At 64.2% G+C, this 57,671-nt stretch carries 50 protein-coding genes, 1 tRNA gene and 2 other RNA genes (2 of these 53 cut by a window edge); 28 read left to right on the top strand and 25 right to left on the bottom strand.

What is annotated here, in order from left to right:
• Positions 1-107, top strand: partial view of an exodeoxyribonuclease VII large subunit gene (gene xseA, locus VC212_RS15725; protein WP_323526300.1) — the end only. 1,231 nt of this gene lie to the left of the window's left edge; only the last 107 of its 1,338 coding nucleotides appear in the window; its start codon lies off the left edge, out of view; it ends in the stop codon at positions 105-107.
• Positions 108-423: 316 nt separating this feature from the next.
• Here xseA and VC212_RS15720 read toward each other — a convergent pair whose 3' ends face one another.
• Both VC212_RS15720 and VC212_RS15715 read right to left on the bottom strand, forming a co-directional pair.
• Entirely contained in the window at positions 424-1,674 is a 1,251-nt protein-coding gene (locus VC212_RS15720) for a virulence factor (protein WP_323526299.1), read from the bottom strand.
• A 438-nt stretch (positions 1,675-2,112) separates the two neighbouring features.
• Positions 2,113-3,930: a formylglycine-generating enzyme family protein gene (locus VC212_RS15715; protein ID WP_055852314.1), complete on the bottom strand. Its 1,818-nt coding sequence runs from the start codon at positions 3,928-3,930 to the stop codon at positions 2,113-2,115.
• A gap of 148 nt (positions 3,931-4,078) precedes the next feature.
• Here VC212_RS15715 and rnd point away from each other — a divergent pair, with 148 nt between their 5' ends.
• The 11 genes from rnd (at position 4,079) to VC212_RS15660 (ending at position 13,136) form a co-directional block, all read left to right on the top strand.
• Entirely contained in the window at positions 4,079-5,173 is a 1,095-nt protein-coding gene (gene rnd, locus VC212_RS15710; protein WP_115527947.1) for a ribonuclease D, read from the top strand.
• Between the two features lie 534 nt (positions 5,174-5,707).
• On the top strand, positions 5,708-6,109 hold the full coding sequence (locus VC212_RS15705; RefSeq protein WP_055851906.1) for an H-NS family nucleoid-associated regulatory protein: 402 nt from the start codon (positions 5,708-5,710) through the stop codon (positions 6,107-6,109).
• A gap of 85 nt (positions 6,110-6,194) precedes the next feature.
• Positions 6,195-6,270: transfer RNA gene (locus VC212_RS15700), tRNA-Ala, on the top strand.
• A 175-nt stretch (positions 6,271-6,445) separates the two neighbouring features.
• A complete protein-coding gene (locus tag VC212_RS15695; protein ID WP_104644431.1) occupies positions 6,446-7,669 on the top strand; it encodes an integrase arm-type DNA-binding domain-containing protein in 1,224 nt (407 codons plus the stop codon).
• A gap of 138 nt (positions 7,670-7,807) precedes the next feature.
• The gene (locus VC212_RS15690; RefSeq protein ID WP_146098887.1) at positions 7,808-8,314 is read left to right on the top strand and encodes a hypothetical protein; all 507 of its coding nucleotides are present in this window, start codon (positions 7,808-7,810) and stop codon (positions 8,312-8,314) included.
• Between the two features lie 19 nt (positions 8,315-8,333).
• Positions 8,334-9,077: a hypothetical protein gene (locus VC212_RS15685; protein WP_323526298.1), complete on the top strand. Its 744-nt coding sequence runs from the start codon at positions 8,334-8,336 to the stop codon at positions 9,075-9,077.
• Positions 9,078-9,667: 590 nt separating this feature from the next.
• Positions 9,668-9,901 (top strand): helix-turn-helix transcriptional regulator, encoded by a 234-nt coding sequence (locus VC212_RS15680; protein WP_323526297.1) that lies wholly within the window; start codon positions 9,668-9,670, stop codon positions 9,899-9,901.
• 181 nt (positions 9,902-10,082) lie between these two features.
• On the top strand, positions 10,083-10,994 hold the full coding sequence (locus VC212_RS15675; RefSeq protein WP_323526296.1) for a ParB N-terminal domain-containing protein: 912 nt from the start codon (positions 10,083-10,085) through the stop codon (positions 10,992-10,994).
• Between the two features lie 207 nt (positions 10,995-11,201).
• Positions 11,202-11,435: an AlpA family phage regulatory protein gene (locus VC212_RS15670; protein ID WP_258078508.1), complete on the top strand. Its 234-nt coding sequence runs from the start codon at positions 11,202-11,204 to the stop codon at positions 11,433-11,435.
• Between the two features lie 250 nt (positions 11,436-11,685).
• Positions 11,686-11,862, top strand: a complete 177-nt coding sequence (locus VC212_RS15665; RefSeq protein ID WP_162847468.1) for a hypothetical protein — start codon at positions 11,686-11,688, stop codon at positions 11,860-11,862.
• Positions 11,863-12,050: 188 nt separating this feature from the next.
• On the top strand, positions 12,051-13,136 hold the full coding sequence (locus tag VC212_RS15660) for a diguanylate cyclase (RefSeq protein WP_323526295.1): 1,086 nt from the start codon (positions 12,051-12,053) through the stop codon (positions 13,134-13,136).
• 338 nt (positions 13,137-13,474) lie between these two features.
• Here the strand turns inward: VC212_RS15660 and VC212_RS15655 are convergent, their stop codons facing one another.
• Entirely contained in the window at positions 13,475-13,984 is a 510-nt protein-coding gene (locus VC212_RS15655) for a chemotaxis protein CheW (RefSeq protein WP_055851899.1), read from the bottom strand.
• Between the two features lie 11 nt (positions 13,985-13,995).
• Complete coding sequence (locus VC212_RS15650) at positions 13,996-15,654, bottom strand: methyl-accepting chemotaxis protein (RefSeq protein ID WP_323517657.1); 1,659 nt, start codon at positions 15,652-15,654, stop codon at positions 13,996-13,998.
• A 299-nt stretch (positions 15,655-15,953) separates the two neighbouring features.
• On the opposite strand from VC212_RS15650, the gene VC212_RS15645 reads away from it, so the two are divergent.
• Complete coding sequence (locus VC212_RS15645; RefSeq protein WP_115553954.1) at positions 15,954-16,574, top strand: DNA-3-methyladenine glycosylase; 621 nt, start codon at positions 15,954-15,956, stop codon at positions 16,572-16,574.
• Here the strand turns inward: VC212_RS15645 and VC212_RS15640 are convergent.
• Positions 16,514-20,908, bottom strand: a complete 4,395-nt coding sequence (locus VC212_RS15640) for a DEAD/DEAH box helicase (protein WP_323526294.1) — start codon at positions 20,906-20,908, stop codon at positions 16,514-16,516. The two genes, VC212_RS15645 and VC212_RS15640, sit on opposite strands and share 61 nt — an antisense overlap.
• A 537-nt stretch (positions 20,909-21,445) precedes the next feature.
• Here VC212_RS15640 and VC212_RS15635 point away from each other — a divergent pair.
• On the top strand, positions 21,446-21,826 hold the full coding sequence (locus VC212_RS15635; protein ID WP_323526397.1) for a DUF3301 domain-containing protein: 381 nt from the start codon (positions 21,446-21,448) through the stop codon (positions 21,824-21,826).
• A 71-nt stretch (positions 21,827-21,897) separates the two neighbouring features.
• Here the strand turns inward: VC212_RS15635 and VC212_RS15630 are convergent.
• The 9 genes from VC212_RS15630 to VC212_RS15590 form a co-directional block, all read right to left on the bottom strand.
• Positions 21,898-21,974: non-coding RNA, sX9 sRNA (locus tag VC212_RS15630), on the bottom strand.
• Between the two features lie 94 nt (positions 21,975-22,068).
• Complete coding sequence (locus VC212_RS15625) at positions 22,069-22,443, bottom strand: hypothetical protein (RefSeq protein ID WP_323526396.1); 375 nt, start codon at positions 22,441-22,443, stop codon at positions 22,069-22,071.
• A gap of 32 nt (positions 22,444-22,475) precedes the next feature.
• Complete coding sequence (locus VC212_RS15620) at positions 22,476-22,916, bottom strand: ClpXP protease specificity-enhancing factor (protein WP_055851886.1); 441 nt, start codon at positions 22,914-22,916, stop codon at positions 22,476-22,478.
• Between the two features lie 78 nt (positions 22,917-22,994).
• Complete coding sequence (locus tag VC212_RS15615) at positions 22,995-23,630, bottom strand: glutathione S-transferase N-terminal domain-containing protein (RefSeq protein WP_024939278.1); 636 nt, start codon at positions 23,628-23,630, stop codon at positions 22,995-22,997.
• Positions 23,631-24,384: 754 nt separating this feature from the next.
• Positions 24,385-25,143: a cytochrome c1 gene (locus VC212_RS15610; protein WP_055851883.1), complete on the bottom strand. Its 759-nt coding sequence runs from the start codon at positions 25,141-25,143 to the stop codon at positions 24,385-24,387.
• A complete protein-coding gene (locus VC212_RS15605; RefSeq protein ID WP_055851880.1) occupies positions 25,136-26,395 on the bottom strand; it encodes a cytochrome bc complex cytochrome b subunit in 1,260 nt (419 codons plus the stop codon). Before VC212_RS15605 ends, VC212_RS15610 begins: the two co-directional genes overlap by 8 nt.
• A complete protein-coding gene (gene petA / locus VC212_RS15600; protein WP_055851876.1) occupies positions 26,395-27,039 on the bottom strand; it encodes a ubiquinol-cytochrome c reductase iron-sulfur subunit in 645 nt (214 codons plus the stop codon). Before petA ends, VC212_RS15605 begins: the two co-directional genes overlap by 1 nt.
• Positions 27,040-27,405: 366 nt before the next feature.
• Positions 27,406-28,395 (bottom strand): lytic transglycosylase domain-containing protein, encoded by a 990-nt coding sequence (locus tag VC212_RS15595; protein ID WP_323526293.1) that lies wholly within the window; start codon positions 28,393-28,395, stop codon positions 27,406-27,408.
• A 49-nt stretch (positions 28,396-28,444) separates the two neighbouring features.
• Entirely contained in the window at positions 28,445-29,410 is a 966-nt protein-coding gene (locus VC212_RS15590) for a WYL domain-containing protein (protein WP_323526292.1), read from the bottom strand.
• A 109-nt stretch (positions 29,411-29,519) separates the two neighbouring features.
• Between VC212_RS15590 and VC212_RS15585 the strand changes: the two genes are divergently transcribed.
• From VC212_RS15585 to VC212_RS15540, 10 genes are all read left to right on the top strand, one after another.
• Positions 29,520-30,140, top strand: a complete 621-nt coding sequence (locus VC212_RS15585) for a glutathione S-transferase family protein (RefSeq protein WP_115562261.1) — start codon at positions 29,520-29,522, stop codon at positions 30,138-30,140.
• Between the two features lie 64 nt (positions 30,141-30,204).
• Positions 30,205-31,674: a tRNA (N6-isopentenyl adenosine(37)-C2)-methylthiotransferase MiaB gene (miaB, locus tag VC212_RS15580; protein ID WP_115527957.1), complete on the top strand. Its 1,470-nt coding sequence runs from the start codon at positions 30,205-30,207 to the stop codon at positions 31,672-31,674.
• Positions 31,675-32,363: 689 nt separating this feature from the next.
• A complete protein-coding gene (locus VC212_RS15575) occupies positions 32,364-33,350 on the top strand; it encodes a PhoH family protein (RefSeq protein ID WP_055852306.1) in 987 nt (328 codons plus the stop codon).
• A 178-nt stretch (positions 33,351-33,528) separates the two neighbouring features.
• Positions 33,529-34,116, top strand: a complete 588-nt coding sequence (locus VC212_RS15570; protein ID WP_323526291.1) for a hypothetical protein — start codon at positions 33,529-33,531, stop codon at positions 34,114-34,116.
• A gap of 99 nt (positions 34,117-34,215) precedes the next feature.
• Entirely contained in the window at positions 34,216-34,401 is a 186-nt protein-coding gene (locus VC212_RS15565; RefSeq protein ID WP_323526290.1) for a hypothetical protein, read from the top strand.
• 55 nt (positions 34,402-34,456) lie between these two features.
• Positions 34,457-34,942 (top strand): rRNA maturation RNase YbeY, encoded by a 486-nt coding sequence (ybeY, locus tag VC212_RS15560; protein WP_055851860.1) that lies wholly within the window; start codon positions 34,457-34,459, stop codon positions 34,940-34,942.
• Entirely contained in the window at positions 34,942-35,460 is a 519-nt protein-coding gene (locus tag VC212_RS15555; RefSeq protein ID WP_323526289.1) for a hypothetical protein, read from the top strand. The genes ybeY and VC212_RS15555 overlap by 1 nt, the downstream gene beginning before the upstream one ends.
• Before the next feature lie 95 nt (positions 35,461-35,555).
• The gene (locus tag VC212_RS15550) at positions 35,556-36,434 is read left to right on the top strand and encodes a transporter associated domain-containing protein (protein WP_055852298.1); all 879 of its coding nucleotides are present in this window, start codon (positions 35,556-35,558) and stop codon (positions 36,432-36,434) included.
• On the top strand, positions 36,431-37,696 hold the full coding sequence (locus VC212_RS15545; protein WP_323526288.1) for a DUF4105 domain-containing protein: 1,266 nt from the start codon (positions 36,431-36,433) through the stop codon (positions 37,694-37,696). Before VC212_RS15550 ends, VC212_RS15545 begins: the two co-directional genes overlap by 4 nt.
• Positions 37,697-37,710: 14 nt before the next feature.
• Positions 37,711-38,712, top strand: coding sequence for a magnesium and cobalt transport protein CorA (locus VC212_RS15540; protein WP_323526287.1), 1,002 nt, complete (start codon positions 37,711-37,713; stop codon positions 38,710-38,712).
• A gap of 276 nt (positions 38,713-38,988) precedes the next feature.
• On the opposite strand, the gene VC212_RS15535 is transcribed toward VC212_RS15540, so the two are convergent.
• Complete coding sequence (locus VC212_RS15535) at positions 38,989-40,353, bottom strand: NAD-dependent succinate-semialdehyde dehydrogenase (protein WP_323526286.1); 1,365 nt, start codon at positions 40,351-40,353, stop codon at positions 38,989-38,991.
• Between the two features lie 402 nt (positions 40,354-40,755).
• Between VC212_RS15535 and VC212_RS15530 the strand changes: the two genes are divergently transcribed.
• The gene (locus VC212_RS15530; protein WP_323526285.1) at positions 40,756-41,031 is read left to right on the top strand and encodes a hypothetical protein; all 276 of its coding nucleotides are present in this window, start codon (positions 40,756-40,758) and stop codon (positions 41,029-41,031) included.
• A gap of 132 nt (positions 41,032-41,163) precedes the next feature.
• On the opposite strand, the gene VC212_RS15525 is transcribed toward VC212_RS15530, so the two are convergent.
• Genes VC212_RS15525 through potA form a run of 3 tightly spaced genes read right to left on the bottom strand, consistent with a single transcriptional unit; the run spans position 41,164 to position 44,050 of the window.
• On the bottom strand, positions 41,164-42,012 hold the full coding sequence (locus VC212_RS15525; protein WP_055851842.1) for an ABC transporter permease subunit: 849 nt from the start codon (positions 42,010-42,012) through the stop codon (positions 41,164-41,166).
• A complete protein-coding gene (locus VC212_RS15520; protein WP_115559015.1) occupies positions 42,009-42,923 on the bottom strand; it encodes an ABC transporter permease subunit in 915 nt (304 codons plus the stop codon). The genes VC212_RS15525 and VC212_RS15520 overlap by 4 nt, the downstream gene beginning before the upstream one ends.
• Positions 42,920-44,050 carry a polyamine ABC transporter ATP-binding protein gene (gene potA / locus VC212_RS15515; protein ID WP_311238636.1) on the bottom strand — a complete coding sequence of 377 codons (1,131 nt, stop codon included), beginning with the start codon at positions 44,048-44,050 and terminating at the stop codon, positions 42,920-42,922. Before potA ends, VC212_RS15520 begins: the two co-directional genes overlap by 4 nt.
• Before the next feature lie 384 nt (positions 44,051-44,434).
• Here potA and VC212_RS15510 point away from each other — a divergent pair.
• Positions 44,435-44,509: non-coding RNA, sX9 sRNA (locus VC212_RS15510), on the top strand.
• A 301-nt stretch (positions 44,510-44,810) separates the two neighbouring features.
• On the opposite strand, the gene VC212_RS15505 is transcribed toward VC212_RS15510, so the two are convergent.
• From VC212_RS15505 to VC212_RS15475, 7 genes are all read right to left on the bottom strand, one after another.
• Positions 44,811-46,301 carry an efflux transporter outer membrane subunit gene (locus VC212_RS15505; protein ID WP_323526395.1) on the bottom strand — a complete coding sequence of 497 codons (1,491 nt, stop codon included), beginning with the start codon at positions 46,299-46,301 and terminating at the stop codon, positions 44,811-44,813.
• A 4-nt stretch (positions 46,302-46,305) separates the two neighbouring features.
• Entirely contained in the window at positions 46,306-47,892 is a 1,587-nt protein-coding gene (locus tag VC212_RS15500; protein ID WP_055851832.1) for an MDR family MFS transporter, read from the bottom strand.
• Positions 47,889-49,091 (bottom strand): HlyD family secretion protein, encoded by a 1,203-nt coding sequence (locus VC212_RS15495; RefSeq protein WP_055851830.1) that lies wholly within the window; start codon positions 49,089-49,091, stop codon positions 47,889-47,891. The genes VC212_RS15500 and VC212_RS15495 overlap by 4 nt, the downstream gene beginning before the upstream one ends.
• A gap of 331 nt (positions 49,092-49,422) precedes the next feature.
• Complete coding sequence (locus tag VC212_RS15490; protein ID WP_323526284.1) at positions 49,423-50,538, bottom strand: polyamine ABC transporter substrate-binding protein; 1,116 nt, start codon at positions 50,536-50,538, stop codon at positions 49,423-49,425.
• Between the two features lie 217 nt (positions 50,539-50,755).
• Positions 50,756-52,123, bottom strand: coding sequence for an aspartate aminotransferase family protein (locus VC212_RS15485; RefSeq protein ID WP_323526283.1), 1,368 nt, complete (start codon positions 52,121-52,123; stop codon positions 50,756-50,758).
• Positions 52,124-52,932: 809 nt separating this feature from the next.
• Entirely contained in the window at positions 52,933-54,318 is a 1,386-nt protein-coding gene (locus VC212_RS15480; RefSeq protein WP_055851821.1) for a glutamine synthetase family protein, read from the bottom strand.
• 6 nt (positions 54,319-54,324) lie between these two features.
• Positions 54,325-55,080 carry a gamma-glutamyl-gamma-aminobutyrate hydrolase family protein gene (locus VC212_RS15475; protein ID WP_323526282.1) on the bottom strand — a complete coding sequence of 252 codons (756 nt, stop codon included), beginning with the start codon at positions 55,078-55,080 and terminating at the stop codon, positions 54,325-54,327.
• Positions 55,081-55,227: 147 nt separating this feature from the next.
• Here VC212_RS15475 and VC212_RS15470 point away from each other — a divergent pair, with 147 nt between their 5' ends.
• Together VC212_RS15470 and VC212_RS15465 are read left to right on the top strand one after the other, a co-directional pair.
• Positions 55,228-56,607, top strand: coding sequence for a glutamine synthetase family protein (locus VC212_RS15470; RefSeq protein ID WP_323526281.1), 1,380 nt, complete (start codon positions 55,228-55,230; stop codon positions 56,605-56,607).
• Positions 56,607-57,671, top strand: the 5' portion of a protein-coding gene (locus tag VC212_RS15465; protein ID WP_323526280.1) for an FAD-binding oxidoreductase. It continues 252 nt past the right edge of the window; 1,065 of the gene's 1,317 nt are visible here — the first part of the coding sequence; the start codon lies at positions 56,607-56,609; its stop codon lies off the right edge, out of view. The genes VC212_RS15470 and VC212_RS15465 overlap by 1 nt, the downstream gene beginning before the upstream one ends.

Here is a 57,671-nt window from a genome sequence, read left to right as displayed (position 1 = left end):
ATGGCAGCGTGGTGCGCAGCGCCGCCGACGTGGCGCCAGGCGAGCGCCTGCGTGCGCAACTGGCCGATGGCAGTATCGCGGTGCGGGTCGAGCCGAGCGACGACTGACGGCGACAACGCAGGTGCGGGTGCTTGCGCCGGATAACCGACGGCGGATTGGCAGACCGCAAGCGGTGTCGTCGCGACGATGGTGTGCAATGACTGCTCGTAGTAGCGCGGCTGCGGGTATTTGTGCCGCATGACCGACAACGCGTTGGCGACCGCATACTGCGTGATCGCGACAATGATGAGCAACGAGGCTCGCAGCAATGCCCTCGTGTGCGCCGCCACTGCGTCGCGTACTTTGCCCGCGCAGCCGCAACCGCCTGGCGATATCTCAAACCGCCACGAGGCTTTGCACGCATGGCAAGGGTATGAACACGCGCTAGCTGTGGGCGGGCATCTGCGTTGCCGCATGCTGCCAGCCCTGCATCAGCACGCCAGCCAGCACCACCGGGTCGTGATCGAAGTGATGCCCGCCGGGCCGCATCACGACCTCCACACCGCGCGTGCGCAGCTCCGGGCATAGCGTGTCTTTTTCTTCGCTGCCGTAAATGCATTGCAGACGATGCGCATCCAGCGACTGGAGCGCAGGTTCGACATCGCGCTCGGCATCGTTATGCCAGCCCAGCCAGCCGCCGACGCGCACCTTGAAGTCGGCCTGATGACCAAGCCCGAGCAGGCTGACGAACTGCACCGAGGCGCGCTGCTGCGGCGACAGGTCCGGGTAGGCGAACGGCAGCACGTCGGCGCCGAACGAGTAACCGACCAGCGCCACGTGATGGATATGCCACCGTTGCCGATAGGCGGCGATCACTCGGTCAAGATCGGCACCCACCTGCTGCGGCGTGCGGCTGGCCCAGAAGTAGCGCAGGCTGTTCCAGCCCACCACCGACACGCCCTGCTGCTGCAACTGTGCGGCAATGCCCTTGTCCAGCTCGCGCCAGCCGCCATCGCCGGACAGCATCACCACCAGCTTGTCGCTGCCGGGCGCGTGCAGTTCGACCAACGGCAGATCGCCCAGACCCTGCGCCTGCGCTGCCTGGAAGTGGCCGCGTGTCGCTGCGGCAATCTGCATCGGGCTGGCATCGTCGACCAGATCATCGAGGAAGCCCTGATTGGCATCGGGCACATCGCGCGAGCAGGCCAGGCCCGCCTCCTTGGTGCCGGCATCGGCGACCACCGCGCCGCCGAGCACGTCGGGTGCGGCAGACGCCAAGGCCTGACGCGCCAGCACCGCGCCATCGCCCTGCCCCACCAGCACCGGCGGCAGGAACGCGTCCACGTGTTCGGCGCGCAGCAATTTCTTGCCGAGTCGCTCGGCATCGTCGGCCAGCGAGCTGCACGCGGCGTGGTGCGAGCGCACACGTTCGCGGTAGCTGGCGGTATCGATCACTGCAACCAACGCACCGTCGTTGCTCAGCATGTCGGCCAGTTGTTGCGCCTGCTGCGGATGGCCGCTATCGGGCAATAGCACCACCATCGCCTTGGGCGCGCCTTCCGGGCGGACCACTTCCACCGAGCGGTAATGCCCGGCGGTGTTGCCGTCCTGCATATGCCGCGCAACGGCATAGCCACTGCCGCCGATCAGCAGGATTGCCACGACCCAGCGAAACACTTTGATTCCCATGCCCATCGCAGCAGTCCTTCAGAAGCGCTGGCGCTTCGACCTCGGTCTGCGCCAGCGGTTCCGGCCTGGTGCGGGCGGGTGTTCGCTGCGGTTAAGCCATGGAACCCAGGAACGCTGCAAATGGCGGCTGGTTAGCTCCTGGTTCTGAAGACGGTAAAGGGCACAGGCATTACCGGCCATTTTCCTTGCAGCGGCTGCATTGTCGGATCGACCTAGCTTCATCCCGACGCCCTCCGTGCCAGCGTGCGTGTGCGGTTGCCGCTGTGTCTGTTTTGGACGGTGTTGCTCGGCCGGCGAAGCGTGTCGTCCACGCTGCAAGGTGTTACCGCGGCACCGCTGGCTAGCAGCCAATGCACCTCCACTGGGCGAGAAGCGACTCTGCAGCGCGCCAAACCTGGGCAACCCGACCGCACGCTCGGCGCCTACTTGGCCGCAGCCGCGCGACTAGATCCCGCGTGCCAGCCGGAAACCGATGCGCGCACTGGTGCTATCGGAGTCCTGCGACTGCCGCCAGGCCGCACGCGTCTGCTGCGGCGAATTGGCCCAGCTGCCGCCGCGGATCATGCGCTGCCGGCAGCCCGGGTTGAACCACGCCGCGCCGTCGGCCGGTGCTCGCCGATAACTGGCGTGCCAGCAATCGGCCACCCATTCGCTCAGGTTCCCGCCCATGTCGTGCAGGCCCCACGCATTGGCGCGGAAGCTGCCCGCCGGTGCAGGCCCCCAGAACCCATCGCCGTAGCCGACGAAGCCGTTATTCCAGTGCCGGCCGCTGCGCGAGACGTCGTTGCCGCCGGTGAAATTACCTGCATCGCGCGGTGGCGAGCCGGCCTTGCCCCACGGATAGCGTCCGGTGGTGCCGGCGCGCACCGCGTACTCGAACTCGGCCTCGCTGGGCACGTGGTAATGGCGACCGGTCTGTTCCGACAGCCACGACGCATATGCTTCGGCATCGCGGACGCTGACGTGCATCACCGGGCTGTTGGGCGCAGCCTGCGCGCCGTTGTAGTCGGATTGCCAGTCCACGCCGCTGCGGCGGATGAAGTTGCCGCTGCGCTCGTCGTACACCACCGAGTGTCCGCGCCGGGTGGCGCGCGGACGCGCGCCGGTGGCTTCGACGAACTGGCGGAACTCGGCGACCGTCACTTCGGTGATCGACAGCGCGAAGCCGCGCGCGAAGCGCACGTAATGCGCCGGGCGCTCGTTGTCGGATGCCCCCGGTTCGGCGTCGCCTGCGCCCATCTGGAAGGCGCCATGCGGCACCACGATCATCTGCGGCCCACGGCCACCGACCTTGAGCCCATCGGTGAACACCTGCCCGGGGCGGAAGCTGCCGTAGTGGGTGGCCAATTCCAGGCGACGCCGCAGGTCGCCGGCCATCGGGTCGCCCGGGTCGGCAATGCGCAACACTTCCGCCAGTTTCTCGCCGGCCGCCTTGAGCCCGCGCGGCGAGGTCAGATCGTGCAGACCGGCGTCGTGTAAAGCCGCGATCTGCGCGCGCCGGGTGCGCTCGATGCGCGCGCGCGCATCGGCAATGGTCGGCGCGCGGTCGCGCACCTGCCCGGCCATCTGCAACCAGTAACGCGCGCCGATGAAATCGGCAGCGTCGGCGGCCTGTTCGGCGCGCTCCAGCAAACCGCTTTCCACTGCCGCCAGGCCCTGGCGCGTGCGTGGGTTGTCGGGGTCCAGCTGCGCAGCATCGCGGAAATTCGCCAGCGCGCCATTGCCGTCTTCGCCCAGACGGCCACCGCGCAGATCTTCTTCGCCGGCGCGGTTGAAACCGAGCACGCGTTGCGCGGTTTCAACATCGCTTTGCAAGGCGCGCACCTTCGGGTCCTTGGGTGCGAGCGCCAAGGCCACGATGGCAAGCTCGCGCGCCTGGTCTAGCGCATCGTCCTGCCGATCGGTCTGTGCAACCAGCGCCTGCCCGCGTTCGATCAAGCGTGCGCGTGCCTGTTCCAGGCCACGCCGACTGGCCGCATCCTTGCCACCGGCACGTTGTTCGATCGCCAGATACAGCGGGATCGCATCGTCCGCATCACGATACAGGCGGTCGTCCTGCAGGGCTTGGTCGGCGCGCTTGCGTGCCTGCGCCAAGGGCTCGTCGCCCAGCTCCACCGCCGGTGGCTGCCACTGCGCGACCGTCTCGGCGGATTCTTCGCCACCGATGGACACATTCGGTTTGTTCGGCTGCGCAGACGCTGCCGGCTGTCGCGCAGCCGCGGGCGCCGGTGTCGGCGCGGGGGCACGCGAACAGGCGCACATGCTGAGCGCGACCAGTGCCCACGCTGCCATCCGGTTACCGCACTTACCCACCACCTGCTCCTTCCAGTGCTCTGCCGCACGACAGGCGATCGCGACGTTAGGCTATTCTGCGCGTTCTGCGCAAACCCTTGCTGTCGACGGAAATCACGTGCCCCATTGGATCACCCACCCCTCCGAGCTGACCGAACGCCTGCAGGCGGCGCGTCCTTCGCGCATCGGCCTGGATACCGAATTCATTCGCGAACGCACCTACTGGCCGCAACTGGCATTGGTGCAGATGGCCATCGGCGAGGAGATCCTGTTGATCGACCCGCTGATCCCGGGCATGAACGAGGCGCTCAAGGAGTGGTTGACCGCCACCGACATCGTCAAGGTGATGCATAGCGCCAGCGAAGACCTGGTCACCTTCAAGTGCGCATGCGGCGTGTTGCCGCGTCCGCTGTTCGACACCCAGATCGCTGCCGCGCTGGCCGGTGTGGGTGGCGGCATGGGCTACCAGAAGCTGGTGCAGGAAGTCACCGGCACCTTGCTGACCAAGGGCGAGACGCGCTCGGACTGGATGCGTCGCCCGCTGTCGGCATCGCAACTGGAATACGCCGCCGACGACGTGCGTTACCTGTTCGCGATTCACGACGAGCTGACCCGTCGCCTCACCGAACAGGATCGCCTGGGCTGGCTGGCCGAAGACGCCGAGCGCCTGCTTGCCACGGTCGAGCACGATGACGGCGAGCGCTGGCCGCATGTGAGCCTGCGCACTGCACAATTTCTGGAGCCGGCCGCGCAACGTCGGCTGCTGCGGCTGCTGCGCTGGCGCGATCTGCAGGCGCGTCAGAGCGACCGCCCGCGCAGCTGGATTCTGGACAACGAACTGGCCAGCCAGCTGGCGCGCTTTCCGCCCGCGGATCTGGACGCCTTGCTGCGCCAGTTCGACAAATTCCCCAAGGCCCCGCGCAAGCTCGCCAACGCGGTGTGGGACGCGCTCAACACGCCGCTACCCGACGAAGACACCGCACCGCTGGCGCAGGCCGCCACCGATGGCAACAAGGCCGTGCTCAAGCGTTTGCAGGATGCGGTGGCGCAGCGCAGCCGCGAACTTGGCTTAGCGGACGGCCTGCTCGCCTCGCGTCGGCATCTGGAAACCCTGATCGAGCAGCACAGCTGGCCTGCCGCGCTGGGCCAGTGGCGACGCGAAATACTGGAAGCGCAGCTGATGCCATTACTGGCCGACAACACGGCGCAGTGAACCCGGCGTTACGCAGACGACAGCCCGCAGCGATGCGGGCTTTCTTTTTTGCCAGATGCGGTCTGCTCGAAGCGATGCGCCTGGTCAATCCGGCGCTGCCCAACGCGCCAGAGTGTGTAGGAAACAGTCCATCACTGACCACGGATCCGTGCGCTGGTAGCAGCCCCAGACATCACTCTTGCACGCAGTGCGACGCCGCTCACTCCAAGCGTCGTGGTCCGGTACTGAGGCTCATAGGCTTCATCGGCAGAATGATGCGGTCATGCTCGCGTAAGCCGGTGCTGCGCTGTTCATCGCTCATTGCCTGCTCCTGCTCCTGCTCCTGCTCCCGTCATGGTCGGATTTGCTTGCCTGCGTGTAAGCTGGGCAGCGCCCGCAACAACAATGCGAAAGCGGCCAAGCAGACCTTGTGAAAAGGCTGTTCACGTCGTGTGCAAGCCCCCGCACACGCAGCGGCCGCCCCCGGGCCGCATGCCATAATGGCGCTCGCCCCTAGGGCGGCGTCTCCACTCTTTATTCCGAGGCCATACCTCTGTGAGCAATACCTCTTCGAAACTGGATTCCATCGCGCAAGCCAAAGCCAAGCTGCTGGACGAGCTGCAGAAGCTGGAAGAACAGGAGAAAACCGAGCGCGCGAGCGAGGCATCCTCTGCGCATGCCACCATCGTCTCGCTGCTCGAGCAGTTTGCCGGTCACTTCAATACCAAGCAGCGTAACGATATCGCGGCCTATCTGGGCACCACTTCTGCGCGCAAGGAAGTGGTCAAGAGCGGCCGTAGCGAAGTGAAGCCGAAGTACGAGCTGCCGCACACCGGCGAAACCTGGTCTGGCCGTGGCCGTACCCCGAAGGCCTTCGCTGCCTGGGAAGGCTCGGTGTCGTACAAGGAATGGAAGGCGAAGAACCCGGACCTCAAGTTCCCGTTGATTCGCGAGTAATCCGTGCGGGATTGACCGGTTTGCCGCGGTCCGCTGCCGGTTGCCTTGGCGAACGGTGCGGCATGTGGTTAGAATCGAGTCACGTGGGGCGGTAGCTCAGCTGGGAGAGCGTCGCGTTCGCATCGCGAAGGTCGAGGGTTCGATCCCCTTCCGCTCCACCATCTTTCCGTCCTAGACGGTGCAAACGAGGCCAGAAAGCCCTGCAACATAAGGCTTTCCGGCCTTTTTTGTTTCCGAGGCAGTCTAGCCGAGACCGCGCAAATCCGGCGGTAGCTGGCGGTAATTTTGGCGGTAGCTGGGGGCATCCCCTACCCTGTTACCGCCAAGGAGCTGTCCATGCCTCTCACCGATACCGCCATCCGCAGGACGAAGTGTCTCGCAACGCCTCAGAAGCTGCGCGACGGCAACGGTCTGTATCTGCTGCTACGACCCGACGGCGCACGCTGGTGGCGCTACGACTACCGCCGCCCGGTCACCGGCAAGCGCAACACTCTGTCATTCGGCACCTACCCCGAAGTGAGCCTCGCAGATGCGCGGGAGAAGCTGGCGGAAGCGCGTCGGCTGCTCGCGGCCAAGGTAGACCCCGGTGAACAGCGGAAGGCCGTCAAGGCCGCTGGGGAGGCCGCCGCAGCGAACAGCTTCGAGGTCATCGCCCGAGAGTGGTTCGCCAAACAGCAGAAGGATTGGAGTACCCAGTACGCGGACAAGATCATCCGCCGCTTGCAGAGCGACATCTTTCCCTGGATCGGCAGCAGCCCCATCGCAGCCATTACCGCCCCGGAACTGCTGAAGCACTTGGAGCGGATCGAACAGCGAGGCGCCATCGAGACTGCTCATCGAGCCTTGCAGACCTGCGGCGCAGTCTTTCGGTACGCAGTGCGTACTGGCCGGGCCGAAGCCGATCCGACAGGTGCATTGAAAGGAGCGCTGACTCCCTGGCGATCCATGCCGTTCGCTGCTGCCACCACATCGGAGGAAGCGACGACCGTGCTGCGGAAGATTGACATCAGCACCAGCCGGCCAGTGGTCAGGAGTGCCCTGCGACTGGCACCGTTGCTGTTCGCCAGACCCGGTGAGCTTGTCCGCATGAGGTGGGCGGAGCTGGACCTTGACGCCGGACAGTGGCGTTACTTCGTGACCAAGACCAAGCGCCCCCATATCGCCGCTCTTTCGACTCAGGCAGTGGAAATTCTGCGCGACCTGCATCCCCTGACCGGACGCGGCGAGTTCGTTTTCCCTGGCGGACGCGACCCGCGCAAGCATATGTCCGGCAATGCCATCCTAGTGGCGGCGCGACGCTGCGGCATTGAAAAGGACGAAAGCACCATCCATGGCTTCCGCCACATGGCGAGCACGTTGCTCAACGAAATGGGCGGCTGGAACCCTGATGCAATCGAATCTGCGCTGACCCACAAGATGCCCGGAGTGCGCGGGATCTACAACCAAGCTCAGTACTTGGAGGAGCGCCGACAGATGATGCAGGAATGGGCGGACTACCTTGATGGCTTGAAAATCAGCACAGACCAAGCGCGTCGAAGGGGAGCACTACGGGCGGCCTAGGCTAAGCCTCGCCAAAGAGAGAGGCTTCCCACCACCAGTCTTAAGCCCACAAGGAAAGCCAGTCTTTGAGATTTCGCCAGATTTATGGCTACACTCAGCATGCAGTCAATCAGTCAATACCCACAGGGGGGGAAAGCAATGGAAAGCAAAGACTTTGAGAGTACCAAGGCGCTTCTCTTGAGCATTAACGAAATCGTTGCTCAGATGGATCCATCGGTGCGCGCCTCCACATTTGATCTCTTGACCTCAAGATTCCTTGAGCAGAAAAAGACAGCTCCTCCGGAACATAAAAATACGGATTCAAATAAGTCGCCAGATGCGCCCGACACCAGCGACCTTGGAGCATTCATCAGCTCGTTGGACACAAGCAAGCCATCAGAGGCAGTGATGGTGCTCGTTGCATGGCTGTATTCAAACTACGGCGTTTACCCGATTTCAGCCAAAGAAATCAAAGAGCTTGCAGACTCTTGCGGCCTAACAGTGCCCAACAGGTCCGATAACACAATGCGCGGCGCCAAGAATAACAATAAGGCGCTATTCACCCAGCAATCGAAAGGCTGGCAATTAACGGTTAGTGGCGAGATGTATATGAAGGAAACCTACAAGGTTAAGAAGGGAAATACCCCACTACCCTCCACCCCGTGATTGATGGCTGAATCCTTAGATGACGCTAATCGAATTTCTTTATCCACTCAAGGCATCCAGCACAAGAGATCTCTGTCTTGCGGCCATGTACTTTCATCAACGCTATGAAAATACTGATGAAGTAACAGTCGAGGCTCTTCGAGCCCTTCTCAAGCGAGGACGCATACCTCGCACTGACAAGCTCAACCTGGCTGACGTGCTGGCAAAGTCAGCGCCGTTCGTACATTCACCAGGAAAGGCCGGCAACAAATTCCTCTGGACCTTAACTGCAAGTGGCAGCGATCACGTAAGGCAGCTATTGAATCTACCGGCTAATGATCTCGAAGTGGAAAATGACGTTTCTTCTTTAGGTGCGATTATTGGTAAATTAGATGATACTGACGTGGCTGACTACTTGGCGGAAGCAGTCAAATGTCTCCAGGTAAATGCTCTTCGAGCCACCGTTGTCTTTACTTGGTCTGGGGCGGTAAAAAAAATCCGCGATGACGTATTCTCATGCGGCACGCAAAATGTCAATCCCGCAATCGCGAAATTCGATCCCAAGGCCAAGACCATCTCAAAAGCTGATGACTTGGTTCTAATTAAAGAGTCGGTACTGTTAAATACCTCACAAGAGCTTGGCATCTTTGATAAGAACGAAAAATCAGTTCTTGAGGAGTGCTTAAATCTCAGAAACAAGTGCGGGCACCCAGGAAAATATAAAATCGGCCCCAAGAAGGTAAGCAGCTTTATTGAAGACATAGCCGGAATAGTATTTTCTTAGCCGTGCAACAATATGTTGAAATGCCCCACCTACTGATGGGTGGGGCTTCTAATGAACAACAGGGCTGACCGCACAGGTGGCATCTGTATCGTTTGGCAACTATTGCTGACCGGGCGAGCCGGTGCACTGGAACTAGACTGTGACGCGCCTTGATCCGCAGTTTCCAAAGCCTCGGCGCGACAGGCACTCGGTGCTTTGCGATCCAAATGGCTCCGCCGCTCTGTAGCCCCAGTTCTTGCACTTCTGCTCGGCAAGCTGGATTGCCTGTTGCTCGCTCATGTCGGGGCGCTGGAACTCGTTGCGCTCGTACGAAAGCGCGACAACGCCATCGGCCCGACTGGCCTTTGTAACGAGCCAATCCGCATGAGTGGCGCACGCACTGAGAAGAAGCACGGCTCCGGCCACGCTGCAAAGCTTCAACTTCATTGTTGGTCCCCTTGTCCAGGATTTATTGCGCAGGCGAGCGCTGACTGCGCTCGGATCGGATGATAAAGCGACCACGACCCAAATGTCACTTATAGAGGGTGAACTCATAGGGCGTGGCCTGATAGAGGGTGCATCGGCATCGTTCCCCAATGCTGGAGGAAGCGATGCACACCGATCCGCGCGTCCTGTTCGGACTGCGATTAGCCGAGGTCAGGCGAACCCGAGGACTTTCCCAAGAGCGCCTCGCGCTGGAGAGTGGGATTGCGCGCAGCTATCTGGGCGGGGTTGAAAGAGGGCAGCGCAACATCGCGCTACTGAACATTTGCCGCCTCGCCGAGGCGCTGGGGATACCTCCTGCCTCTCTGCTGGAGCCCCCCTACGAAGACAAGCCGGCCTGAGAGCTTCCGCCTGACTTCGCTAACTGTCTGATTTATATAGGCGGTGCGTTTCAGTACACATACGAGGGGAGAAACGCTCCTCTTGGCGCGCTTGCCCCAGGCACACGAAACAGACTCAGCGGCGCGATGCCGCCGAGCCCAAGCCATGCGCGTCTCCCACGACTTAGATTGGAGACCAGCAATGAACTACGACGCCGCGCTTGAGCAATTCAGGCGCAACCCTCAACAACTTTTAATCACCGGTGACATTCGGCTTGCCGAAGCTTTACAGCCCAGAGTGGCCCGAATCGTTCCGATTCGAGACAAGGGCCGGATAGAGCAAGGCCGCGAGCAGCACATCGCCACACTTCGGCTAGCGCTAGAAGCGTCGGAACAGACGCACCTTGATCCGGTGTGGGTAGCACACATCGAGCAGCCAGCGCCGGTTGCTGAAGGCTTGTATCTAGTTGACGGACACCATCGTCTGACTGCCTATAAGCAGGCTGGTCGAGACTCGATCCCCGCGAGCATCTTGCCGATGGAGTGGCATGCCGCCGTCACTGTCTCGAAGCTGGTGAACTGCACTGGCAGATCGCTCGCCCTCCATAAGGAGCAGTGCCGCGATGCCGCTTGGCAGTACCTTGCGGTCCTGACGCACCGTGGCGCCAACGAGCTTCCGAAAGGCGAGTCGTTACGTTCGGTCGCAGGTCGATTCGGCATTAGCAAGAACACGGTTAGCAGCATGCTGACCTATCTGCCCCGCGTGATTCCTACGGACTTCCACTCACTTGCGATTGATCCCGGTACGGGCTTACCGAGGTGGCGATACGTGCGGGAGGCCAATAGCCCGTGGCAGACAAGCTTGCCGAGCTCCGAGCAAGAGCAGCTAGACCGGAAAGCGGAGAAGGTCGCGCGCAATATCGTCAAACTGGTGGATGGCTCATCCCCAGCCATACGCGCCAGGGCAGTTGAGATGCTGGCAAACGACGAGGTGGATGCCACTGACCAACTTGCATCGGTGGAGCTTCTTGCTTACTTCAGCCCACCACCATGCCGCCCTGTCCCAATTGGGACACCCGCTGTCCCAGCGCAACCGGCACATCTGGACAACTGACAGCCCCAGCCTGATTTGACCGCTCTGCCGGCGGGAGAGGAAACAAGATTTTCGCCGCGAAATTACGCGGCAGTCACTTCAATCATGCAAGGCCCAGCCGTCCCCATGCCGCCCCCTCCGGGGAAAGCTGCCCAACGGCAGGCACCACACCAACCAAAAGGCTCGCTGCAACCTCATGCAGCGGGCCTTTCTCATTTCAAGGAACCCATGACTAGCCAATCACAGACGATGCTGCCCTACCACTTCATGCGCTTGCCCGAGGTCATTGCGACGGTCGGCGTCAGCAAGTCCACGCTCTATGCCTGGGCTGCTGCGGGCAAGTTCCCTAAGCCAGTACAATTCCCCGGTGGCAACATTGCCGCTTGGGTCTCCACCGAAGTGGCGGGATGGATGAGTGCAGCGGTAGAAGCACGTAATGGTACCCACGGCCTAGCCGCATGAGCTTGGCGGTAACTATGGCGGTAACAGCACTCCCTGCGCCGAAAATACTTATTGCATTACAGTCACTTGCAGCTATTATTCGGGAGCCTTCCGCCCACCGCATCAAACGAAGAGCTCTGAACGTTCGCGTCCAGGGCTCTTTCGTTTCAGCTGTCCCACCGGCGCCAAGCACGCGGAGGGACAGGCCATGCCGCCGATATCACATCGCGCGCGCTAACGTCCGCCTCTCCATCACAGCGGACCCTTCGCCATGAGCAACCAACAGCGCCAACCCGACAGTGCCGACGACGACGCCAGCGGCGTCTCCGACAGCCAGGACTCGCGCAAGCAGGACGAAACCGCCAAGCAGCGCCCGGGCCAGGAAGATCTGAAAGTGCATGACGAGCACAGCCGCCGCCCCAAGGGGACTGCCGGCCAGGGCGAATAGCTGCAGCGTTCGACAGACCGAGTACTGCAGCATCGGCGTGGGTTCGACACCGCGTCTGCGGCCCGCCGATGTGGCAAGATCCTGGAATGTCAGCCGCTGGGGCGGCCGACATTTCGGCGCACCTAACGGCAGCGACCATCGCTGCAGACACTTGATCGCCTTGATGGCGCTTGTTGCAAAGGCCTTGCATGCAGCTTCCCGATGCGCCCGCATTGCACCTGATCCACGCCACCTTGTTGCCGGGCGACATTGGCGCCTTGTTGGGTGCGCGCCCGCCGGCCAATGAAGACGACCGTCTAGCCGCACTGCAGGCCTACCAGCTTCTGGATACCGGCCCCGAGCCGCAGTACGACGCGCTCGCCGCCGACGCCGCCGCCCTGTGCCACACGCCCATGGCGCTGGTCTCGCTGGTCGACACGCAGCGGCAGTGGTTCAAGTCCAAGATCGGCATGCAGCCGAGCGAGACGCCACGCACGCTGTCGTTCTGCGCGCACGCCATCCTTGCGCCCGACCAGCTCATGGAAGTGGCCGACACACATCTGGATGCGCGCTTCGTCAACAACGCGCTGGTCACCGGCGAGCCGCAGATCCGCTTTTACGCCGGCGCGCCCCTGCTGACCTCCGATGGCATCGCGTTAGGCACCTTGTGCGTGCTCGATCGCACGCCACGGCGGCTGTCGGGCGCCGAACGCGATGCGTTGCGGGTGCTGGCGCGGCAGGTCGTGGACACCATCGAGTTACGGCGTGCGGCCGAGCTGGTCGAGCTCGATGGATTACGCGACGCGCTCACCGGGCTCTGGAACCGCACCGGGCTGGAGCATGGCCTGCAGCGTCTGCAGGACACGTGCGCCGCGGTGCCGGAACAATCGCTGGGCTTTTTGCTGATCGATCTGGATGGCTTCAAGCGGCACAAACTGCAATCGGGCGTTGCCGCAGCGGAAGCGACGCTGGTGCAGGCGGCAAGACTGGTCGAGGCGCAGCTGCCGCAGACCGCGATCGTGGCGCGGCTGGACTGCGATCGGCTGTGCGTAGTGCTGCCGGCTGCGGTAGCGTCTGCTGCAATGCAGGCTGCCGAAGATATCTGTCAAGCAGTCGAAACCGCGCACTGGCCCATCGGTACGTTGACCGCCAGCATCGGGCTGGTCGATGTGCCTGCCAGCGAGACGCTCGACAGCAACACCTTGCTGGCGCGCGCGCGACATGCGTTGCAGGGCGCGATCTGCGACGGACGCAACCGCGTGCAGCGGTTCAGCGGCTGGCATCTGCAAGGCTGACACTCGCTCGAGCTGACTTGCTTGCGCTGTCTTTACTGTGTGCCCTGAGTGACAGACGCTGCAGTGCCATGCACGCAGCACTGCGGGTACACGACGCTGCGTAACACGTGTTCAACATTGGTTGATGCGCGCCTGCGACGTTCTGACGCCGAACGTCTTTGCGCTACGTGATTTGCCTTGGGTAACGAGCGGCAGTCAACCTACTGCCGCGCCCGCTACCCAACCAACGCGCCCGGCTTACGACTCACCGCGACTCACGACGCGCAGTCTTTCCACGCGCTGGCAATCGTCTGCACTCTCAATCCACCGGCATCGGCTCGCCAGAATTCCAAGCGACCTCAGGCAGCCAGCGCGTCGGCGTTGCCGGCAATCTCGTCCACCTGCAGCACCTGTTCCATCTCCAGCAGCACCACGAAGCGCTCGCCCACCTTGCCCATGCCACGTAGCAGGTCGCGACGGATATGCGTACCGAACGCCGGCGCCGCTTCGATATCGTCATCGGCCAGTTCGATCACCGCGTTGACGGCGTCGACCAGCACGCCGATCACCTGCGTGCCCTGCGCCTGCTCGGTGGACAGAATCACGATACAGCTACGCTTGTTGATGGCGCTGTCGGCACGCCCGAGCCGTGCCTGCAGATCCACCACCGGCACTACCGCGCCGCGCAGATTGATCACGCCGCGCACGCACGCCGGCATCGACGGCACTGGCGTCGGCGTGCGGTACTGGATGATTTCGCGAATCCCAAGAATACTGGTGGCGAAGGTTTCGCCGTCCAGCTGAAAGGTGAGGTATTGGGCGGCTGCATCGGCATCGCCCGGCATGACATCGGAAGTCTGTGCGGTCATCGATCGATCTCTCAGAAGCGAGCGAACTGGCCTTCGTCCGGGCCCTCGGACATCGCATATGCCGGCGCTGCAGTGCCACGCCAAGCGCGCGCACCTGCAACACGTGCCGGGCGTGCAGCGACCTGCTTGCCACGCTTGGGCGGCGTGCTCGCAGCGCCCTGCCCGCCCAGCCGGAAAAACGCCATGCTCTGTTGTAGCTGCTCGGCCTGCGCGCTCATTTCTTCGGCGGTGGCGGCCAGTTCTTCGGAGGCGCTGGCGTTCTGCTGGGTGGTCTGGCTCAGCTGCACCACCGCCGAGTTGATCTGGCTCACACCCGAGGATTGTTCTTCGGAAGCGGCGGAAATTTCCTGCACCAGATCCGAGGTGCGCTTGATGCTCGGCACGATGGTGTCGAGCAGGCGCCCGGCGCGGTCGGCCAGTTCGACGCTGGAACTGGCCACCTCGCCGATTTCCTGCGCGGCCACCTGGCTGCGTTCGGCAAGTTTGCGCACTTCGGCCGCCACCACCGCAAATCCCTTGCCATGCTCGCCGGCACGCGCCGCTTCGATGGCGGCATTGAGCGCGAGCAGATTGGTCTGATAGGCGATGTCGTCGATGATGCCGATCTTCTGCGCAATCTGCTTCATCGCCTGGGTGGTGGCCACCACCGCTTCGCCGCCTTCGATGGTTTCCTTCGCGGCCTGGGTGGCCATGCCGTCGGTGATGCGGGCGTTCTCGGTGTTCTGACTGATCGATGCCGTCATCTGCTCCAGCGAGGCGCTGGTCTCTTCCACGCCGGCCGCCTGTTCGCTGGCGGCCTGCGACAACGACTGCGCAGTGGCGCTGACTTCTTCGGACGCACTGGCCAGCGTCTCGGCACTGGTATTCACCTCGCCCACCACCTGCGACAACTTCTGCACCATGGTGCGCATGGCTTCGAGCAACTGCGCGGTTTCGTCGCGACCGTGTACATCGATGCGCATGGTCAGATCGCCCTCGGACAAGCCGTTGGCGACCGTGACAGCGCGACGGATCGGGCCGGTGACGCTGCGGCTGATCACCACCCCAAGCGCGGCGCCGAGCAACACACCGCCGCAAATGATGGCGATCAGCAATTTGGAACTGCGCGCATGGATGGCGCCGGTTTCTGCGTTGGCGGAGGCGGCGCTGCGCTCGCGCAGTCCGCTCAGATCGGTCATCAAGGTATCCACTTCATCCGAGCTGGCGCGCACCGCACGCGACAATGCAGCAAGTTCGGGATTGGCCTCGCGCAATGCTTCGCGATTGGCGGCTTCGATAAAGCGGCCGCGCTCATCCAGATAGGTCTGCCACGCACGATCGAACTGCGCCAGTTTGGTCTTGCCCTCTTCGGTCTGAAAGCTGCCGCGCGCACGGGTCATGTGATCGACCACCTTGGCGGTGTACTTGTCGATGTTCTGCACATGCGACTGGCGTTCTTCCGCGCTGCTGGCCAGCAACAGGTTGGCGCGTGCGCGGCCTGCGTAGATCAGATTGATGTTGGCTTCCTTGACGTTGGACAGGCCGAGCAACTCGCGCTCGTACAGCGAGGTCGACAGGTCGCTGATGCGTCCGGAGTTGGAATAGCCGACCCACCCGATGCACGCGCCGATCGCCGAGACGATCAGAAACGCCACGATCAGCCTGGTTCCGATTTTGAAGTTGCCTAACATTGGGGAGTTCTCTTTGAGTGCTGCGTGGGCTGCATGCGTTGCATGGGCAATCGACGGTGCTGCGCGTGCCGATCGCACGATGCGGACTCGTCTAACCAATCGTTGATAGCTATCGGCGCTGGCAAAACACGCTTGATATGCTTCGATCGGTACAGCGCCTATTCATGAGATTGGATATGCAGTTTTGTGACAGGTCCGGCGCTCCTGACCTGGCGCGTTCGGAAAAACCCTACCCCCGCTCCGCGGGATGTCCGGGACAGTCCGCAGAGACATCACGACTGGGCGGCTAGGCTGATGCCATGTCGCCCACGCCACTGCCCCGCGCGTTCTACGCACACGATTCGCGCAAGGTTGCGCCGCGCCTGCTCAACAAGGTGCTGGTCAGTGCCGATGGCCGGCGCGGCCGCATCACCGAGGTCGAGGCCTATTGCGGCAGCGACGATCCAGCCGCGCATTCGTTCCGTGGCATCACCCCGCGCACGCAGGTGATGTTCGGCCCACCCGGGCATCTGTATGTGTATTTCATCTATGGCATGCACTGGGCGATCAATGCAGTCTGCGGCGGTGCCCCCGGGCACGCCGTGCTGCTCCGCGCGCTGCAGCCTCTCGCTGGCGTGCAGGCCATGCAGACGGCACGCGGCGCGGCACCGGCCAAGGCACTGACCACCGGCCCCGGCCGTCTGGCGCAGGCATTCGGCGTCACTGCAGCCGACAACGGACTGGACCTGACCGATGCTGGCGCACGTCTATGGATCGAAGACGATGGCACTCCGCCGCCGGCGGTTGCGCTCGCGACGCCGCGCATCGGCATCCGCAAGGCCGTCGACCAGCCATGGCGCTGGGTGGTGCCCGACAGCGCCTATTTGTCGCGCCCGCTCCCGCGCGTGACCGGCACGCGTGCGGCGCTGCCAGGCGACTGAGCCAGCCATTGCTGCATCGGCGTCTGCTCGGCCGCACCTGGCCCGCGTTGCAGAAGGCGCAAGGCCTGCTCGGTGTGTTCGGCGGTGAGGTCCTGCAGCGGTTGGAAGCGATCGGCCGCCCACACCGCCATCGGCACGCCGTCCAGCGATGCGACGCGATTGCCCGGCACGCGCGCCACGCGCTCGCCAGGCAGAATGCTACCCAACAGATTGCTGGGGTCGCTTGCGCTCACGCACACCCAGCGCTGCTGCGGAGCCTGGGCGCGCACGCGGCGCAGGGCCGCGATCGCATCCGGCAAGGCGAACTGCTCGCCAGACAGACCGGCGATGAAACGGCCGCCGCGGATTTCGCCGCGCGCTTCCAGGCGTTGATACATGCGCAGTAGTTCGCGCCAGGGCGGCAACCACGCCGCCTCGCGCTCAAGCAAGCGCCAGCACACCACGCCGTAGCGGCGCAGCAGCGTGCGCGCGACGTGCTCAAGCATCTCTTGATGCCGCTCGCCGGCTTCGGCCAGCGGTAGCTCGGCAAGCGCACGCACCGGCGCCCATCGCCCGGCATCGCGTATGCCCAGAGCAGTGGCACGACGCCGCTGCCGCGAGAGCGCCGACGGCCGCTTGGAGGCCGGCACCAGCAGCGCGCGCAGCCCGGCATAACTGTCGCAATGCGCACGGCCACGCATCACCAGTTCGCTCAGGGCGTCTTCCAGCTCGGTGCTCATCAGGTGCGCGGCATCGGAAATCTCGTCGAAGAACAACGCACCCTGCTGCTGCAGGACCTCCACCACACGCTGCGCGCGCGACCCCAGCGGTGCATCGTCGACCGCACGTGCCAAGCCACTCCAGCGCTGCGCGTCACGGCGCGGCAGCAGCACGATTGGGGTCGCCCGCAATGCGGCGCCGCTACGTCCACCGCCCGGCCGCAAGCGCGCCCACACGGTGCGTCCGGCGGTGCATAAATCATCCAGCCAGGCGGGTTGATAGTCGCGCACACGCGCCGGCAGCACTTCGCTTTCCCACAGCACGGCTGGCGCTTCGAAGCCTTCCAGTTGCCCGACAACCCCCGCCAATGCGTCCGGTCCGGCAACCCGGCTCTCGCTGTCCACATGCTGCCACTCGAACAGAAAGCGCGCGTAATCGCGCTGCGACACTGGCTCGATCTCGCGCCGCAAGCGCCCCAGCGTGTAGCGATGGATGCGCGCCAGCAAATGGCGTTCGCACCATTCTTCCGACGGCGCGTGCGCACTGAATTGACCGGCCATGACATAGCCTTCGCGCTGCAATGCCAGCAATGCCAGCGCGATCTCGTCTTCGGGCAAGCGCAATGCACTGGCCAAGGCCGACACTTGCGCCGGGCCCACTGCCGACAAGCGCCCGCGCAACAATTCGCGCACCGCCCAGTCGCGCTCCCAGTCGGTCACACCGCAGTCGGCCGGCGCTTTCAATGGCGGCTGCGCCGAGGCGTGCGGATACAACGGCATGAACCAATCGATCCGCTCGGCGCTGATCCACAGTGCCGGCGCGCCGTCCATCACCAGGCAACTGGCGCGGCCATCGGCGGCGAGTGCCGTCAACCACGGCTGCCACTGCGCACCGGCCATTTCATCGACCGGCAGCACGCCCAGCCCGACCAGGGCCTCGTGCATCTCTTCGGCATCGCGGGGCTGCGGCCAGGCTTCCTCACGCACCGACGCGATGGCCTGTGGGTCCAAGCGCCCCAGGTCGTCGCTGTTCTGCGGGGTGTAACGACGGCTTTGCACCGCCTGGGTGCGGCGCTCTTCCAGCGGCGCATCGTCCAGAAATGCGTACGGACGCGCATTCAAGGCTTCGGACGCCAGCGGTGACGGCGCAGCCAGATCGCGCGCCACCAGGGTGATGGCACCCGATTCCAGCCCGCGCAGCACCTGCAACCAGCCTTCGCTGTCCATCGCCTGATGCAGGCAATCGTCCAGCGTTTGCGTCACCAACGGATGATCCGGCACCTCGCGCTCGCCAACCAGATTCTCCGCACAGGCCACCTGATCCGGGAACACGGTCGCCAACAGGTCTTCGGATTTCATCCGCTGCAGCTGCGGCGCCACCTTGTTGCCACCGGTGAAACGCGGCAGCGCCATTGCGTTGGTCGCATTCCAGCGCCAACGCACGCCGAACAGCGGCGCATCCAGCAGCGCCTGGATCAGCACATGCTCGGCCGACGACGAATGCAGATAACGGCCAACCTCTTCCAGCGCAAAACTGTGACTGGTAGACAGCGACAACACGATCGCGTCTTCTGTCGCTGCGGCCTGCAATTCAAAATTGAAGGTGCGGCAGAAGCGCTTGCGCAATGCCAGCCCCCATGCGCGATTGATGCGGCTGCCGTAAGGCGAGTGGATCACCAATTGCGTGCCGCCGCTGGCATCGAAAAACCGTTCCATCACCAAACACTGCTGCGTGGGCATGGCGCCCAGCGCCGCGCAGGCATGCGCCAGATAGTCCAGCAGTTGCTGCGCCGCTTCTGCAGAGCAGCCCAGCGTGCTGCATAGCCAATCACGTGCTGCCTGATGCAGTGCTTTGTCGAGTCGGGCCGCAATCTCGCCGCGCAGGCGCGACACCGCTGCTGACAGCTCGTCGCTGCGGCCAGGCGCTTCGCCCAGCCAGAACGGGATATTCGGCGGCGCGCCCTTGGCATCTTCTACCCGCACGCGCCCGGCATCCACGCGCAGGATGCGGTAGCTGGCATTGCCGAGTTGGAACACGTCGCCGGTGAGGCTTTCGACCGCAAAATCTTCGTTCACCGTGCCGATCTTTTCGGCCTGCGGCTCCAGCACCACGCTGTAATCGCCGGTTTCGGGAATGGTGCCGCCGGAAGTCAGCGCGGTCATGCGCGCACCGCGGCGCGCATGCAGCCGCCGATGCACCGCATCGCGATGCAGATACCCGGCACGCGGGCCAAGCCGGGTACTGAAGCCCTCGCACAGCATGCGCACCACGCTATCGAAGGTGGCACGGCTCAACTGGGCGAACGGCCACGCGCGCCGCATCAGCGCAAACAGCGCATCTTCGTCCCAGTCCTCGCAGGCTGCTTCGGCCACGATCTGCTGCGCAAGCACATCCACCGGCGCCAATGGGATACGCAGCACATCCAGTTCGCCGCGCCGGATGCTGTCCAGCAACGCCGCGCATTCGACCAACTCGTCGCGGGTCTGTGGAAACAGCCGCGCCTTCGGCGTGCCGCCGACCTTGTGACCGGAGCGGCCGGCACGCTGCAGGAAGGTGGCGATCGAGCGCGGCGAGCCGAGCTGGCACACCAGATCCACATCACCGATATCCAGGCCCAGCTCCAGCGAGGCGGTGGCCACCAGCACGGTGAGTTCGCCCGCCTTGAGCCGCTGTTCGGCCAGCAGACGCGTCTCGCGCGACAGACTGCCGTGATGCGCGGCAACGCGTTGCTTGCCCAACAGATCGCCCAGATGCCGCGCCGCACGCTCGGCCATGCGCCGCGTGTTGACGAACACCAGCGTGGTGCGATGTTGCTGCGCAAGCATGGCCACGTCGGCATAGACCTGCAGCCATTGGTCGTTGGACATCACCACGCTCAACGGTGTGGGCGGCAGCGCCAACGCCAGATCGCGCTCCCGCGTGTAGCCGATATCGACGATCTCGCAGGGCTGTGGCACGCCGTCTTCGCCAACGCCGACCAGAAACTGCGCCACGGTGTCGATGGGTTTCTGCGTTGCCGACAAGCCGACCCGCGTGATCGGTTGATCGGCCAGTCGCTGCAGCCGCTCCAGGGTCAGGCTCAGATGGCTGCCACGTTTGTCCGCCGCCACCGCATGGATTTCATCGACGATCACCGTGCGCACATGCCGCAACGCACTGCGCCCGGATGCCGAGCCCAGCAGCACGTACAACGACTCCGGCGTGGTCACCAGGATATGCGGCGGCACGCGCCGCGCCTGAGCCCGCTCGCGTTGTGGCGTGTCGCCAGTACGGACCGCCGTGCGCACCGCCACGTCCGGCAGGCCTTCGGCGGCCAGGGCCGCACGGATGCCTTGCAACGGCGCTTCCAGATTGAGATGGATGTCGTTGGAGAGCGCCTTCAGGGGCGACACATACACCACCCGCGTTTGGTCAGGCAGCGCACCGCCGTTGTCCAGGCCGTCGCGGATCAGCGCATCGATCGCCGCAAAGAACGCGGTCAGCGTCTTGCCCGACCCGGTCGGCGCCGCCACCAGCGTATGCCGCCCTGCCTGGATCGCCGGCCACGCAGCGATCTGCGCAGGCGTGGGCGCAGCAAAGGTCCGCGCGAACCACGCGGCGACCGCAGGATGGAAGTGCAGCAGAACAGGATGCATGGGCGATGCCCGACACCACGACGCCAACCGGCCGCCCGGCAATCGGATTCAACTCGACGAGAGTGCAATGGATGGGGGTCGGCAGCAGCCCACACAAGCCGGATGCGGCGTTGGCAGTGAACGATTTAGAGCGACTAGACAAGACTACGCCGCGACCATCAAACGGGTGCAGCCGCCAGGCGGGCACGCTCGGTGCCCGAAATCCTGTTTACCACGCTTGCACTCTGGTGCCCGTGTACCGTCCACGTCCGCTTCGCGGTGGCTCGCTACGTTGTGCTGGCCGCTCTTGGTGCAAGCAAGCAAGACTAAAGCGCGAGCACCCGACGGGCGCGGCCGGTGCTCGCGCTTTTATGTATCGCGCTTGCACTCTGGTAGTTGTGCGCCGTCCACGTCCGTTTCGCAGTTGGTGGCTACGTTCTGTTAGCAGCTCCTGCTGCGGCATGGCTTGGGCCGGACTGCGGGGTGCGGGATTGCGAGCACCGCCGTTGCTTGGCGATGATGGCGTCGCTGACGCAACGCTGCGGGCCGAGCGGACGATTGTCGATCGGCCACAAGCCGTGGCACATTGGCGGCATGCCCAGCCTCATCCTCTTCATGATTGCCGGCGCCGCACTGTTCGCGTTTTGGAACTCGTCGCGGGCCGCCGCCGAACGCGCCGATATCCTCGGCCGCAATGCTTGCCGCGCTGCGGATGTGCAGTGGCTGGACCAGAGCGTGCACTCCACCAATCTGCGCATCTGCAGGATGCCCAATGGATGGCTGGGCTTCGAGCGCACGTTCCGCTTCGAGTATTCCTACGATGGCGCAGATCGCCACAGCGGCAAGCTGGTGCTGCGTGGCGATCAATTGATTGCCTTCACCGGGCCGCAGGTCGCAACGGTGCGTGCGCTGCACCCGGAGCAAGAACGGCTGGAATGAGCAGGCTGCGTTTGCACCTGCCCTGGCGCCTTCGTCTTGCAGCTATCTGATTCCTGATGCCAGCGTATAGCGGCTAACGCAGCGTCGCGAGCAGTCGTCAGGTGGGTGCGGACGGCGCGCTCAGAATCGGAGTGGACGGTTGGCCCCTGCCGCACCGAGCGCCGGCCGCGCCCGCTTGGCGACGAGCGCAGCACGTTGTTAGGCGCTATTCGTCGCGACTGTCGTCGTGCGTTGTGCTTGGCTCAGTTCATCAGGCGACGAATGGCAGACCTCCAGCCAGATCCGGCCATCGGAGCTGCCGCGCGATCCGGCACCGGCTCGTAACCGTCGCCCCTGCCGCTCAACCAGCGTAGCTGCTGCTTACCCTCGCGGCGCAACTGTGCCTGTGCGAACAGGCAAAGCGGATGCTGCATGTCCGCCCGCTTCAACAGCCGCGACTTGCCACCCACCTCGATGCTGAGAAAGTGCGCTTCATCGGGCGTATCAACATAGCTGCGCGCCACAAGACAGCGCGCGCCCTGCGTGAAGCGATAGATCTCGTACTCGTAGTGGTAGTCGGCTGGGCCGGACGCATCCGGCTCACTGCAATCGACATGACGCGCGCGTTCCACCAGCATGGGAACGCTGCGGTCAGCCATCTTGCGCGCTCTTACTTGACCACGCGCAGATGCGGGCGCTTGCCACCGCTTGGCGGCTCATCCGGCGCAGGCGTGCTCGGCGGCGGTGCACCGGGATCCGGCGGCTCGCTGCTGGTGCCGGGAATGTCGTCCGGCAACGCCATGCCCTGCCCGGTTTCGCGCGCGTAGACCGCCAGTACGGCGGCCATCGGCACCATCACCGGGTAGCTGACGCCGCCGAAGCGCGCAGTAAAGCTCACGCTCTCGTTGTCGACCTGCAGCCCGACCACGGCGCGCTCGGCGATGTTCAACACAACGCGGCCATCTTTGACAGCACTGGCCGGCACTTGCACGCCAGGCAGTCCTGCATCCACCAAAACGTGCGGCGTCATGCCGTTGTCGTTGATCCATTCGACCAAGGCCCGCAACAGGTACGGGCGATGGCTGGTCATGCGGGGGAAATCTTCGCTCATGACGTCATTTTACCCGGACATGGCCCGCAACGGCGGCGACGCGCTCGCAAGTCGGTCTGTTGGCATACAGCCGTCACATCAGCCCGGCAAATCACGCAGCTTTTTTTCCTGATCGGTGAGGCTGCGAATGAAACCGGGATTGCGGAAGATCCGGTTGCCGTAGTCCTCGATCGCCTTGCCATCCTTGGGCAGACCGATCTCCAATGCATCCAGTCGCCAGATGATCGGCGCCATCGCGCAATCGGCCAGACTCATTTCCGGATTGAGGAAGAACTTGCTGGCCTTGAACAGCGGCACCGATGCGGTGAGCAGTTCTTTCAGCCGCTTGCGGCCGGCTTCGGCCTGGGTCTTGTTGCCGAGCTGGATCGCCTGCACCTGCGGCACCCAGTCGTGTTCGATACGCAACATCGCAAGGCGCAGGCGCGCGCGCGATAGCGGGTCGACCGGCATCAGCGGCGGATGCGGATAGCGCTCGTCCAGATACTCGCTGACCACCGATGCGGCATACAGCACTAGGTCGCGTTCGACCAGCGTCGGCACCGAATGATAGGGATTGAGATCGATCAGATCTTCGGGGGGATTTTGCGGGTCGACCGGCACCAGGTCGTAGGTCACCCCTTTCGCTGCCAGGACCAGACGGACCCGGTGGCACAACACGTCGTCGTTGGACGAAAACAAAGTCAAGGTATTCCGCATACGCACACTCGTCGCCATTCAAGGCTCTCCGACGACCGGAATCCGCCGGCCGCATCGGCGCGGTCGGCCCAACGCCGACCGTCACCACGGTCCTTCGAGTGTGCAATCACGTCACGCAAAAGCCAAGAGTGATAGGCCTTATTAATGCACGGGTAGCCGATGACGTTGTCGAGTTGTCAGGCATGGCAGACGATTTGCGCCGTTTTGGCGGAGATATCGCTTTGCGGCGATGCGGTTTAGGCGCCTACAACAGCCGATGCGTGGCATTGCAGTCGATGCCCCCACCTGGATGCTACTTCGTGAAGCCTGCGCCCCGCGGGGCATCGCGCCGCAGCGGCCAACGTTGCGTTGGCAGAACCGCTGAGTTGTATGGCTTGGTGTGACCACTGGCTGACGCCGCTGCAGCATTGCGCAGGTTGCGCAGGTCGCGTGGTGTATGCGGCTGCTATTGCCGGGGTGTGCTTTCGCTGTCGTGAGCGGACCGACGCATTGCGGAATGCCTGCAGTGCAGGTTACATCCGCGCAGATCTGCGCGCGTTATCGAGGTCAACATCGTCGTGCCAGCAACGATTGGTCGGTCGTGCATGCATCACTCGCCAGCCTACCCTCACCCCAACCCCTCTCCCGTGGGGAGAGGGGCTTGAGCATATAGGTCAGTGCCTGCGCTTGGCGTCCGCAGCTTGGTGCCTTTGCTTGGTACGTGCTTGAGGCATGCGCTTGGTGCAGGCATTAATCGGAGATTACGCCCCGATCAATACACGTCCCTCAAGTCTCAATGCACATCCTTCCAATATTCCGTCTTCAGCAAGTACGCGATGAAGGTGAGGAGCGCCAGGAACAGGATCACCCACACACCCATGCTCTGCCGCTTCAATGCGGCCGGTTCGCCTGCGTACTCGAGGAAGTTGGCGATATCGCGTACGGTCTGGTCGAACTCCACCGGGGTCTGACGTCCCGGCTGCCCAAGCTTCAGCGCCTCCACCGGTTTGTCGCCGGTGGCTTTGTCGGGCGGGCCGAATTGCGCCTGCTGCAGGCCTTGCAGCTCCCACAGCGGATTGGGCATGGACGCGTTAGGGAACAATTGGTTGTTCCAGCCCAGCGGACGGGTCTGATCCAGATAAAACGACTTGAGGTAGGTGTATACCCAGTCGGTACCGCGTACGCGCGCGATCAAGGTCAGATCCGGCGGTGCCTTGCCGAACCACTTGGTCGCCGCATCGTGCGGCATTGTGCCTTCGATATGCTCGCCGACCTTGGCCCCGGTGAAGTTGAGATTGGCCATGACCTCGGCTTCGCTCAATCCCAGATCGCTGGCCATGCGCGAGTAGCGCAGGTACTTCAACGAGTGGCAGCCGGAGCAGTAGTTCATGAACAACTGCGCGCCGCGTTGCAGCGATGCGCGGTCGCCCAGATCGTTGCCCGCCTGCTGCACCTTCCCGCCTTCGGCCGCCATTGCACCTGCGGCCAGGGTCAGGCCACACAGCAGTGCCGCCACGCGCGACTTCCATGACATCACGATGCGCTTAGTCATGGGTCGTCACCCGCTCCGGTACCGGCTTGGTCTTGTCCAGCCGCGTCCACACCGGCATGGTGATGAAGAAGGCGAAGTACAGGAAGGTAAGCACACGCCCCACATAGGTTTCGTGCGCATCGGTGCCGGGGCCGGAGCCGATCACGCCCAACCACACGAAGCACACCACCAGCACGCCCAGCGCCACCTTCGAGATCCAGCCGCGATAGCGCACCGAGCGCACCTTGGCGCGATCCAGCCACGGCACCAGGAACAGGATGGCGATCGCCGAGAACATCACCAGCACGCCGCCGAGCTTGTTCGGTATCACGCGCAACATCGCGTAGTACGGCGTGTAGTACCAGACCGGCTTGATGTGCTCCGGCGTTACCAGCCGATTGGCCTCGGTAAAGTTGTCGTGCTCCAGAAACAGGCCGCCGAACGCTGGCGCGAAGAAGATGATGAAGGCAGCAATTAGCAGCAAAAAGCCGACGCCAACCAGATCTTTCACCGTGTAATACGGGTGGAACGGGATGCCATCGGCGGGCTTGTGCGCATCCCAGCGATTGCCCTTCGGCCCCTTCTTGATATCCACGCCGTCGGGATTGTTGGAGCCCACTTCGTGCAGCGCGCCGATGTGCAGCACGATCAGCAGCAACAGCACCAGCGGCAGTGCGATCACGTGCAGCGCGAAGAAGCGGTTGAGGGTGGCATCGCCGGGCAGGTAATCGCCCATGATCCACTCCGTCAGCCCGTTGCCGATCACTGGGATGGCGCCGAACAACGAGATGATGACCTTGGCGCCCCAGAACGACATCTGCCCCCACGGCAGCACGTAGCCCATGAAGGCTTCGGCCATCAGCACCAGGTAGATCAGCATGCCCAGAATCCACACCAGCTCGCGCGGCTTCTGGTAGCTGCCGTACATCAACCCGCGGAACATGTGCAGATACACCACGATGAAGAACAGCGAGGCGCCGGTGCTGTGCATGTAGCGGATCAGCCAGCCCCACTCCACGTCGCGCATGATGTATTCGACCGACGCGAATGCTTCGGCGGCGCTGGTCTTGTAGTGCATCGTCAGGAAGATGCCAGTGACGATCTGATTCACCAGCACCACGATGGCCAGCGAGCCGAAGTAGTACCAGAGGTTGAAGTTCTTCGGCGCGTAGTACTCGCTGATGTGCTTGCGGTACGTGGGCATCAGCCCGGGCGCGCGTTCGTTGACCCACTCGAACACACCGTTGGCGGTACGAACCAGGATATTGCTCATCAGGCAGCCCCCGTGCTTTTGGTCGACGGACCTGCACCATCCGGATCGACGCCGATCACCAGGGTGTTGTCGTCCACATAGTGATGCGGGGGCACCAGCAGATTGATCGGTGCGGGCACGCCGTCGAAAACGCGGCCGGACATGTCGAAACGCGATTTGTGGCAGGGGCAGAAGTAGCCACCCTTCCACTGCGGGTCGTAGGGCTCGGGCCGGATTTCGGCCACCATTTCCGGTGAGCACCCCAGATGCGTGCACAACCCGACCAGCACCGAGATATCGGACTTGATCGAGCGGTACTCGGGGTTCTTCAGCACGTACTCGGGCTGTTGGTCCTTGTTCTCGGACTTGGGGTCCTTGAGCCGGTCGTCCAACGACGGCAATGCATCGAGCATCGCCTTGGAGCGCTTGACGATCCAGATCGGCTGACCGCGCCATTCCAGGACCAGCCGTTGCCCTTCCTGCAAGGCGCTGATGTCGGCGGTCACCGGTGCACCTGCCAATTTGGCGCGTGCACTGGGATTCCACGACTTCACGAATGGAACTGCAACAAATCCTGCTCCGACCGCACCGACCACGGCCGTCGTCGCGGTCAAAAACCGACGACGCCCGATATCAGCAGGTGCGTTAACCCCATCGTTGGCCATCCGGCTCTCCGATCTTAATTAGGTAGCGTGAGGCTGCCAACGGCTGGCGGGGGGTCCAGCCGCGATGAATCGACCGCAGTGTAGCGGAACGCTTAATGCACAGACAATGCAATGTACGCAGTCGGGCATGTGCGATGCAATGGCCGATGTGCGCGGTCGCCTGTCGTGGTGCCTGCGAACCGCGATAACCCATGCGATGGTTGTGACGCAGTGCGCGCAGACGGCGCATCGGTGCGAGGGCGCGATGAGGCAGCGGAGGCATCGCTGCGCGTGTGCAGCACTGGCGACCATGCGAACGGCAAGGCCTCATTGAGTCACCACCTCAGCGCTGCCTGCATCTGCAAGTGCCGGGGCGCAGCGCGTTGCTCAGTTGGCAGTGGCGCTCTGACCGCGATAGCGGCCGGCCAGCAGGCCGACGCGTTGCACGTAGCGCTGGGTCTCGCTGTAGGGCGGCACGCCACCGTAGCGGTCCACGGCACCCTCGCCGGCGTTGTAACCCGCGGCTGCCAGGGTGAGGTCGCCATTAAAGCGCTTCAGCAACCACGAAAGGTATTGCACGCCACCGCGAATATTTTGCGATGCGTCATAGGCGTCGTTGACGCCGAAGCGGCGTGCGGTACCCGGCATCAATTGCATCAATCCCTGTGCACCGGCGCGACTGAGCGCCAACGGGTTATAGGCCGACTCGGCATGGATGATGGCGCGCACGATGGCTTCTTCGACCCCGAACTCGCGCGCCGCCGACGCGATCTCCTGCTGGTAGGCCGCGGTGTTGAGCCGGATTGCACCGAAGTTGACGCCCGGCTTGGCGCCGCAGGCGTAACAGGTCTCGATGAAGCTGTAGTGGATGGTGCGCAGCCCTTCGATGCTGGCCACCTGGCGCGGACGTGCGCTGGTGTAATGGCGCACGCCGTCCTTCATATACGAATAGACCTGCCCGCTGACCACCCGGCGCGGGTTGACCGCGGCAGCCGGCGCGGCGGCGGGCATGATCGATGTCGCACGCTCTGCCACCGGCAGCGCACGCGGCGCCGCCACAGCGGCCTCGGCCGCGCGCCGTGGTGGCGGGCTGATGATCGTAGCGGGCGCGCCACTGTCGATACTGGCGATGGGACGGGCCAGACCGCTGGACCCTGCCGTCGCCGGGTAAACAGGCGAAGGCGAAGATGGCGGACGGCGGGCCGAGCGGTCGGGGGTATAGCTGCTGATGACGCTACAGGTGGCGCCGCTCTGGCGCTTGCTCAGGTAGCTGGTGATGCCGTCGCCGCTGACGCACTTGTATAGCGTGCCGGCGCTGACCGGCGCAGCCGACAACGTGACAAGCAATAACCCCAGCAATCTTGACATCCCCTTCATGCGGCGGAGTGTCCCAGCTTGCCCCGGGCTTGCCAAGAGGCGGCAATGCTCAGGCCGACAGCCGGTGCAGTCGTGTCCGCAATGCATCCAGCGCATCGACCAGCGGTTGCCGCAGGGCGTCCGGCGCAATCGCCTCGAATGGCAGCTCCAGCAACAGCAGATTGGCGGCAAGCGCCGGCATGCTCGGCGCGCCCAGCCCAAGCCAGCAATGGCCTGCCCCGTCTGCCTCCAGCGCGCCCAGCCAGGGTGGAACCTGCGCGGCCAACGCCTCCAGCGTCCCGGGCAGGCGCACCCTCACCCGGCAGGGGAACGGCGCTTCGCCGATGGCGTTGCGCAGCAACTGCAGCGGCTCCTCCGGCAGCGCACGTGCGCCGAACCGGGCCCCGGTAAGGACTGCCAGATCGATGCGATCTGCGCGCAGCGTGCGCCAATCCTGGCGTTCGCAATCCCAGCCCAGCAGGTACCAGCGCCGACCGTAGTTGACCAACAACGCTGGCTCGACGCAGCGGGTGATGGCCCCGCCGGAGTGACGTCGATAGTCCAGCCGTAGCGTGGTGCGGTCGCGGCAGGCGCCGGCAAGCTGCGCCAGCAAGGCCGCATCTACCAGCGTGCCCGCCTCGGCAATCGGCATGCTCGCCATGGCAGCGTGTGCGGCGCTGGCGCGTTGACCGCTCCGCCGTGGCAGCAGCGGGTCCAGCTTCGCCAGCACGCGAGCCGCCGCCGCATCCATGCCGGCGATGGCCGGGGCGGCCGCGCGTAGGGCGATCGCCACGGTCAGGGCCTCTTCTTCTTCGAACAGCAGCGGCAAGGCCGCCGCACCCTGCCCCAGCCGGTAACCGCCGCCGGATCCCGGCGCCGCATGCACCGGATAACCAAGCTCGCGCAGTCGCTCGATGTCGCGCCGCAGGCTGCGCGGGTGCACCTCCAGGCGCTTGGCCAGTGCAGCGCCCGGCCAGCTGCGGCCACCTTGCAGCAAGGAAAGCAGTCGCAACAGACGGGCAGCGGTCGAAGCCATGGCGAGACGGTATTGCGGACAGAAACTGTCCGCAAGCCCACCTTAGGATCGTCATATCAGCAATGACCTCGAACCCACCTCACCACTAGCTGCTCTCAAGGAACCCACCATGTCCGCCGACCGCCACATCACCCTGTTCCACAATCCCCGCTCACGCTCACGCGGTGTCCTGGTGCTGCTGGAAGAGCTGGGCGCCAGCTACAGCCTGCAGATCATCGATCTGGAAAAGGAGCAGCAGCTTGCGCCGGAGTTCCTCGCGATCAACCCGATGGGCAAGATCCCGACGATCGTGCACGGCGACAGTGTGGTCACCGAACAAGGCGCCATCTATCAGTACCTGGCCGAGCTCTACCCGGAAGCCGGCCTGTCGCCTGCGCCGGGCGACGCCGACCGCGGTGCCTATCTGCGCTGGTTGGCGTTCTATGGCGCGGCATTCGAACCGGCAATCGTCGACCTTGCGCTCAAACGCTCGCCCCCACCGCGCTCGCTCTCGCCCTATGCCGACTCCGACACCGTACTGAACGTGGTCTACGCACAGCTGGCGCAAGGCGACTACCTGCTGGGCACGCGCTGCAGCGCAGCCGACGTGCTATGGGGCGGCGCATTGGCATGGATGGTGCAATTCGGCATGATCGACCCGCCGGCCCCGACCCGCGCCTACATCGCACGCATGACCGAGCGCCCGGCATTCGCGCGCGCAACCGGCGTCGACGCGCAGGCAGCAAGCTAGCAGCGCAAGCGCTGCCGTGAGCGGGTAAACTGTTCGGCTATCTCACCCGCCTGGAATAAGCGCCATGCCCGGGACATCCGTTTCCGATCTGTCCGCGGCCACCGCCGTGGACGCACCTGCCCTGCTGCCGTTGCCGGTCGCTCGCCCGGCGGCACCCGCCGTGGTGCGCGGCAAGCTGTACATCAAGACGCACGGTTGCCAGATGAACGAGTACGACTCGGCCAAGATGGCCGACGTGCTTGCCGCGTCCGAAGGGCTGGAGCTGACCGACAACCCTGAAGACGCCGACGTGGTGCTGGTCAACACCTGCTCCATTCGCGAGAAGGCGCAGGAAAAGGTGTTCAGCCAATTGGGCCGCTGGCGCTTGCTCAAGGAAAACCGTGCCAAGGCCGGCGGCACCCCGGTGATCATCGGCGTGGGCGGTTGCGTGGCCTCGCAGGAAGGCGAAGCCATCGTCAAGCGCGCGCCGTATGTGGATCTGGTGTTCGGGCCGCAGACCTTGCATCGCCTGCCGGAACTGATCCGTGCTCGGCGCCAGTCCGGCAAGTCACAAGTGGACATCAGCTTCCCGGAAATCGAGAAGTTCGATCGCCTACCCGAACCGCGCGCCGATGGTCCATCGGCGTTCGTGTCGATCATGGAAGGCTGCTCCAAGTACTGCTCGTTCTGCGTGGTGCCTTACACACGCGGCGAAGAAGTCAGCCGCCCGTTCGAGGACGTGCTGGTGGAAGTGGCACAGCTGGCGGCGCAAGGCGTGCGCGAGATCAACCTGCTCGGCCAGAACGTCAACGCGTATCGCGGTGCGTATGGCGCCGATGCCGGCGAGGCGGCGCAGTACGCCGATCTGGGCCTGTTGATCCGCACCATCGCGCAGATCGAGGGCATTGGCCGCATTCGCTTCACCACCTCGCATCCGCTGGAGTTTTCCGATTCGCTGGTGGATGCGTATCGCGACGTGCCGCAGCTGGCCAATTATCTGCATCTGCCGGTGCAGGCAGGCAGCGACCGCATTCTGTCGGCGATGAAGCGCGGTTACACCGCGCTGGAATTCAAGTCCAAGATCCGCAAGTTGCGCGCGGTGCGCCCGGACATTTCGATCAGCTCGGACTTCATCGTCGGCTTTCCCGGCGAGACCGAAGCAGATTTTGAAAAGACCATGAAGTTGATCGAAGATGTCGGCTTCGATCAGAGCTTTTCGTTCGTGTATTCGCGTCGCCCCGGCACGCCGGCTGCGGACCTGGAAGACGACACGCCCGATGCGGTCAAGCAGGCGCGTCTGGCCCGTTTGCAGGCGCATATCAGCGCGCATGCGGCGACCATCTCGCAGTCCATGGTCGGCAGCGTGCAGCGGGTGCTGGTGGAAGGCCCATCGCGCCGCGACCCGAACGAGCTGACCGGCAAGAGCGAGAACATGCGACCGGTGAATTTCCCCGGCAATCCGCGCCTGATCGGGCAGTTTGTGGATGTGTTGATCACCGAGGCGATGAGCAATTCGCTACGTGGTCGCATCCAACTGGACGACAGCACCAGCTGACATACGCGCCGCAGTTGTGCGGCGCTGCGTCGAGACAGTCTTTGCAGCGAACACACATCGCGCGTGCGCTGCACGCGTGATGCCGTGTCGGCACACCACTGCTGAAAGATCGATGCAAGCTGCCAGCCGTCTTGCCTGCTGGCGCGTGTGCTGGATCAGGCGGCGCACGTGCTGGCGCGCGTGACTCCTGCCTCGCCTCCATGCAGTGGACTCGCTGCTTAGCGTTCTCGTGGGCGATGCGCGAGATGCATAGCCGCGTTGCCGGAGGCGATGTCGCCACCTGCTCGCGCATCCGGCGATGCGCCGCAGAGCGGACACATCGCTGCACGCAGCATTCCACCGCATCCGCTACAGTGGTCAAAAATTCACCACACTACTGCAACACCTTGCAGCACAAGGCGTGGTGACACTTACCCACAGGCTTTGCGGAATTCGATCCACACCGCATGTGGACAACCTCGCAGGCACTGGTGATTTTTTCACCACATAGCTCCCAGACCTTGCGCCAGTAAGGCTGACGCAATCTATCCACAGGTTAGTGATGCGTGACTCCACAGCGCTTGTGGAAAACTGCCTGCACGCGCAGCGGCCATCGCTGGCGCCGCCTGGTTTGTTGGTGGGATCACATGCTGCGCGCTACCCTCATCTGCCGCCCTACCGACGCCGCACGCGCGCTGTCCGACCCCACCATGAACTCACCTGCCTACCGCGATTTCACCCTGGAACCCGACGACACCGAGCGCCTGGCCAATCTGGCCGGCCCGTTCGACGCGCACCTGCGCCAGATCGAACTCAAACTTGGCGTCGAGATCGCCAACCGCGGCAACATCTTCCGTATCACCGGCCCGGAGCCGGCAGTCACCGCCGCGCAGACGCTGTTGACTGCGTTGTATGACGAAGCCGCCTCGACCACCTTCGATAACCATGCGATCCACTTGCGCTTGACCGACGCCAATGTCGAGCATGTGGCAGACCGTGCCTACCAGGCGCAGGACGTGGCGATCAAGGTCAAGCGCGGCACCGTGCGCGGCCGCGGCGCAAACCAGGCCAAGTACCTGCATGCGATCGCCACGCATGACATCAATTTCGGCATCGGCCCGGCCGGCACCGGCAAGACCTTCCTGGCAGTGGCCAGCGCGGTGGAAGCCTTGAACGAATCGCGCGTGCAGCGGCTGATCCTGGTGCGCCCAGCGGTGGAGGCCGGCGAAAAGCTCGGCTTCCTGCCAGGCGACCTCAGCCAGAAAGTGGACCCGTACCTGCGCCCGCTGTACGACGCGCTGTACGAAATGCTGGGTGTGGAAAAGGTGGTCAAGCTGCTGGAAAAGAACGTCATCGAAATCGCCCCGCTGGCCTATATGCGCGGCCGCACGCTCAACGATGCCTACGTGATCCTGGACGAGGCGCAGAACACCACCATCGAACAGATGAAGATGTTCCTGACCCGCCTGGGCTTCGGCTCCACCGCCGTGGTCACTGGCGACCTGACCCAGATCGATCTGCCCAAGCACGTCAAATCCGGCCTGCGCGATGCGATCGAGGTGCTGCACGATGTGGAAGGCGCCAGCTTCACGTTCTTCGAAGCACGCGACGTGGTGCGGCATCCGTTGGTGGCGCGTATTGTCAAGGCTTATGAAAAGCGCGACCTAGTCGAAAAGCCTGCCGAACCTGCAGCATGACGGCGTAACGATGTCGCCCTGCTAAGCGGGGCTTGGTGCAAATTTAGGACAAGCCAGAAACTGCGGAAATTCTCGGCGTGGCCATCGTGCCGCCGTCCTCCGCAGCGCGGATCTGCACGCGCCAATCCGCAGCGCTACAGCGTTACACTTGGGACAACGCTCTGCACAGGAAGTGCGCATGGTCGGCTATCGCGTCTTGTTCTCTGTCTGCCTATTGAGTCTTGCGCCGGTTGCGTTGTCAGCCGCAGCGGAGAATGTCGGTGCATCCTCCCGCGCTTACATCGAAACCAGTTATCTGGCCGCACCGAGGAATATTGGCCCATTCAGGCTCGCCCGCAGTTCCTACAACCCGGCCGCCAAGGTTTCGGGCGCCGGGTTTCATTACACGATGGCCGACCATTCGGAATTGAACATCGATGTCTTCGTGTATCCGGCCGGGCAACGTGATCAAGCCGAAGCCATCAAGCACGGCATGGCCGCCTTCCGCCAGGATCTTGCCGCAGCGCGGACGCAAGGCACCTATTCACGGCTGGACGAGCTGGACCAGACCAGGTTCATCTTGACAAGCGACGATGCCCCGACTCACACCCCGGCCAATGCGGTAGATGCCCAGGTGATTGCGGCCATTGCCGATGCCGAGCGAATCGTTGGAGAAAAGTTGAGACTCAGCATGGACTTATCATCGTCCGGCATGCCACTGCTTTCCACAGGCTATCTGTTCTACAGGCAGCTCTACTACGTCAAGGTACGGGTATCGGCAGCGTAGCGAGCCATCGCGCAACCCGACTTTGATGCGCTCGCCGACCAAGCCGCACGTGCGCTCGTACCGGCAGTGAAGGTGACCAACATCGGCGGATGCGCGGACTTGACCATCCACCTCGACGCCAAGGCCAAGCCCGAGCAAGGCGCCGTGGACATGACGCGCCAGCTCAAGGCGCATCTGGGCTTCAATTGCTACACGTCGACCAAGCAGGCTGGCATCGAAGATTTGGTAAAAGCCGCCGAGGTGATCGAAATCGCCTACAGCGCCGGTGACTGGAAGTCGCAGTGAGGCAGCACTCGCGCGATACTGTCACCTCTGTCTGATCTGACTTGCTGGTGTTCCCATGACCAAAGGACCCGTCCGCCTCGACGTTGCCGTCAGTTATGCGCTTCCGCGCGCCGGCCTGCCGTCCGCGGTGAGTTTTCGCAAGTGGGTGGCCGCGGCGCTGAAGGGCCGCATCCGCGAGGCCGACCTGGCGGTGCGCGTGGTCGACGAGAAGGAAGGCTGCTCGCTCAACCATCATTACCGCGGCAAGGACTACGCCACCAACGTGCTGAGCTTTCCGGCCGAACTGCCCGAAGGCTTGCCCAAGGGCATCAAGATGCCGCTGCTCGGCGATCTGGTGATCTGCGCGCCGGTGGTGGCACGCGAGGCGGCCGAACAGGGCAAATCGCTGGCATCGCATTACGCGCATCTCACCGTGCATGGCACCTTGCATCTGCTGGGCTGGGACCACGAAGACGACAAGGAAGCCGACGCCATGGAGCAGCTGGAGCGGGAAATCCTGGCCGACCTGGGCATCGACGACCCGTATGCGGGGGAGCGCTGATGCGCGCGTGGTTTGCCCTGACCTGCGTGCTGCTGAGCCCGTCAGCGGTGCTGGCACAGACCGCACCGGTACGCCCGGACCTGCCGGCATTGATCGAATGCCGGCAGCGCATTGGCGACTTCAATGCCCTGACGCCGGTACTGGCCGACCCGCTCAAGGCGGTCGCGCTGGGCTGGACGCCGCTGGAGCAGTCCAACCTGTTCATGACCGAATACACGCTCAACACGCCAATCACTGTGTTCGGCCACAGCACCACGCATATCGCGTTCTCCGGCGCCAGCGTCATGGCGATCCTGGACCTGCCCGACCCGCGCCCGCTGGCCAAACAGCTGGACCTGGAACTGGGCGTGGATAACGCCGAAAAGGTCATGTATGGCCGCGAGCTGGTCAGCGAAGACACCACCAACCCGAAGACCGGCGAGGCGATGATCGAGTCGGTCGTGCTCAGCGTGACCAACGTCAAATCGCATCCGGGCAAGACCGTGGTCGGCTGCGGCTACAGCCTGGACCTGCCCTGAAACCCGGCGCCCGGCAGCGCATCCACAGCGGCTTGCCGGCTTCCTGCTAGACTGCGACCTATCGCCTGGTCTGCCGGGTGCCCTTCCCCGTCATGATGTCCGAAGACGACAGTAGCCACACCTCAGAAAACCCCGAAAAACGCCGCAGCTGGCTCGAACGCCTGAGCGCGGCCTTCTCTGGCGAACCCCATACCCGCGACGAACTGGTCGCCTTGCTGCGGACCGCCGAACAAGACGGTCTCATCGCCGCAGACACCCTGCGCATGATGGAAGGCGCGATTTCCGTGTCCGAGCTCACCGTGGGCGACGTGATGATTTCGCGCTCGCAAATGGTGTCGCTGCCGGTGGAAGCGCGCTTCATCGACCTGATGAAGCAGGTGGTCGAATCCGGCCATTCGCGCTTCCCTGTACATGGCGAAAACAAGGACGAAGTGCTCGGCATCCTGCTGGCCAAGGACCTGTTGCGCGGCGTGGTCGCCGATAACGGGCCCGGCAATGTGCGCGAGCTGTTGCGCCCGGCGGTGCTGATCCCCGAGTCCAAGAAGCTCAACGTGCTGCTCAAGGAATTCCGCCTGTCGCGCAACCACATGGCGATTGTGGTGGACGAGTACGGCGGCGTCGCCGGTGTGGTCACCATTGAAGACGTGCTGGAGCAGATCGTTGGCCAGATCGACGACGAGCACGACGATGCCGAAGAAGAGAATTCGCTGATCGCGATCCAGGCGGATGGCCGCTACGTGGTCGATGCGCTGACGCCGATCGAGGACTTCAACGAACGCTTCGGCGCCGAATTCCCGGATGACGAGTACGACACCGTGGGTGGGCTGGTGACCGATGCGATCGGGCACCTGCCGGAGACCGGCGAAGAGTTGACCTTGGGCAGGTTTGCGTTCCGCGTGGCCAAGGCCGACACGCGCCGTGTACATGCCTTCCACGTCACCATCCTGCCGCCCGACCCGCAGGACGACGCTTGAACCTCGCGCGCCGTCACGCCACGGTGCGATGCAGCCGTGGTGGCTGGCAATGGATCGCTTCCTGGGCGCTGCTCCTGCTGACGCTGCTGGTGGCGCCACTTGCGTCGGCCCAGGGTACGCAGGCTGCTGCCCCGGCTAGCACACCGCCACCGCGCGTCGGCGTGGTCACCATGCAGCCGGGCGAAGTGTTCTTCGAGCGCTTCGGGCATGACGCCATCGTGGTGGTCGACCCGCTCACTCAGCGGGCAACCTCGTACAACTTCGGCTTCTTCGATCCGAGCGAGCCGGACTTCGTGCCGCGCTTCACCCGCGGCGAAATGATGTATTACCTGGTGGCGTTGCCGCTGGAAGAAGACTTGTCGCAGTACCGCGACGTTGGCCGCGGCGTCAGTGTGCAGTGGCTGGATCTGCCGCCCGAGCAGGCGCGCGCGCTTGCCGATGGCCTGGCGGTCCGCAGCCGGCCCGAAAACGCCCGCTATCACTACGATTATTTCGAAGCCAACTGCGCCACCATGGTGCGCGACACCCTGGACCGTGCCATGGGCGGCGGTTTGAAATCGCAGCTGGCCGGCCGCTCGCGCGGCAATACCTTTCGCAGCGAAGCGGTGCGCCTGGCCTCCCCTGCCCCGTGGATGTGGCTGGGCTTCGACCTGGGGCTAGGGCCGTACGCAGACCGCTCGCTGTCGCGCTGGGAAGAAGCGTTCGTGCCGATGCGGCTGGCCGACAGCCTGACCCAGGTACACAACAGCGCCGGCCGCCCCTTGGTGCAAGCCACGCAGGTACTGCTGCCGCACCGTATCGCCCCGGAACCTGCCGACCAGCAGCGCCATTGGTGGCCATGGTTGCTGGTCGGCCTGGCGCTTGCAGCCGGCGTGCTGGCACTGCGTCGCAAACCGCGCTTACTGGCCGGCCTTGCGCTGCCGTTTTGGTTGCTGTGCGCCATCGGCGGCGGCCTGCTGGTGTACCTGTGGGGCTTTACCGCGCACCAGTCCGCCTGGGCCAACCGCAATCTGCTGCTGGTCAATCCGCTGTGCGTGCTGCTGTTGATCGGCGGCATACAGTTGCTGCGTGGTCGCCGGCCCGGACGCTGCTTCGATGGACTGCGCTGGGTGGTGGCCGCAGGGGCCTTGCTGGCCATGGTGATTCACTGGCTCTCGTTCCAGGCGCAATACAACCTGCAATGGGTAATGCTGCTGTTGCCGGTCCACGCCGCGCTCGCGATCGCTCTGCAGCCGCGCGACTTGCCGCTGCGTCAGCGCTGATCCAGGATGCGCGCATGAACAACCACGGTCGCCATCCGGACAACCCGTCCTGCGTCATCACCTGCGCGTACTACGACGGTGACGGCAAGCGGCACGACATCAGCCTGGAGCAGATCAGCGACGTGCTGGAGCGCCCGGATGGCTTCGTCTGGGTTGGCTTGTATGAGCCGCAGGAATCGGTGCTGCACAAGTTGCGGGACGAGTTCGGCCTGCACGATCTGGCTATCGAGGACGCGCTCAAGGCGCACCAACGCCCCAAGGCCGAGAGCTACGGCAATTCGTTGTTTGTGGTGGTCAATACCGCGCAACTGGTCAACGAACGCATCCGCTACGGCGAGACGCATGCGTTCCTCGGCGCACGTTTTCTGCTGACCGTGCGCCATGGCGCGTCGCTGTCCTACACGCCGGTCCGCCATCGGGTGGAACGCGAGCCGGCGATGCTGCGCAAGGGCGCGTCGTTCTGTCTGTATGGCGTGCTGGACTTTGTGGTCGACAACTACCTGCCGATCATGGACGAGTTTCGCGACACGCTGGAAGGCCTGGAAAAAGACATTTTTGCCGACAATTACAAGCGCGAAACCGTGGTGCGCCTGTATGAGCTCAAGCGCGAACTCAACAAGATGCGTCTGGTGGTCGCCCCGTTACAGGACGTGCTCTCGCACCTCAAGCGCAATCCGGGCGCGTTGATCCATGACGAGGTCGGCATCTACCTGCGCGACGTGCTCGATCACGCCGTGCGCATCAACGACGCCATCGACACCTTGCGCGAGATGCTCGGCACCGCCTTGAGCGTCAACCTGTCGATGGTGACGCTGGCGCAGGGCGAAACCGTCAAGCGCCTGGGCGCCTGGGCCGCCCTGCTCGCCGCACCGACCCTGATTACCAGCTGGTACGGCATGAACTTCAGCCACATGCCCGAACTCGACAAATCCTATGCCTACCCCTTACTGGTGGGCGGCGTGGTGGCCTCGTGCCTGGTGCTGTATCGCCTGTTCAAGCGCGCGCGGTGGCTGTAGGCCGCTTTGCGGCCGGGATTGGGGAGTGGCGATTCGGGATTGGTTGGAGCGGGTTGGCTGGTTGCTGATCGAGCTTGAGTGATGGTTGAGTTTGAGCGCTGTTGCGTTTGATCGTTCGATCAATCCTGTTTGAAGGCTGGTGGTTTCTGTTGGCGCGCGCTAGCCAACGACCAGCTGATGCGTACCCTCATCCGCCCTTGGGGCACCTTCTCCCGATGGGAGAAGGAAGCGCCGTTGCTTGACGAATCCCTACTCCCGAATCCCCACTCCCGGCACTCAAGCCACATAGATCGTCTTGATATTCATGAACTCGTGGATGCCGTGATCGGCGAGTTCGCGGCCAAATCCTGAGCGCTTGATGCCACCGAATGGCAGCCGCACATCGCTCTTGACCACCGAATTGACGAAGGCGGCGCCGCACTGCAGTTGCTGCGCCACGCGCTCGCCGCGCTTGGCGTCTGCGGTCCACACGCTGCCACCCAGGCCGAACGTAGTGTCGTTGGCCACACGTACCGCTTCGGCTTCGTCGGCCACACGAATGATAGAGGCCACCGGACCGAAGAATTCTTCGTCGTACGCCGGCATGCCGGGGGCGACCTGGTCGAGGATCGTGGCCGGGTAGCCGGCATGCGAGCCCGGCACCGGTGCACCGCCCAGCAATACCTTCGCTCCCTTCTCCACGCTGGCCTGCACCTGCTTGTGCAATTCGTCGCGCAAATCGGCGCGTGCCATCGGTGCGAGTGTGGTGCTTTCCTGTTGCGGGTCGCCGACCACGCGCTCGGCGGCGGCGGCGACAAAGCGTTCGATAAACTGGTCGGCGATGGCATCGACCACGATGAAGCGCTTGGCGGCAATGCAGGTCTGCCCGCTATTGTCGAAGCGCGACTGCACTGCCGATTGCACGGTGTGTTCAAGATCGGCGTCTTCCAGCACCACGAAGGCGTCACTGCCGCCCAACTCCATCACGCACTTCTTCAGTTGATCGCCGGCATTGGCGGCCAGCGAGCGGCCGGCACGTTCGCTGCCGGTCAACGTCACTGCAACAATGCGGTCATCGCGCAGCACATCGGCGGCCTGGTCGTTGTCGATATGCAGCACGTCGAAAACGCCCGGCGGAATGCCGGCGGCATCAAGCATGTCCTTCATCGCATCGGCGCAACGCGGCACGTTGCTGGCATGCTTGAGCAGCGCCACATTGCCGGCCATCAGGCCCGGCGCGAGAAAGCGAAACGCCTGCCACAGCGGAAAATTCCACGGCATCACCGCAAACACGCAGCCCAGCGGTTCATAGCGCACATAGCTGGACTGCGCCTCGGTTGGAATCTCGCGCGGCGCCAAGTACTCGGCAGCATGGTCGGCGTAATACGCGCAGGCCTGCGCGCACTTGTCGACCTCGGCCAGCGCTTCGCGGCGCAGCTTGCCCATCTCGGCGGTCATGATGCGCTGCAGGTCGTCGCGCCGTTTGGTCAACTCCTCGCCAACCCGGCGCAGCAAGGTGCCCCGTTCGGCCAAGGGCAATGCTGCCCACTGCGCAAACGCCTTGGCGGACGCGGCCAAGCGCGCCTCGATGGCGGCGGCGTCCAGCGTCTGCTGGGTATGTTCGACCTGGCCGTTGGCAGGGTTGACGGTGTCGTAGGACATGACGGTCTCCAGTTGCAAGACGCCCAATGCTAGTCGCCGGGAAGTTGCAGCCGCGTCACAACCACTGCAAATTGCTGCAACGCTGTGTTTACCCGCACCGCGACGCAATGCCGCACCTTCACCGCACAGCTGGCGGATCAATTGCAGCTGGGATCACGCTCCCAGACAAGGTAACGAAAGCAGCCTTGCCCTGTTCAGACGGTCCAACCGCGCATTGCTCTAGCATTGCGCGGCGGCAGATTCATCCATCCATGGAAGACCACCACGATGCGCCGGAATCTCATCGCTCTCGTTGTACTTGGCACCAGTGCATGCCTGACGGGATGTGCCGTCCTCCAGGACCTCTTGCGTGGCCCGCGGCCCGGACCAGCCGGGTTTGTCACCGTACGCTGCAACAGCCTGATGCCCGATCCCGCGCAACCCTGCGAGGACGAGGCACTGCATGCGTGCTCGGACACTGCGATCCGCCAACTGATCACCGCGCAGTCGTCGCCGAACATGGTCACGATCGTTCCCGATAAGCGAAAGTCCAAGGACGACAGCAAGGACAACCGCAAGGACCGCGCCGATGAACAACCTAGAGTCGAGCAACACGGCTACGACATCAGGGCCGAGTATCAGTGCTACCTGACCAAGCCGCAGCCCTGGGACAACGGGTACACGCCTCCGGCCAGGTAGCCGCCGCTCGCACTGGTGTGCCCAGCGTCCGGCGGCCGTCGTATCCGTCGTACACGTCGGTGGCTTGAGCGTTCGCACCTGTCTGATGGCCGCTTGCTGCAGTTCATTGGCCACACTAACGCGGGCACCTGCTCAGGGAGCAGCTTGCAGCGCCAGTTGCTGATCGCGCAGACGGCGTTTTTCGCTGCGTGCCAGCAGCCACCAACCGATCACCGCGGCGACCGACACCGCCAGCACCATCACTGTGGCCAGTGCGTTGATCTTGGGGCTGATGCCCAGCCGCACCGATGCGAACACCTTGATCGGCAACGTGGTGGAACTGGGCCCGGCCAGGAAGCTGGCAATCACTACATCGTCCAGCGACAGGGTAAAGGCGAGCAGCCACCCCGATGCGAGTGCCGGCGCGATGATCGGCAAGGTGATCAGGAAGAACACCTTCAGCGGCGTGGCTCCCAGATCCATCGCAGCTTCTTCCAGCGAGCGGTCCAGCTCCTGCAGGCGCGAGGAAATCACCACGGTGACAAACGATACGGTGAAGGTGACATGCGCGACCCAGATCGCCACTGCCCCGCGCGGTGCGATGCCGAGCACGCCGCCCATCGAGACCAGCAACAGCAGGATGGACAAGCCGATGATCACCTCCGGCATCACCAGCGGTGCGGTGATCAGCGCACCGAATAGCGTTTTGCCGGGAAACCGCCGCATGCGCACCATCGCCATCGCGGCCATCGTGCCCAGCACCATCGACGCGCAGGCGGTCCAGAACGCAACTTCCAGACTGACCCAGGCTGCCTCCAGCAATTGCCGGTCGCGCAGCAACTCGCCATACCAGCGCGTCGAAAACCCGCCCCACACCGTGGCCAGACGCGAGGCGTTGAACGAGTACACCATCAGCAAGAGGATCGGCAGATACAAAAACCCGAACCCCAGCGCGAGCACACTGCCGCCCAGTACGCGCCCACCGCGCGAGGCCCGCATCAAGTCAGCCGCCCTTCCAGCTCGCGCTGCTGGTAACGGTGGAAGATCACGATCGGCACCAGCAGCAACACCAGCATGACGGTGGCCACGGCAGCGGCCACCGGCCAATCGCGATTATTGAAGAACTCGCCCCACAACACGCGGCCGATCATCAAGGTGTTGGGGCCGCCCAGCATTTCCGGAATCACAAACTCGCCCACCGCCGGGATCATCACCAGCATGCAGCCGGCCACGATGCCATTACGCGACAGCGGCAAGGTGATACGCACAAACGCTTGCCACGGACGCGCGCCCAGATCGTAGGCCGCTTCCAGCAAGCGGTTGTCGTGCTTGACCAGATTGGCGTACAGCGGCAACACCATGAAGGGCAGATAGCAGTAGACGATGCCGATATAGGCGGCGACGGGCGTGTACAGCAACTGCAACGGCTGCTTGATCACGCCCAGCGCCAGCAGCGCCTGATTGAGCAGGCCGTTGCCGTCGAGAATGCCGATCCACGCGTAGACACGAATCAAGAACGAGGTCCACGATGGCAGCACCACCAGCATCATCGCCACGTTGCGGGTAGCCGACGGCAAGCGTGCGATCACATACGCCATCGGGTAGCCGATCAACAACGCCAGTGCGGTGGAGATCGCCGCGATCTTGATCGAGCTCAGGTACGCGGCCACGTACTGGCTGTCGCGCAGCAGCGCGAGGTAATTGCCCAGATGCAGCTTGACGCTGACGGCGCCATCGGCCGCAGATGCGAACAGCGGCGTGTATGGCGGCATCGCGATGGCGCGCTCGGCAAACGAAATCTTCAGCACGATCAGGAACGGGATCGCGAAGAACACCAGCAACCACAGGTACGGTGCGGCGATCACGCCCCAACGCGCACCCGGCAAGCCGCGACGGAAAAGACGCGGCCTCATGCGGTAAGCACCACGCCATCGTCCTCGCCCCAACCCACCCACACCGCATCGCCCCAGGTCAGCGCTTCGCTTGCCCAGCGCTGGCGATTGGCGAAGTTAGCCATCAGCTTGACCCCGCTGGGCAGGCGCACGTGGTAGACCGAATGGCTGCCGAAATAGGCGATGTCTTCGATCACGCCCTGCGCCTTGTTGCAGGCCTGCGTGGGTTCGTCCTTGCCGATGGCGAGTTTTTCCGGACGCAGCGCAAACGCCACCGCTTGGCCTTCGAAGCCGGTGATACCGTGGCCGATACGGATAGGGGCGTCGAACGCCGGCGTCTTCAGCGTGACGTAATCGGGCGCGTCTTCGGCGATGACGGCATCGATCAGATTGACCGAGCCGATGAATTCGGCAGCGAAACGGTTGGCCGGTTGTTCGTAGATTTCATCGGGCGTGCCGACCTGCTGGATCCAGCCCTGATCCATCAGCGCGATGCGCGTGGCCATGGTCATCGCCTCCTCCTGGTCGTGGGTGACCATCACGCAGGTGACCCCGGAGGTTTCGATGATGTTGACCAGTTCCAGCTGCATCTGCGAGCGCAGTTTTTTGTCCAGCGCGCCCATCGGTTCGTCCAGCAGCAGCAGTTTGGGCCGCTTGGCCAGCGAGCGCGCCAGCGCGACACGCTGCTGCTGGCCGCCGGAGAGCTGATGCGGCTTGCGCCTGGCCAACGCGCCCAGCTGCACCAGCTCCAGCATCTCGCCGACGCGGGTGGCGATGGCGGCCTTCGACAGGCCTTCCTGCTTCAGCCCGAAGGCGATGTTCTGCTCCACGCTCATATGCGGAAACAGCGCGTAGGACTGGAACATCATGTTGATCGGGCGCTCGTACGGCGGCAGCGCGTCGATCGGCTGGCCATCGAGTGTGATGCGCCCCTTGGTGGGTCGCTCGAAGCCGGCCAGACAGCGCAGCAAGGTGGATTTGCCGCTGCCCGACCCGCCCAGCAGCGCAAAGATTTCGCCCTTGCGGATCTGCAGGCTGACATCGTCGACCGCGACAAAGCCATCGAATTCCTTACGGACCTCGCTGATGGACAGGTAGCCGGCATCCGCAGGGGTGGACAGGGGCGGCAAGGCGTCGGTCAGTGACATGGTTCCTCTCGATGACGGCAAACGCAGGCGCCGGGGGTAGAGCCTGCGCGCCATGATGGCAAAAGCATGTATCGGCTGTCGGGCGCGTCTGCGCGTCTGCGCGTCTGCGCGTCTGCGCGTCTGCGCGTCTGCGCGTCTGCGCGTCTGCGCGTCTGCGGCTGAGAGTGACGATCAAGCGGCTTTGCGGCAAGTGCCCGTGACTGCATCAGTGGTGACTTGTTTCGATTGGAGAAGACATCGCCGGGCAATACCAGCCGATCAAGCGGAGCTAACGCTAGACGAGCAGCTAACAAAACGACTGTGCTCAACGCCAGGCGGCCGGTGCTCCGTGCTCCGTGCTCGGTGCTCGGTGCTCGGTGCTCGGTGCTCGGTGCTCGGTGCAGCATCTACTACTCGTACACTCCGGTTCTGCGTGCTGTCCGCACCCACCTGACGATTGCTGGCTCCGTTGTGTTAGCCGCTCCAAGTTGGTCTGATCAACCGGATATCCGGATGCAAAACGCACGCCGTCCAAACGTGTAAGACGATGCGTAAATCGGTATGCAAGCCGTCCTCGTCGCTGCGTGTTTAAGTCCAGCAAAGCGCAGGTTTCCACACTCACTGACGGGGCTTGTGCAAACCCCATCAACCCGATGACGTCCGTGCCACCAATACTCCCGATGCAGACCGCATGCGCAACCATCACCGACGCGCGGCAATGGCAATGGAATTGGCAGCGCAGGCATGCCTACTTGAAGGCACCATCAGGCATCGACAACAGTCAACGCGTCTCCTGCGGCGCCTCGCTCCAGCCCAGACCCAGACTTTTTTGCAGCGCGACGTAGTTGACCAATAGCTGCACCTGCGCTTGCGCGGCGGCGTCCTGTGCGGACAACTGCTGGCGTTGCACGTCGAGCAGATCGATCGACGAGGTTGCGCCGGCATCGCGGCGTTGCTGCATCAGTCCGGCCGAGCGCGTGGCCGAGGCTTCGGCCTGGCGCGCGACCACTAGCTGCTTGCGCGCAGAACCGAAGCGCGACAACGCAGAGCTGGCATCCTGCAACGCCGCCAGCACCGCGCCCTCATAAGCCGCCTCGCGGCCGGCATTGCCGGCACGCGCCTGTTCCACCTGCGCACGGGTCTTGCCGAAATCGAAGATCGACCAGCGCAGCATCGGCACCGCCAGGGTGGTCAGCGCATCGGAGTTGAAGTCGCTGGGCGAACCGGCCACCCAACTCAGCCCACCCAGCAGGGTCACCTGCGGGAAGTAACCATTCAACGCCTCGCCGATCTGCGCGCTGGACGCGGCCAGCTCGCGCTCGGCCTTGCGCACGTCGGGGCGACGACGGATCAACGCGCCGGCATCGTCCACGCGCACGTCGGTGGGCAACATCGGCAGTGGCTGCACCGCCGCCAGTTGCGCGTCCAACGCGCCGGGCTCGCGTCCGACCATCAAGGCGAGCTGGTCCAGCGCTTCCTGCAATTGCATTTCCAGCGGCAGACGCTGCGCTTGCTGCTGCTGCACCTGGGTAGCGATCTGCTCAACCTGCAGGTCAGAGGACGCACCGCGCTCGCGGCGTTGACGGGTCAATGCCAGCGATTGGCCGATCTTCTCCAGATTGGCATCGGCAATGGCCAGCCGTGCCTGCAGCCCGCGATAGTTGAGATACACCTGCCCCACTTCGGCGGCGAGCTGCACCTGCGCATCGGCCAGCTCGGCTTCGGAGGCCTGCGCTTGCGCCAGCGCGCCCTCGGCGGCGCGACGGCGGCGGCCGAAAAAATCCAGCTCCCAACTGGCATCGAAACCGGCGCTGTAGATCTGGGTCTTGTCCAGATCCAGTGCCTGATCGCCTGCGGCTGGCTGTTGACCGGGCTGGCCCTCCTGCAGCCCGCCCAGCGTGTCCACGATGGTCTGCGGCGGCTCGGCATAGGCGTAGATCGCACTGGCATTGAGCTTGGGCAAGCGCTCGGCGCGGCGTTGCCGGGCCAGAGCGCGGTTGGCGCGCAGACGCGCTTGCGCTGCGCGCAGGTTGGGGCTGTCGGCCAACGCCCGGGTCACCAGCTGGGTGAGCTGCGGGTCGTTCAATTGCTCCCACCAGTGGTTCAACGGCGCGGCGGCAACCACCTGCGCGCCGCTGGCGCGATGCAGCGCGGGCGCCTGCATGGCCGCATCGGCCACCGGCGGTGCCTTGGTGTAGTTGGGGCCGACCATGCAGCCGCCCAGCAACACGGCGCTCAGCGCCGCCGCCAGTGGCATGCGCATCGGGCGCAGGGAATCAGTGCATTGCAAGGTGCGCCCCCTTGGGTAACGGTTTGAGCAAAAAAGCCAGCGGAATCGTGCAGACCACGATCACGCCGAAGATCCAGAACAGATCGCTGTAGGTCATCACCAACGCCTGCTGTTGCACCAGTCGCGCCAACTGCGCGATCGAGCGGATGGCCGCCTCGCCACCGGCGCTGCCCTGCATCTGCGCGCTCAGGCCAGCCAGAAAGTCCTGCGCGCGCGTCGCATTGGCGGTGATCGCGCTACCGATGGTTTCGGTGTGGAAGGTCATGCGGCGCTCCTGGAAGGTGGAGATCAGCGCCAACCCGACCGATCCGCCCAGGTTGCGGCCGGCATTGAACAGGCCCGATGCATCGCCGGCCAGCTCCGGCGGCACCGAAGAGATGGCCGCCTGATTGAGCGACATCATCGCCAACGCCAACCCGCAGCCTTGCAGCAACTGCCCGGCGACGAAATGCGTGCCGACGGTGTCGGCGGTCAGCGACAGGTTGACGAAACACGCCGCGGCAAAACAGATCAGCCCGGCGATCACCAGGATGCGCACGTCCACGATGTCCAGCAGCTTGGGCATCATCGGCATCAGCAGCACGGTGGGCAGGCCGGACAGCAGCAGCACGTAACCGGCCTGCTCCGTGTTGTAGCCGGAGATCACCGCCAGAAACTGCGGAATCATGTACATCACGCCGAACAGGATCATGCCCACCGCCATGATCATGATGAACACCGCGCCGAAACTGCGATGCAGCAGCAGCGATAGACGGATCACCGGCGCGCGCTTGCGGAACTGGCCGACCACCAGGGCGATAAAGCCGCTCAAGGCGATCAGGCTCAGCGTGTTGATTTCGCTGGATTCGAACCAGCGTTCGCGCTGGCCTTCTTCGAGCACGACGGTAAGCCCGCCCAAGCCCGCAGTCAGGCCGTAGATGCCCAGCCAATCGGCATTGAGCAGGCCCGCCCAATCGGCCTTTTCATGCTTGAGCCCCAGCAGCAGCAACGCCACCAGGCCGACGCAGATCGGCACGTTGATGAAAAACGCGTAATGCCAGCTGACGTTTTCGGTCAGCCAGCCACCGAGCAGCGGGCCGATCACCGGGCCCATGATCACGGTCATGCCGAACAAGGCGGTGCCCATGGTCTGCTGGCTGGGCGGCAGCCGTGTCGCAACGATGGTCAGCGCGGTGGGAATCAGCGCACCGCCAGCCAGGCCCTGCCCGACCCGGCCGATGATCATCATCGTCAACGAGGTCGACAACCCGCACACCACCGAAAACGCGGTGAACATCACCGCGCAGATCAGCAGGAAGTTGCGCAGCCCCAAGGTGCGCACGAACCAGCCGGTCAGCGGGATCATGATGATCTCGGCGACCAGATACGCGGTGGAAATCCAGGTGCCTTCGGTGCCGCTGGCGCCGACCTCGCCCTGGATGGTGGGCAGCGCAGCGTTGACGATGGAGATATCCAGCGTCGCCATGAACGAGCCGATGGTGCCGGCCAGCACCGCCAGCCAGGCGCCCGGCTCGGCCTTCTCGCGAGTCGCGCTGCCGCCGGCACTCGGGCCGGTGGCTGCCGCTGCACTCACTGCGCGCGCTCCTGCTCCTGCACGCGGTCGGATTCTTTTTCGGCACGCTCCTTGGCGTCCTTGGCCGAGCGCGTGTCTACCGTCACTTCCACCGACATGCCTGGCACCAGCACCTTGCGCGCCTCTTCGCCGGCCAACACACGGATACGCACGGGCAAGCGCTGCACCACCTTGGTGAAGTTGCCGGTGGCGTTTTCCGGTGGCAACAGCGCGAACTGCGAGCCGGTCCCGGGCGACAGGCTTTCGACCTTGCCGTGCAGCTTCACCCCGGACAGCGCGTCGACCTCGATCTCGGCCGGCTGGCCGGGACGCATCAGGCCGACCTGGGTTTCCTTGAAGTTGGCGATCAGGTACAGCGATTCCTGCGGCACGATGGTCATGGTGCGGGTGCCGGCGGCCAGGAACTGCCCCACCTGCACGGTCTTGTCGCCGACGCGGCCGTGGATCCGGCTGGTCAGGCGCGTGTCTTCCACCGCGATGCGGGCCTGATCGGCGTCGGCGGTGGCCTGCTTCACCCCGGCCTGGGCCTGCTCCAGTTGCGCCGTGCTGGCCTGGATCTGGCTCTGCGCCCCTTTGGCCTGCGCCTGGGCCGCGTCGTACTGGGCGCGGGCGCGCGCAAGCTCGTGCTGCAGGCTTTCCTGGTGCTCGTGGGTGTCGGCGCCGGACGCCGCCAGCGGCGCGAAGCGCTTCACTTCGGCCTGGGCGAAGGTGAGGCTGGCAGCGGCAGCAGTGACCTGGGTACGTGCCTGCACCAGCGCCGATTCCTGCGCAGAGACATTGGCCGTGGCCGCAGCGATATCGGCCTGGCGCGCGGCAATCGCGGCCTCGGCCTGCTGCAGGGTTGCCTGGTAAGTGCGGTCGTCGATCTGCAGCAGCGGCTGGCCGGCGTCCACGATCTGGTTGTCGCCCACCATCACCTTGGTCACATAGCCGCTGACGCGCGGCGCCACCGCCACCGAATCGGCCTGCAGATAGGCGTTATTGGTGTCCTGCATGTAGCGGCCCTTGATCAGGTAATAGGCCAGCCAGACCACCAGCAAGACCAGCACCAGCACGCCCACCAGGATCAGCGTCCACTTGACCTTGGGGTTCTTCAACGGCGAAGGCTTCTGCTCCTGGTCGTCGTGCGCGTCGGCGCCCTGCGCATCCGCGGTCTGGCTGCGGCCATCGTTGGACGGGTGGTCTGCTTGGTTGCTCAAAGGAAGCGTCCTGTAGGTCGTGGGCGATGCGCGCAGCGGCATGCCGCATCAGCGGCACGGCGAAAGCGGCGGAACCATACAATTATTTGAACTCGTCGGTACAGGTTGCGTGATGAGGCCAGTCAGCTGGGGCTGAGGCTGGCCGGACGCGCGGTACCGCTCGGTTGGCAAGTGTCGGGCAGCCGCGTGCCGCACCCAAGCGTGCGCTCGCGACGCGATGCCGGTGCGCCAGCTGCACGCTGCCGCGACCAGATTTGCAGTGTCTCAGCCAATGATTGGCGTTTGATAAGGATGCGGCGGCCTGCGCCGCATCAGCGCCTGACGCCACGGCTCAGCGGCCGGTCTTGATCTCGGTCCACAGCCGCGTGTACAGGCGATCGACGTCTGGCGAGTTGATCGCGTAGGTGAACATCTTGGCGGTCACTTCTGGCGGCGGGTAGATGGTGGGGTCGTTGCGGATCGCCGCATCCACCAGCGGCGTGGCGGTGCGCACCGGGTTGGCGTAGTGAATGAAGTTGCTGTTGGCCGCGGCCACCTCCGGCTTCAACAGGTAATTGATAAAGGCGTAGGCGTTGTCAGCATGCTTGGCGTCCTTGGGGATGGCCAGCATGTCGAACCATTGCGGCGCGCCCTCCTTCGGAATGGCGTAGGCCACGTTGACGTTGTTGCCGGCCTCTTTGGCACGGTCGCGCGCCTGGATGATGTCGCCCGACCAACCCACCGCCAGACAGGTATTGCCATTGGCCAGCGAGGTGACGTACTGGCTGGAGTGGAAGTTCTGTACGTACGGGCGGATGGTCTTGATCAGCGCGGCAGCCTTCTCGATCTCGGCCGGCACGCTGCTGTGCGGATCCAGGCCCAGATAATTCAGCGCGATCGGGATCATGTCCGAGGGCGTGTCCAGAATGGTGACGCCGCAGTCCTTGAGCTTGGACAGATTCTCCGGCTTGAACACCAGATCCCAGCTGTTGGCGACATCGGTACTGCCGAAGATCGCCTTGAGCTTGTCGACGTTGTAGCCGATGCCGGTGGTGCCGATCATGTACGGCACGCCATAGGCGTTGTTCGGGTCCTGCGCGGCGATGCGGCGCATGACGTCCGGATCCAGATTGACCAGATTCGGGATCTTGCTCTTGTCCAACGGCAGGAACACACCGGCCTGGATCTGCCGGCCGAAGAAGTTGAGCGTGGGCACTACCACGTCGTAATCGCTGCCGCCGGCCAGCAACTTGGTTTCCACCATCTCGTCGCTATCGAACACGTCGTAGGTGACCTTGATACCGGTGCTTTTTTCGAACGCGGGAATCGTGTCTTCGGCGATGTAGTCGGAGTAGTTGTAGACGTTCAGCACCTTGGCCTGCGCATCGGCCTTGCCCGGCGCGCCACCGCCGCCACAGCTGGACAACAGGGTGATGGACAGGGTCAGGGCGAGCAGTCGCAGCGTCATGTGGGTCTCCAGGGCAGCGCGGTGGGAGCGGCCCGGCATCGCGGCCGGTCTGCGCCCAGCCTACCCACCGCGTCCGGGTTTGCACAGCGGGAGGTGCGTGGACCGGGGTTCGCGGTTTGACGCGCTGAAGCGTCGGGATTGGCGAAGGTCGGCCGCGGCGGTGGCGCTTGCTGCGCTGTGGCTGCGCGGCTCTGCGGCCGGAGGCCTGCCGCCGCGCTTACTTGCCCAACGCCTGCGCGGTGTCGTCCAACGCCGCCCAGGCCTTGTCGAACAGCTCGTCGACCTGCTCGCAGGTGATGATCAACGGCGGCGACAGCAGCATTGCATCGTAGGTGGCGCGCAGGATCAGACCGCGCCGTAGCGCGAAGTCGCGGCACATCGCACCAACCCGCCCGCGCCCGGGGAAATACCGGCCGCGCTGGCGCTTGTCCGGCACCAGCTCCAGCGCGCCGACCAAGCCCGCGATCCGCGCCTCGCCGACCAGCCGATGCGCGCCCAACTCGGCCCAGCGCTGCGCCAGATACGGCGCAATCTGCGTGCGTGCTGTATCCACGATGCCTTCGTCCTGCAGCAGACGCAGATTCTCCAGCGCCACCGCCGCGCACACCGGATGCCCGGCATAGGTACCGCCATGCGCCAGCTCGCCGCCCTGCTGCTTGAGCACCCCGGCCACGCGATCGCTGAACATCGCCGCCGCCAGCGGGATGTAACCGGAAGTGATGCCCTTGGCCAGCGTCATCACATCGGGCTGAAAGCCGAAGTAATCCGCCCCGAACCATTCCCCGGTACGCCCGAATCCGCAAATCACCTCGTCAGCCACCAGCAGCACGTCGTAGTGCCGGCAGATACGCTGGATTTCCGGCCAATAACTGCGCGGCGGGATATAGACACCGATCGCCCCCATGATGGGTTCGCCGATGAAGGCCGCCACGTTTTCCGGCCCAAGTTCGAGAATCCTGGCTTCCAGACGGCGCGCGGCTAGCAGCCCGTATTCGTCCGGCGCCATGTCCCCGCCATCGCCGAAATGATTGGGCGGCTCGATATGCACGATGCCCGGTATCGGCAACCCACCCTGCTTGTGCATGCCCTGCATGCCACCCAGGCTGGCACCGGCCATGGTGGTGCCGTGATAGCCATTGTGGCGACCGATGAAGACGTGTTTTTGCGGCTGCCCCTGCACCGCCCAGAAATGCCGCACCAGGCGCAGGATGGTGTCGTTGGCCTCCGACCCGGAATTGGCGAAGAACGCATGATTCAAATCGCCGGGCGTCAGTTCCGCGAGCTTGGCGGCCAGGTGGATGGTGGGCTCGGTGGTGCACTGAAAAAAGCTGTTGTAGTACGCCAGCTGCTCCATCTGCCGCGCCGCCGCCTGCGCCAGCTCGGTACGTCCATAGCCCACATTGACGCACCACAACCCACCGAACGCATCCAGCAACTTGTTGCCATCGGCATCCCACACATACACGCCCTCACCGCGCGTCAGGATGCGCGTGCCCTTGCCCGCCAGCACCGCGTTGTCGTTGAACGGATGCAGATGATGCGCGGCATCGAGCTGCTGCAGCGACCTGAGCACAGAAGGATCCACGACCTGCTCCACGCATGAGGAACCTCGAGCATACCCACGCCTTGTTGCCGCACCGTGGACGGCATTGCAGATTGCCCTGCGAATCGCTGGCACATCCGCCAGACGGCTTGGCCGCGAGAACTAGCGCTGCCACCAACACCGCACCCTCATCCGCCCTTCGGGCACCTTCTCCCGATGGGAGAAGGGAACGCCTTGCTGCGTGCGCGGTCTGCGCATTTCCTTCGCGGCGCCGGCCTCCTGCCAAGCACCAGCTGGCTTCCGCATGACATCGCTACACCTTGATGCGCTGACCTGCGCAGCGCTTTGCTTTGCTTTGATTTGATCTGCCTAGCTTCGCTTTGTTTCCCCTAGCTCCGCCTTGCTTTGTTTCGCCTTGCTTTGTTTCGCCTTGCTTTGCTTCAGCTTTGATTGCCTTGCTTCGCTTGCGCTTTCCGGGGCCCCATACCGCAGCGGCAAGGCCGGCAGATACAACCCGCAGGGCGGCGCGCATGGATGCGCGACGTTTTTGTAAGGGACACGGATGTCCCTTACAAAAATTTCTGCCGGACTTGCGCACCCGTAGCGCCTATGGCGCGGAGGGCGCGAGGACGGGGTGTGCTTTCTTTTTGGTTACTTTTTCTTTGCACAAGCAAAGAAAAAGTGACTCGCGCCCGGAGGGCGTGAAAGCCCTGCTCTGTTTTGAAGCTTTTAGAGGCACTGAAGTAAACAAGCCAAGCTTCAACACCGCCTGACACCGCACCCTCATCCGCCCTGCGGGCACCTTCTCCCGACGGGAGAAGGGAGCGTGCAGCAACACTCATCCGACCCCATCACACATTCAACAACAAAAACTCCCGCTCCCACGAACTGATCACCCGAAAGAACGTCTCATATTCTTTACGCTTCACCGAGATATAGGCCCGCACAAACCGACGCCCCAACATCTCCTGCAACGCCTCGCATTTTTCCAACCCATCCAGCGCCTCACCCAACGAGCGCGGCAAATCGTAGCCCTGCTCCTTGCCGTTACTGCTGATCGGCGCGGTCGGCTCCAGCTTTTCGCGGATGCCCAATAACCCGCACGCCAATGTCGCCGCCATCGCTAGATACGGATTGGCATCGGAGCCGGCAAACCGGCTTTCCACCCGCATGTTTTGTGGTGCATCGATCGGCACCCGCAACCCGCAGGTGCGGTTGTCGAAGCCCCACAACACATTGCTTGGCGACACCTCGCCGAACATCAGTCGCCGGTACGAATTGACGTTAGGCGCCAGCAGCCCCATCGCCATCGGAATGTATTTCTGCAGCCCGCCCAGATAATGCGCAAAGGTGTCGCTGAACCCGCCCTCGCGCTTGCCGCTGAACACGTTCTTGCCGGTGCCGGCATGCAACAGGCTCTGGTGGATATGCATCGCACTGCCGGGCTCGGTTTCCATCGGCTTGGCCAGAAATGTCGCATACACCCCATGCCGCAACGCCGCCTCGCGCATGGTGCGCTTGAACAGGAACACCTGGTCGGCGCGCGATAAGGCGTCGGCGTGGGTGAAGTTGACTTCCAGCTGCGCGGCGCCGGATTCGTGGATCAAGGTATCCACGTCCAGCTCCATCGCATCGCAATAGTCGTACATCAGATCCAGGATCGGGTCGAACTCGTTCACCGCATCGATCGAATACGACTGCCGCGCGGTTTCCGGGCGACCGGAGCGCCCGGCCGGCGGCAGCAACGGGAAGTCGGGATCGGTGTTCTTCTGCACCAGAAAGAACTCCAGCTCCGGCGCCACCACCGGCTGCAATTTGACCTCGGCGTAGGCCTCCAGCACGCGACGCAGCACATTGCGCGGCGCCAGTTCGTGCGGCTGGCCGTCCTTGGTGTAGCAATCGTGGATGACCTGCGCGGTGGGGTCGGCGGCCCACGGCACCATGCGCACGGTGGACGCGTCCGGGCGCAGATGCATGTCAGAATCCGACGGCGAGGTCAGTGCGTAATAGTCGTCAGGAAAGTCGCCGGTGACCGTGGTGGCGAAGATGCCTTCGGGCAACCGCGTGCCGTAATCGTGCGAAAACTTGTCGGCCGGAATGATCTTGCCGCGCGCATTGCCGGTGATGTCCGGCACCAGGCATTCGACCTCGGTGATGTGGCGGTCCTTGAGCCAGCGGCGCAATGCACTCTCCGGCTGCTTGGGCGTGGATTTACGCGAACGTGTGCGGATCGACATACAACCTCACTGACCGCGCTGAGCGGCGTAACGGCGACAGGCCTCGCCGAAGGACTGAAAGATGGCACGGTAGAACGGATGCTGTGTGACACGCCATTCCGGATGCCATTGCACGGCGAGTAAAAACCCGGGTCCCGGGCCGCGAAAGGCTTCGATCAAGCCATCCGGGGCGGTCGCTTCGACCAGCAGGCCATTGGCCAGCGTGGCGATGCCCTGCCCGTGCAATGAGTTGACCCACACCTCGGCCGAGTCGCTCATGCCAGACAGCCAACCGCCGGGCTGCAACCGCAGCGGATGCGCTGGGCCGTATTGCACGTCCAGCGGCGCGTTACGGTCTTCGCGATGATCGGCCAGACCGGGCACCGCATGCACGCGTTGATGCAGGCGTCCACCGAGCGCGACATTGACCTCCTGCAGGCCACGACAGATCGCCAGCACCGGCAGACCGCGCGCAAGCGCCTGCGGGATCAATCCCAAGCTAGTGGCATCGCGCGCCGCATCGTGCGGGTTGCCCTCCCAACTCGATTCGTCGCTGTAGTGGTGCGGTTCGATATTGCTGACCGCCCCGGTGAGCAACACGCCGTCCAACCGATCCAGCCACACGCCGGCCTCCAGGCTGGGCTGCAGACTCGGCAGCAGCACCGGCATGGCACCGGCCGCGTCCACAACCGCACGGATGTATTTTTCGCCGGCCGCCAGAAACGGATGCGGCCCTTGCGCGATGCGATCGGTCGGCAATCCGACCAGTGGTACGACAGCCATGCAGACATCCCGATGCGGTGCGTTGAACGGCAGATGCGCTCGAACTTACCGCGCCACCGCCGCCATTGCCACCGCTGTACCGTTGCCTGATCGCAAACGATCACGCCTGCTTTGCTAGGCTGGGCGGCGACTTCGCAGGTGGTGCCCATGGCTTCCGAGAACTCCGTCGCATCGCTGCCCGCTGCCGATGCCGCCACCCTGGCGCGTATCGCCGGCTGCCACTCCGTCGACCTGTTATTGCCCGACACCAACGGTGTGTTGCGCGGCAAGCGCGTCACTGCCGATGCGCTGCACAAGGTCTACCGCGATGGCGTATGCCTGCCGATGTCGCTGATCGCCACCGACATCACCGGCAACACCGTGGAAGAAACCGGGCTTGGCTATGCCATCGGCGATGCCGACCGCATCTGCCGGCCGATCGAGGGCTCGCTGCGCCCGGTACCGTGGGCGCCGCAACCGATGGCGCAGCTGCTGCTGGCGATGCATACCCCGGACGGCAGCCTGTTCGAGGTCGCGCCACGCGCGGTGTTGCAGCGGGTGTTGCACGGCTTTGCCGCACTCGGGCTGACCCCGGTGGTGGCGGTGGAGCTGGAGTTCTACCTATTCGATGCGGTGCCCGATGCGCAAGGGCGCCCGCAGACCCCGCGCGACCCGGTCACCGGCATCCGCAGCGACAGCACCCAGGTGTACGCATTGCAGGACCTGGACGATCACCGTGGTTTTACCGATGCGGTCACCGCTGCATGCCACCAGCAAGGCATCCCGGCCGACACCGCCGTGGCCGAGTACGCACCGGGCCAGTTCGAAATCAACCTGCAACATCGCGCCGATGCGCTGGCCGCCTGCGACGAGGCGATCCTGCTCAAACGCACCATCAAGGCCATCGCGCAGCAGCAGCGCATGCTGGCGAGCTTCATGGCCAAGCCGTTCCCCGGCCAGGCCGGCAGTGGCTTGCATCTGCATGTGAGCCTGCTCGATGCCGACGGGCACAACGTGCTGGCCGGCGAGGCCGAGATGCCCACCGACCGCCTGCGCCACGCCATCGCCGGGCTGCAGCGGCATGCGGACGCATCGCTGCTGTTGTTCGCGCCGCACGCCAACAGCTACCGACGCTTCGTCAGCAACGCCTTCGTGCCGCTGGATGCCAGCTGGGGCTTCAACAACCGCACTGTGGCGCTGCGCATCCCGCACAGCGATGCCCGCAACACGCGCATCGAACATCGCATTGCCGGCGCCGATGCCAACCCGTATCTGGCCGCGGCCGCGGTGCTGGCGGCTATGCTCGACGGCCTGCAGCAGCCCGCCGAACCCACGCCGCCGATCACCGGCAATGCCTATGCGCAAGGAATCTTCCAACCACGCACCTGGCAGGGCGCGATCGATGCGTTTGTGTCCAGCGACTTTATCGGCGCCCAGCTAGGCACGCAGTTTCAGCATGTGTTCGGGCAACAGAAACAACGCGAGCTGCTCGATTACCAGGCGCTGGTGCCGGACATCGATTACGCCCGGTACCTGCGGACCGTGTGATGGGCAGCCCGGCCACCGCGCTGCCGCACGCCGACACCGCGGAGGGCGGCTACCCGGACAGCTGGTACACGCGCAGCGCGCCTGCCCTGCCCGCGCAACCGCGCCTGCGCGGCGCCGAACGCGCCGATGTCTGCATTCTCGGCGCCGGTTACACCGGACTGACTGCGGCGCTCGCGCTGGCCGAAGCCGGCTACCGGGTCGTCGTGCTGGAGGCCCGGCGCATCGGCTGGGGCGCATCCGGTCGCAACGGCGGCCAGGCCATCGTCGGCTACGGCTGCGAACAGGAGACGCTGGAAGCATTGGTCGGCGATAAAGATGCGCGCCTGTTGTTCGACTTCTCGCGCGACGGCATGCGCCTGCTACGCCAGCGGATCGAACGCCATGCCATTGCCTGCGACTGGCGCGATGGTCATGCGCATGTCCCGCTCAAGCCGCGCCAGGTGCGGGCGCTGCAGCACGGCATCGTGCGCATGGCGCAGCGCTACGACTACCCGCTGGAGTGGTGGGACCGCGCCCGCACCCGCCAGGTGCTCGACAGCCCACTGTATCTGGGTGCGATGTTCGACCCCGCCAGCGGCCATCTGCATCCGCTGGCCTATGCATTCGGCCTGGCGCGAGCGGTACTGGCGGCTGGCGTACGCATCTTCGAAGACTCGGCGGTGACCCGCCTGGACCCTGGCGCGCAGGTCACGATGCACACGGCCGATGGCAGCGTGACCGCAGACTTCGGCGTGATTGCCGGCAATGCCTTGCTGCACGGCATCGCCGCGCCGCTGGAGCAGCGCATCATGCCGGTCGGCACCTACGTGGGTGCCACCCCGCCGCTGGGCCAGGCGCGCGCACGCGCGCTGATCGGCAACGACATGGCGGTGGCCGACACCAATTGGGCGCTGGATTATTACCGGCTCAGCGCCGATCACCGGCTGCTGTTCGGCGGGCGCGCCAGCTATTCGTCGCGCCCGCCGCCGGGCCTGAATCGCTTGATGACGCAGCGCATGCACACGGTGTTTCCGCAGTTGCGCGACGTGCCGCTGGAGACCGTCTGGGGCGGCTACGTGGACATC

It is taken from the genome of Xanthomonas sp. WHRI 8932A, from assembly GCF_035012785.1.
In the GTDB taxonomy this organism is placed as follows: Bacteria; Pseudomonadota; Gammaproteobacteria; order Xanthomonadales; family Xanthomonadaceae; genus Xanthomonas.
The sequence above is the reverse complement of the archived record's forward strand: the minus strand, read 5'-3'. Positions and strand labels throughout refer to the sequence as shown.

Coding starts and splice junctions, on each gene's coding strand:
- VC212_RS15720 (WP_323526299.1), bottom strand. CDS start 1,674: ATGGGCATGGGAATCAAAGTGTTTCGCTGGGTCGTGGCAATCCTGCTG.
- VC212_RS15715 (WP_055852314.1), bottom strand. CDS start 3,930: ATGTGCGCCTGTTCGCGTGCCCCCGCGCCGACACCGGCGCCCGCGGCT.
- VC212_RS15695 (WP_104644431.1), top strand. CDS start 6,446: ATGCCTCTCACCGATACCGCCATCCGCAGGACGAAGTGTCTCGCAACG.
- VC212_RS15690 (WP_146098887.1), top strand. CDS start 7,808: ATGGAAAGCAAAGACTTTGAGAGTACCAAGGCGCTTCTCTTGAGCATT.
- VC212_RS15685 (WP_323526298.1), top strand. CDS start 8,334: ATGACGCTAATCGAATTTCTTTATCCACTCAAGGCATCCAGCACAAGA.
- VC212_RS15680 (WP_323526297.1), top strand. CDS start 9,668: ATGCACACCGATCCGCGCGTCCTGTTCGGACTGCGATTAGCCGAGGTC.
- VC212_RS15675 (WP_323526296.1), top strand. CDS start 10,083: ATGAACTACGACGCCGCGCTTGAGCAATTCAGGCGCAACCCTCAACAA.
- VC212_RS15670 (WP_258078508.1), top strand. CDS start 11,202: ATGACTAGCCAATCACAGACGATGCTGCCCTACCACTTCATGCGCTTG.
- VC212_RS15665 (WP_162847468.1), top strand. CDS start 11,686: ATGAGCAACCAACAGCGCCAACCCGACAGTGCCGACGACGACGCCAGC.
- VC212_RS15660 (WP_323526295.1), top strand. CDS start 12,051: ATGCAGCTTCCCGATGCGCCCGCATTGCACCTGATCCACGCCACCTTG.
- VC212_RS15655 (WP_055851899.1), bottom strand. CDS start 13,984: ATGACCGCACAGACTTCCGATGTCATGCCGGGCGATGCCGATGCAGCC.
- VC212_RS15650 (WP_323517657.1), bottom strand. CDS start 15,654: ATGTTAGGCAACTTCAAAATCGGAACCAGGCTGATCGTGGCGTTTCTG.
- VC212_RS15645 (WP_115553954.1), top strand. CDS start 15,954: ATGTCGCCCACGCCACTGCCCCGCGCGTTCTACGCACACGATTCGCGC.
- VC212_RS15640 (WP_323526294.1), bottom strand. CDS start 20,908: ATGCATCCTGTTCTGCTGCACTTCCATCCTGCGGTCGCCGCGTGGTTC.
- VC212_RS15625 (WP_323526396.1), bottom strand. CDS start 22,443: ATGCTGGTGGAACGCGCGCGTCATGTCGATTGCAGTGAGCCGGATGCG.
- VC212_RS15620 (WP_055851886.1), bottom strand. CDS start 22,916: ATGAGCGAAGATTTCCCCCGCATGACCAGCCATCGCCCGTACCTGTTG.
- VC212_RS15615 (WP_024939278.1), bottom strand. CDS start 23,630: ATGGCGACGAGTGTGCGTATGCGGAATACCTTGACTTTGTTTTCGTCC.
- VC212_RS15610 (WP_055851883.1), bottom strand. CDS start 25,143: ATGACTAAGCGCATCGTGATGTCATGGAAGTCGCGCGTGGCGGCACTG.
- VC212_RS15605 (WP_055851880.1), bottom strand. CDS start 26,395: ATGAGCAATATCCTGGTTCGTACCGCCAACGGTGTGTTCGAGTGGGTC.
- petA (WP_055851876.1), bottom strand. CDS start 27,039: ATGGCCAACGATGGGGTTAACGCACCTGCTGATATCGGGCGTCGTCGG.
- VC212_RS15595 (WP_323526293.1), bottom strand. CDS start 28,395: ATGAAGGGGATGTCAAGATTGCTGGGGTTATTGCTTGTCACGTTGTCG.
- VC212_RS15590 (WP_323526292.1), bottom strand. CDS start 29,410: ATGGCTTCGACCGCTGCCCGTCTGTTGCGACTGCTTTCCTTGCTGCAA.
- VC212_RS15585 (WP_115562261.1), top strand. CDS start 29,520: ATGTCCGCCGACCGCCACATCACCCTGTTCCACAATCCCCGCTCACGC.
- miaB (WP_115527957.1), top strand. CDS start 30,205: ATGCCCGGGACATCCGTTTCCGATCTGTCCGCGGCCACCGCCGTGGAC.
- VC212_RS15575 (WP_055852306.1), top strand. CDS start 32,364: ATGAACTCACCTGCCTACCGCGATTTCACCCTGGAACCCGACGACACC.
- VC212_RS15570 (WP_323526291.1), top strand. CDS start 33,529: ATGGTCGGCTATCGCGTCTTGTTCTCTGTCTGCCTATTGAGTCTTGCG.
- ybeY (WP_055851860.1), top strand. CDS start 34,457: ATGACCAAAGGACCCGTCCGCCTCGACGTTGCCGTCAGTTATGCGCTT.
- VC212_RS15555 (WP_323526289.1), top strand. CDS start 34,942: ATGCGCGCGTGGTTTGCCCTGACCTGCGTGCTGCTGAGCCCGTCAGCG.
- VC212_RS15550 (WP_055852298.1), top strand. CDS start 35,556: ATGTCCGAAGACGACAGTAGCCACACCTCAGAAAACCCCGAAAAACGC.
- VC212_RS15540 (WP_323526287.1), top strand. CDS start 37,711: ATGAACAACCACGGTCGCCATCCGGACAACCCGTCCTGCGTCATCACC.
- VC212_RS15535 (WP_323526286.1), bottom strand. CDS start 40,353: ATGTCCTACGACACCGTCAACCCTGCCAACGGCCAGGTCGAACATACC.
- VC212_RS15530 (WP_323526285.1), top strand. CDS start 40,756: ATGCCCGATCCCGCGCAACCCTGCGAGGACGAGGCACTGCATGCGTGC.
- VC212_RS15520 (WP_115559015.1), bottom strand. CDS start 42,923: ATGAGGCCGCGTCTTTTCCGTCGCGGCTTGCCGGGTGCGCGTTGGGGC.
- potA (WP_311238636.1), bottom strand. CDS start 44,050: ATGTCACTGACCGACGCCTTGCCGCCCCTGTCCACCCCTGCGGATGCC.
- VC212_RS15490 (WP_323526284.1), bottom strand. CDS start 50,538: ATGACGCTGCGACTGCTCGCCCTGACCCTGTCCATCACCCTGTTGTCC.
- VC212_RS15480 (WP_055851821.1), bottom strand. CDS start 54,318: ATGTCGATCCGCACACGTTCGCGTAAATCCACGCCCAAGCAGCCGGAG.
- VC212_RS15475 (WP_323526282.1), bottom strand. CDS start 55,080: ATGGCTGTCGTACCACTGGTCGGATTGCCGACCGATCGCATCGCGCAA.
- VC212_RS15470 (WP_323526281.1), top strand. CDS start 55,228: ATGGCTTCCGAGAACTCCGTCGCATCGCTGCCCGCTGCCGATGCCGCC.